The 57,671-nt window shown below is 47.7% G+C and carries 39 protein-coding genes and 1 tRNA gene (1 of these 40 running past the window's edge); 26 read left to right on the forward strand and 14 right to left on the reverse strand.

Annotated features, from left to right (window positions below; all coding sequences use genetic code 11):
- Window positions 1-343 precede the first annotated feature (343 nt).
- The 15 genes from mraZ to D0T87_RS25010 all read left to right on the forward strand — a co-directional run bounded on the left by mraZ (window position 344) and on the right by D0T87_RS25010 (window position 20,500).
- Window positions 344-802: a division/cell wall cluster transcriptional repressor MraZ gene (gene mraZ / locus D0T87_RS00005; RefSeq protein ID WP_163171593.1), complete on the forward strand. Its 459-nt coding sequence runs from the start codon at window positions 344-346 to the stop codon at window positions 800-802.
- Window positions 803-813: 11 nt separating this feature from the next.
- Complete coding sequence (gene rsmH, locus D0T87_RS00010) at window positions 814-1,740, forward strand: 16S rRNA (cytosine(1402)-N(4))-methyltransferase RsmH (protein WP_163171594.1); 927 nt, start codon at window positions 814-816, stop codon at window positions 1,738-1,740.
- A gap of 96 nt (window positions 1,741-1,836) precedes the next feature.
- Window positions 1,837-2,178: an FtsL-like putative cell division protein gene (locus D0T87_RS00015; protein ID WP_163171596.1), complete on the forward strand. Its 342-nt coding sequence runs from the start codon at window positions 1,837-1,839 to the stop codon at window positions 2,176-2,178.
- 20 nt (window positions 2,179-2,198) lie between these two features.
- A complete protein-coding gene (locus D0T87_RS00020; protein ID WP_163172246.1) occupies window positions 2,199-4,304 on the forward strand; it encodes a penicillin-binding protein in 2,106 nt (701 codons plus the stop codon).
- A 30-nt stretch (window positions 4,305-4,334) separates the two neighbouring features.
- Complete coding sequence (locus D0T87_RS00025) at window positions 4,335-5,789, forward strand: UDP-N-acetylmuramoyl-L-alanyl-D-glutamate--2,6-diaminopimelate ligase (RefSeq protein WP_163171598.1); 1,455 nt, start codon at window positions 4,335-4,337, stop codon at window positions 5,787-5,789.
- 23 nt (window positions 5,790-5,812) lie between these two features.
- On the forward strand, window positions 5,813-7,081 hold the full coding sequence (gene mraY, locus D0T87_RS00030) for a phospho-N-acetylmuramoyl-pentapeptide-transferase (protein WP_163171600.1): 1,269 nt from the start codon (window positions 5,813-5,815) through the stop codon (window positions 7,079-7,081).
- 67 nt (window positions 7,082-7,148) lie between these two features.
- Complete coding sequence (gene murD, locus D0T87_RS00035; RefSeq protein ID WP_163171601.1) at window positions 7,149-8,483, forward strand: UDP-N-acetylmuramoyl-L-alanine--D-glutamate ligase; 1,335 nt, start codon at window positions 7,149-7,151, stop codon at window positions 8,481-8,483.
- 137 nt (window positions 8,484-8,620) lie between these two features.
- Window positions 8,621-9,898, forward strand: a complete 1,278-nt coding sequence (locus D0T87_RS00040; RefSeq protein WP_163171603.1) for an FtsW/RodA/SpoVE family cell cycle protein — start codon at window positions 8,621-8,623, stop codon at window positions 9,896-9,898.
- A gap of 12 nt (window positions 9,899-9,910) precedes the next feature.
- Window positions 9,911-11,023: an undecaprenyldiphospho-muramoylpentapeptide beta-N-acetylglucosaminyltransferase gene (gene murG / locus D0T87_RS00045; protein ID WP_163171605.1), complete on the forward strand. Its 1,113-nt coding sequence runs from the start codon at window positions 9,911-9,913 to the stop codon at window positions 11,021-11,023.
- A 198-nt stretch (window positions 11,024-11,221) separates the two neighbouring features.
- Entirely contained in the window at window positions 11,222-12,598 is a 1,377-nt protein-coding gene (gene murC / locus D0T87_RS00050) for a UDP-N-acetylmuramate--L-alanine ligase (protein ID WP_163171607.1), read from the forward strand.
- Entirely contained in the window at window positions 12,595-13,332 is a 738-nt protein-coding gene (locus D0T87_RS00055) for a cell division protein FtsQ/DivIB (protein ID WP_163171609.1), read from the forward strand. The genes murC and D0T87_RS00055 overlap by 4 nt, the downstream gene beginning before the upstream one ends.
- 104 nt (window positions 13,333-13,436) lie before the next feature.
- On the forward strand, window positions 13,437-14,825 hold the full coding sequence (ftsA, locus tag D0T87_RS00060) for a cell division protein FtsA (protein WP_163172248.1): 1,389 nt from the start codon (window positions 13,437-13,439) through the stop codon (window positions 14,823-14,825).
- Between the two features lie 148 nt (window positions 14,826-14,973).
- On the forward strand, window positions 14,974-16,284 hold the full coding sequence (ftsZ, locus tag D0T87_RS00065; protein WP_163171611.1) for a cell division protein FtsZ: 1,311 nt from the start codon (window positions 14,974-14,976) through the stop codon (window positions 16,282-16,284).
- Between the two features lie 157 nt (window positions 16,285-16,441).
- Window positions 16,442-16,891: a GatB/YqeY domain-containing protein gene (locus D0T87_RS00070; protein WP_163171613.1), complete on the forward strand. Its 450-nt coding sequence runs from the start codon at window positions 16,442-16,444 to the stop codon at window positions 16,889-16,891.
- A gap of 207 nt (window positions 16,892-17,098) precedes the next feature.
- Entirely contained in the window at window positions 17,099-20,500 is a 3,402-nt protein-coding gene (locus D0T87_RS25010; RefSeq protein ID WP_163171615.1) for a sulfatase-like hydrolase/transferase, read from the forward strand.
- A gap of 26 nt (window positions 20,501-20,526) precedes the next feature.
- On the opposite strand, the gene D0T87_RS00080 is transcribed toward D0T87_RS25010, so the two are convergent.
- A complete protein-coding gene (locus D0T87_RS00080; protein WP_163171617.1) occupies window positions 20,527-22,725 on the reverse strand; it encodes a GH92 family glycosyl hydrolase in 2,199 nt (732 codons plus the stop codon).
- A 372-nt stretch (window positions 22,726-23,097) separates the two neighbouring features.
- Here D0T87_RS00080 and D0T87_RS00085 point away from each other — a divergent pair, with 372 nt between their 5' ends.
- Window positions 23,098-23,802: a hypothetical protein gene (locus D0T87_RS00085; protein WP_163171619.1), complete on the forward strand. Its 705-nt coding sequence runs from the start codon at window positions 23,098-23,100 to the stop codon at window positions 23,800-23,802.
- 30 nt (window positions 23,803-23,832) lie between these two features.
- Here D0T87_RS00085 and D0T87_RS00090 read toward each other — a convergent pair whose 3' ends face one another.
- The 11 genes from D0T87_RS00090 to rbsK (D0T87_RS00140) all read right to left on the reverse strand — a co-directional run bounded on the left by D0T87_RS00090 (window position 23,833) and on the right by rbsK (D0T87_RS00140) (window position 39,716).
- Window positions 23,833-25,077, reverse strand: coding sequence for an MFS transporter (locus D0T87_RS00090; RefSeq protein ID WP_163171621.1), 1,245 nt, complete (start codon window positions 25,075-25,077; stop codon window positions 23,833-23,835).
- Between the two features lie 17 nt (window positions 25,078-25,094).
- Window positions 25,095-26,390 carry an acetylxylan esterase gene (locus tag D0T87_RS00095; RefSeq protein ID WP_163171623.1) on the reverse strand — a complete coding sequence of 432 codons (1,296 nt, stop codon included), beginning with the start codon at window positions 26,388-26,390 and terminating at the stop codon, window positions 25,095-25,097.
- 28 nt (window positions 26,391-26,418) lie between these two features.
- On the reverse strand, window positions 26,419-27,327 hold the full coding sequence (locus D0T87_RS00100) for a dihydrodipicolinate synthase family protein (protein ID WP_163171625.1): 909 nt from the start codon (window positions 27,325-27,327) through the stop codon (window positions 26,419-26,421).
- 123 nt (window positions 27,328-27,450) lie between these two features.
- On the reverse strand, window positions 27,451-28,932 hold the full coding sequence (locus tag D0T87_RS00105) for a hypothetical protein (RefSeq protein ID WP_163171627.1): 1,482 nt from the start codon (window positions 28,930-28,932) through the stop codon (window positions 27,451-27,453).
- Window positions 28,929-29,852 (reverse strand): ribokinase, encoded by a 924-nt coding sequence (rbsK, locus tag D0T87_RS00110; RefSeq protein ID WP_163171629.1) that lies wholly within the window; start codon window positions 29,850-29,852, stop codon window positions 28,929-28,931. Before rbsK (D0T87_RS00110) ends, D0T87_RS00105 begins: the two co-directional genes overlap by 4 nt.
- 31 nt (window positions 29,853-29,883) lie before the next feature.
- Window positions 29,884-31,032, reverse strand: a complete 1,149-nt coding sequence (locus tag D0T87_RS00115) for an exo-alpha-sialidase (protein WP_163171630.1) — start codon at window positions 31,030-31,032, stop codon at window positions 29,884-29,886.
- A gap of 24 nt (window positions 31,033-31,056) precedes the next feature.
- Window positions 31,057-33,081, reverse strand: a complete 2,025-nt coding sequence (locus tag D0T87_RS00120) for an exo-alpha-sialidase (protein WP_163171632.1) — start codon at window positions 33,079-33,081, stop codon at window positions 31,057-31,059.
- A 15-nt stretch (window positions 33,082-33,096) separates the two neighbouring features.
- A complete protein-coding gene (locus D0T87_RS00125) occupies window positions 33,097-34,746 on the reverse strand; it encodes a RagB/SusD family nutrient uptake outer membrane protein (RefSeq protein ID WP_163171635.1) in 1,650 nt (549 codons plus the stop codon).
- 19 nt (window positions 34,747-34,765) lie between these two features.
- Window positions 34,766-37,723, reverse strand: coding sequence for a TonB-dependent receptor (locus D0T87_RS00130; protein WP_163171637.1), 2,958 nt, complete (start codon window positions 37,721-37,723; stop codon window positions 34,766-34,768).
- A 56-nt stretch (window positions 37,724-37,779) separates the two neighbouring features.
- Entirely contained in the window at window positions 37,780-38,790 is a 1,011-nt protein-coding gene (locus D0T87_RS00135) for a GRP family sugar transporter (RefSeq protein WP_163171639.1), read from the reverse strand.
- A gap of 11 nt (window positions 38,791-38,801) precedes the next feature.
- Window positions 38,802-39,716, reverse strand: coding sequence for a ribokinase (rbsK, locus tag D0T87_RS00140; protein ID WP_163171641.1), 915 nt, complete (start codon window positions 39,714-39,716; stop codon window positions 38,802-38,804).
- Between the two features lie 423 nt (window positions 39,717-40,139).
- On the opposite strand from rbsK (D0T87_RS00140), the gene D0T87_RS00145 reads away from it, so the two are divergent.
- The 5 genes from D0T87_RS00145 (at window position 40,140) to D0T87_RS00165 (ending at window position 46,272) form a co-directional block, all read left to right on the forward strand.
- Window positions 40,140-41,087, forward strand: coding sequence for a dihydrodipicolinate synthase family protein (locus D0T87_RS00145; protein ID WP_163171643.1), 948 nt, complete (start codon window positions 40,140-40,142; stop codon window positions 41,085-41,087).
- A 30-nt stretch (window positions 41,088-41,117) separates the two neighbouring features.
- Entirely contained in the window at window positions 41,118-42,719 is a 1,602-nt protein-coding gene (locus tag D0T87_RS00150) for a sodium:solute symporter (RefSeq protein ID WP_163171645.1), read from the forward strand.
- Window positions 42,720-42,756: 37 nt separating this feature from the next.
- Window positions 42,757-43,956 (forward strand): iron-containing alcohol dehydrogenase, encoded by a 1,200-nt coding sequence (locus D0T87_RS00155; protein ID WP_163171647.1) that lies wholly within the window; start codon window positions 42,757-42,759, stop codon window positions 43,954-43,956.
- 90 nt (window positions 43,957-44,046) lie between these two features.
- Window positions 44,047-45,081 (forward strand): 4-hydroxythreonine-4-phosphate dehydrogenase PdxA, encoded by a 1,035-nt coding sequence (gene pdxA, locus D0T87_RS00160; protein ID WP_203558567.1) that lies wholly within the window; start codon window positions 44,047-44,049, stop codon window positions 45,079-45,081.
- A gap of 18 nt (window positions 45,082-45,099) precedes the next feature.
- Window positions 45,100-46,272, forward strand: a complete 1,173-nt coding sequence (locus tag D0T87_RS00165) for a four-carbon acid sugar kinase family protein (protein ID WP_163171649.1) — start codon at window positions 45,100-45,102, stop codon at window positions 46,270-46,272.
- Between the two features lie 188 nt (window positions 46,273-46,460).
- Here the strand turns inward: D0T87_RS00165 and D0T87_RS00170 are convergent, their stop codons facing one another.
- Both D0T87_RS00170 and recO read right to left on the reverse strand, forming a co-directional pair.
- Entirely contained in the window at window positions 46,461-47,045 is a 585-nt protein-coding gene (locus tag D0T87_RS00170; protein ID WP_163171651.1) for a hypothetical protein, read from the reverse strand.
- Between the two features lie 267 nt (window positions 47,046-47,312).
- Window positions 47,313-48,038, reverse strand: a complete 726-nt coding sequence (gene recO / locus D0T87_RS00175; protein WP_163172252.1) for a DNA repair protein RecO — start codon at window positions 48,036-48,038, stop codon at window positions 47,313-47,315.
- A 200-nt stretch (window positions 48,039-48,238) separates the two neighbouring features.
- Between recO and D0T87_RS00180 the strand changes: the two genes are divergently transcribed.
- The 5 genes from D0T87_RS00180 to D0T87_RS00200 form a co-directional block, all read left to right on the forward strand.
- A tRNA-Glu gene (locus D0T87_RS00180) sits at window positions 48,239-48,310 on the forward strand.
- Window positions 48,311-48,349: 39 nt separating this feature from the next.
- Window positions 48,350-48,604 (forward strand): 30S ribosomal protein S20, encoded by a 255-nt coding sequence (gene rpsT / locus D0T87_RS00185; RefSeq protein WP_163171653.1) that lies wholly within the window; start codon window positions 48,350-48,352, stop codon window positions 48,602-48,604.
- Between the two features lie 187 nt (window positions 48,605-48,791).
- Complete coding sequence (gyrB, locus tag D0T87_RS00190) at window positions 48,792-50,747, forward strand: DNA topoisomerase (ATP-hydrolyzing) subunit B (protein ID WP_163171655.1); 1,956 nt, start codon at window positions 48,792-48,794, stop codon at window positions 50,745-50,747.
- A 215-nt stretch (window positions 50,748-50,962) separates the two neighbouring features.
- Window positions 50,963-55,351, forward strand: coding sequence for a hybrid sensor histidine kinase/response regulator transcription factor (locus tag D0T87_RS00195; protein ID WP_163171657.1), 4,389 nt, complete (start codon window positions 50,963-50,965; stop codon window positions 55,349-55,351).
- A gap of 545 nt (window positions 55,352-55,896) precedes the next feature.
- Window positions 55,897-57,671 carry the 5' portion of a SusC/RagA family TonB-linked outer membrane protein gene (locus tag D0T87_RS00200; RefSeq protein ID WP_370526801.1) on the forward strand. Its footprint extends 1,555 nt past the window's final position, so only the first 1,775 of its 3,330 coding nucleotides appear in the window; its start codon is at window positions 55,897-55,899; its stop codon lies beyond the right edge, outside the window.

The following is a 57,671-nucleotide window of genomic DNA, read 5'->3' on the forward strand; positions in this document are numbered from 1 at the left end:
TAGGACTATAAAAAGAGTACTGCTTCTATCCGAAGAGCAAAAAGCGCTTGCCAAAATGTTCGGATTTTGATTTGGGTGTCCCAGCGCCAAACTCAGGAAAAATGGTAGCTGCTTTTTGTACACAACCACCATTCCAACACAAACAAATCCCACCCCTACTCTCAAACAAAAACCAGCGTTCCCCTCACCTTAAACCAAGCAATCATTCACCACCGCTAACACCGTTCATTTTCAATTAGATAAGTTATTAACAGGGTGTTGATAAGTTTTTTCGTGGGGAAAAGTGGAGAATTGTGGGAAAATGTGTATTTTTACAGCCTATATATAATATAATAAGGTAATTATGATTAGATTCCTTGGTAATATTGAAGCTAAAGCAGATGCAAAAGGACGCCTTTTCATCCCCGCTCAATTCAGAAAGCAGCTACAGGTTGCCTCTGAAGAAAAGCTCATTATGCGCAAGGACGTCTTTCAGGATTGCCTCACCCTCTACCCGGAAAGCGTGTGGAACAAAGATTTGAATGAACTCCGCGCCCGGCTGAACAAATGGAACTCGGCGCACCAACTCATATTCCGCCAGTTCGTAAGCGATGTCGAAATGATCATCCCCGACGGAAATGGCAGGATACTGATTCCGAAACGCTATTTGCAGCTATGCAGTATCCACAACGAAGTGCGGTTTATTGGCGTAGACGACACAATAGAAATCTGGGCCAAAGAGAAAACAGAACAACCTTTCATGTCTCCCGAAGCATTTGGAAGTGCACTGGAGGAAATCATGAAAACCAGTAACGAACTATAAATCCTCCACCGATGGCAAACGAAGAAATGACATATCACGTTCCAGTAATGCTTAAAGAAAGTGTTGACGGAATGGATATCCAACCCGACGGCATCTATGTAGATGTTACCTTCGGAGGGGGTGGCCATTCCAGGGAGATTCTGTCGCGCCTGGGCAAAAAAGGTGCTTTGCTTAGTTTCGATCAGGATGAAGATGCCGAAAGGAATATTGTAAATGATAAGCGTTTTACTTTCGTACGAAGCAACTTCCGCTACCTGACGAACTTTCTGCGCTACCACAACATCGAGGAAGTGGATGCTATACTTGCCGATCTGGGCGTATCGTCGCATCACTTTGATGATAGCGAGCGCGGATTCTCCTTCCGTTTTGACGGGGCGCTGGACATGCGCATGAACAAACGGGCGGGCATCACGGCGGCCGATGTGGTGAATACATACGAGGAAGAACGCCTGGCGGATATCTTCTACCTGTATGGGGAACTGAAAAACAGCCGCAAACTGGCTTCGGTTATTGTACGCGAAAGAGCTAAAACCAAGATAAGAACTATTGAAGAGTTTTTGAGTATCATCAAGCCACTGTTCGGTAGAGAAAGAGAAAAGAAGGAACTGGCTAAAGTTTTCCAGGCGCTTCGCATAGAGGTGAACCAGGAAATGGAAGCACTGAAAGAGATGCTTATCTCTGCCACCGAAGCGCTTAAACCCGGTGGAAGATTGGTAGTGATTACGTATCACTCGCTGGAAGACCGCATGGTGAAGAACCTGATGAAAACAGGAAACGTAGAAGGGAAACAGATACAGGATTTCTTCGGGAATCTGCAAACACCATTCCGCCTGATCAACAACAAGGTGATTACACCCAGCGAGGAGGAGATTGAAAGGAACCCACGCTCACGGAGCGCAAAGTTGAGAATAGCTGAGAAGAAAAAGCCTATATCATAAGTTTAAAGAAGACCATACTTGGGCGGTTCGCGAACCGCCCCTACAGGGAAATCATTGACTTATGGTGTTAGTACTTAACCAATAGAGAACGAAATTATGGAAGAGAAGAAAGCAGAAGAAAAAAAGAAAAAAGGAGCTTCTCTAAAAAGCATTCTAGGGGGAGACATTTTGGCAACCGACTTTTTCCGTCGCCAAACCAAGTTATTTGTCCTTATTATGGTCTTTGTGATATTCTACATTCACAACAGATACGCCGCCCAGCAACAAATGATCGAGATCGACCGGCTCAAACAAGAACTGATTGATATTAAATACGATGCACTGACCCGCAACTCGGAACTGATGGAAAAGAGTCGCCAGTCGCGCATTGAGGAATACATTTCCAAGAAAGAGACTGAGTTACAAACCGCTACTCACCCCCCATACCTCGTTAGATAATGGCAAACAAGAAAAACATAATGACCCGTTACTTCTTCGTCATCCTGCTTATGGGGCTGACGGGAGTTGCTATTGTCGTTAAAGCCAGCATCATTATGTTTGGTGAACGCCAATACTGGAAGGACGTAGCCGATCGTTTCGTTAAAGAAAATGTGGCCATCAAGCCCAACCGGGGCAATATTTTATCGTCGGATGGTAGTATGATGGCGAGTTCGCTGCCCGAATACCGCATTTATATGGACTTCAAAGCAGGAGGTTACGACAAGGATACTATGCTAACCAACCATATAAGTGAGATTGCTGCCGGGCTGCATAAAATATTCCCCGATAAAAGCGCCGCACATTTTAAAGAGCACTTGCTGAAAGGAAGGAAACAAGGGAGCCGCAATTATTTGATTTACCCTAACCGTATATCCTACATTCAATACAAAGAAGCCAAACGCCTGCCGGTATTCAACCTCAACAAGTATAAAGGTGGATTCCACGAACAGGTGTACAACCAGCGCAAGAAGCCATTCGGTTCACTAGCTGCCCGTACGCTGGGCGATGTTTATGCCGACACCGCACAAGGTGCAAAGAACGGTATTGAACTGGCTTTCGACTCTATTCTGAAAGGACGCGACGGTATTACCCACCGCCAAAAGGTGAAGAACAAATACCTTAACATCGTTGATTTAGCCCCGATAGATGGTTCCGACCTGATTTCGACCATCGACGTGGGTATGCAGGATATCTGCGAGAAAGCGCTTGTCGACAAACTCACAGAGATCAATGCCAACGAAGGGGTTGTTGTGTTGATGGAAGTGGCTACCGGCGAGGTCAAAGCCATTGTCAACATGACCAAAGGCGGCGACGGTAAGTTCCGTGAAACCCGCAATGGTGCTATCAGCAACATGATTGAACCGGGATCGACGTTCAAAACTGCTTCTATTATGGTGGCCCTGGAAGACGGAGTGATCAAAACCACCGATGGAGTCAACACCGGAAACGGGATTATGATGATGCACGGACGCCCGATGCGCGACCATAACTGGCGCCGGGGAGGTTACCAATACCTTACTGTTCCCGAGATTCTGATGGTATCTTCTAATATCGGCGTGTCTTATCTGATAGACAAGCATTACGGAAATAACCCGGACAAATTCGTGGAAGGACTACACCGCATGAGCCTCAACGAATCACTCAATCTACAGATACCGGGCGAGGGTAAGCCCAACATCCGCCGTCCGAAAGACGGACGCTGGTCGAAGACGGCATTGCCCTGGATGAGTATTGGTTACGAAACCCAAGTTCCACCGATCAATACGCTGACTTTCTATAATGCGATAGCCAATAACGGGAAAATGGTGAAGCCTAAATTCGTTAAGGCCATCATGCGCAACGGAGAGATTATAGAAGAGCTTCCTACTGAGGTGATTAACCCGTCGATTTGCTCTGAAAGCACACTGCATCAGATACAAGGAATATTGACAGATGTAGTAAACCATAAGAAAGGATTGGGTAAACCGGCCGGTTCCAAGCAGTTCCTCGTTGCCGGGAAAACGGGTACCGCGCAGGTGTCGCAAGGTGCTGCCGGATACAAAGGCGGAACGGTGAATTACCTGGTTAGTTTCTGCGGTTATTTCCCTGCCGATGCGCCACAGTTTAGTTGTATTGTTGCTATTCAGAAGTCGGGTTTGCCGGCATCCGGAGGATTGATGGCGGGTAGTGTGTTCGGTAAAATCGCCGAGAGGGTTTACGCCAAGAATCTGGTATTGGACATCAGGAATGCGATTGACTCGACAAGCATTGTTATACCCGACGTAAAAGCCGGGGAGCTTGCAGAGGCCAAACGCGTATTGGATGGTCTGAAGATAAACAGCCAAACAGATTTCAGAAGCAAGAAGAACCAGGAGGTTTGGGGAAACACCAATACCCTGGCCAACGAGGTGAACCTTCATGCCAAGGAGATCAACAATAAGGAAGTGCCCAGCGTTATTGGTATGGGCGCAAAAGATGCAGTCTACCTGCTCGAAAGCAGAGGATTGAAAGTGAATCTGTCGGGAGTGGGAACCGTTCGCAGGCAATCCATACCACACGGCACGGCCATCCGCACGGGGCAGTCCATCGCCATTGAGTTGAATTAAACAGAATAATAATATAACTGAGATATAGAGATGAAACTGGGGGAATTACTCAAAAAGGTTCAGGTGATCCAACTGATCGGCTCGCAGGAGATAGATATCACTGGTGTAAACATCGACTCCCGTAAGGTTGCCGCCGGCCACCTGTTTATGGCCATGAGGGGGACGGTGACGGATGGACACGCGTATATCTCTGCGGCTATACAGAATGGGGCCATTGCTGTACTGTGCGAAGAAATTCCCGATGAAAAGGACCGGAACGTAACCTATATCCAGGTGGCCGACAGTGAGGATGCTACCGGAAAAGTGGCAACCATCTTCTACGGTGATCCTACTTCGAAGATCGAATTGGTGGGTGTAACCGGAACGAACGGAAAGACAACCATCGCCACTTTGCTGTACGATCTCTTCCGCAAGTTTGGTTATAAAACCGGGCTACTATCTACCGTATGCAATTACATTGACGGCGAAGCCATCCCAACCGAGCATACCACGCCCGACCCTATCACGCTGAACGCCCTGTTGGGTCGCATGGCGGATGAGGGTTGCAAGTATGTATTCATGGAAGCAAGCTCGCACGCTATTGCCCAGAAGCGTATCAGCGGATTAAGGTTTGCCGGTGGTATCTTCACCAACCTCACCCGCGACCACATAGACTATCATAAAACGATGGAGAACTACCTCAAAGCCAAGAAGAAGTTCTTCGATGATATGCCTAAAAACGCATTCTGCCTAACAAACCTTGACGAAAAGAACGGACTGGTGATGACGCAAAATACCCGGGCGAAAGTAGCAACCTATTCCCTGCGCAGCTTGAGCGACTTCAAAGGACGCATACTGGAATCGCACTTTGACGGTATGTTGCTCGATTTCAACAACAGAGAACTTTTCGTCCAATTCATCGGTCGTTTTAACGCGTCTAACCTTTTGGCTGTGTTCGGCACGGCCGTTCTGTTAGGGAAGAAAGAGGAAGAGGTGTTGATCGCGTTAAGCACGTTGCACCCCGTTGCCGGACGTTTCGACTCGATGCGCTCGCCCAGTGGCTATACAGCGATTGTTGATTACGCGCACACACCCGATGCGTTGGTCAATGTACTGAATGCCATCCACGAGGTGCTCGAAGGTAAAGGCAAGGTGATTACCGTTGTCGGTGCAGGGGGCAACCGCGACAAAGGAAAACGCCCCATTATGGCCAAAGAATCTGCCCGTCTTAGCGACCGAGTGGTGATTACTTCTGACAATCCGCGCTTCGAGGAGCCGCAAGACATCATCAACGATATGCTTGCCGGACTGGATGCCGGGGACCGGAAAAAGACCATCAGCATTGCCGACCGCCGGGAAGCCATCCGCACGGCTTGCATGCTGGCCGAACCAGGAGATGTAGTGCTCGTAGCCGGAAAGGGGCACGAGAACTACCAGGAGATTAAAGGTGTGAAACACCATTTCGATGATAAAGAAATAATAAAAGAGATTTTTGATCAGATGTAACTCTATAAGAACAAGAAAGAAGAATGTTATATTATTTATTTCAATGGCTCCAAGAGTATGACTTCCCCGGTTCGGGCATATTCAACTACGTTTCCTTCAGGGCGCTGATGGCGGTGCTTCTTGCACTGCTGATCTCCAGTATCTTTGGTGATAAGTTTATCAACTTGCTGAAGAGAAAACAAATCACCGAAGTGCAGCGCGACGCCAGCATCGACCCGTTCAATGTGGGCAAGGTGGGCGTTCCGAGCATGGGAGGCGTAATTATTATTGTGGCCATTCTTGTTCCCTGCCTGTTGCTGGGGCGACTGGATAATGTATACATGATTCTGATGCTGATCACTACCGTATGGTTGGGAACACTGGGCTTTGCCGACGACTATATCAAGATATTCAAAAAAGACAAAGAAGGGCTTCACGGTAAGTTCAAGGTCATTGGTCAGGTAGGGCTGGGACTGATCGTAGGGCTTACGCTTTATTTAAGCCCCGATGTGGTGATCCGCGAGAATGTAGAGATCCAGAAGGAAGGTGAAGCTATTGAAGTGGTTCACCAGCCGCACAATATTAAGTCGACTAAAACGACCATACCGTTCTTTAAGAACAATAACCTTGATTATGCCGACCTTGTCGGCTTTATGGGCGAATATGCGCAAGCTGCCGGATGGATTCTGTTCGTCATCGTCACGATCTTTGTAGTGACCGCCGTATCCAACGGGGCAAACTTAAACGATGGAATGGACGGAATGGCAGCAGGGAACTCGGCAATTATCGGACTGACGCTGGGGATACTGGCCTATGTATCCAGTCACGCCGCCTTTGCCAGTTACCTGAACATTATGTTTATCCCCGGAAGTGAGGAGTTGGTTATATTTATCTGCGCTTTCATCGGTGCTTTGATCGGTTTCCTCTGGTATAACGCTTTCCCTGCGCAGGTGTTCATGGGCGACACGGGCAGCCTGACCATCGGGGGGATTATTGCCGTATTTGCCATTATTATACATAAAGAGCTATTGATTCCTATTCTTTGCGGGGTGTTCCTGGTAGAGAACTTATCGGTTATCTTACAGGTAAATTACTTCAAAAGAGGGAAAAAGAAAGGGGTACGCCAACGTATATTCAAGCGCACTCCGATACACGATCATTTCCGTACAACAATGTCGCAACTCGACCCTAACTGTACGTATATGTTCACCAAGCCAACGAATGTATTCCACGAATCGAAAATCACCGTTCGCTTCTGGATCGTAACCATTGTTTTGGCAGCCATAACGATAATAACACTAAAGATAAGATAGCCCCGAGGCGGGGCGGCCAGGTTTCTATGCAGAATAGATAGAAAGCTGATAAAAGAAAAGAATATATATGAGCAAAAGAATAGTAATATTGGGAGCAGGCGAAAGCGGTTCGGGAGCCGCAGTCCTTGCCAAGGTGAAAGGTTTCGACACCTTCGTATCCGATATGTCTGCCATCAAAGATAAATACAAAGACCTGATGGCCAGATACGACATACCGTGGGAAGAAGGCCAACACACCGAAGAACTCATTCTAACGGCCGACGAAGTCATCAAAAGCCCCGGCATTCCGAACGAAGCTCCCCTTATCCTGAAACTCAAGGCACAAGGCACCCCTATTATTTCCGAGATAGAGTTCGCCGGACGCTATACCGATGCCACAATGATATGTATAACCGGTAGTAACGGCAAGACCACGACTACGAGCCTGACGTATCATATATTCAAAAGCGCCGGACTCAACGTCGGACTGGCGGGTAACATCGGCAAAAGCCTCGCCCTGCAAGTAGCCGAAGACCACCACGATTATTACATCATCGAACTTAGCAGCTTCCAGCTCGACAATATGTACGAGTTCCGTGCCAACATAGCCGTACTGATGAACATTACGCCCGATCATCTGGACCGCTACGACCATAATATGCAGAATTACATTGATGCTAAATTCCGCATCACCCAGAACCAGACCCCGGAAGATGCGTTCATCTTCTGGAACGACGACCCGATCATCAAACAGCAACTGGACAAGCATGGCATACACGCCCACCTCTACCCTTTCGCCGCCGTGAAAGAAGATGGAGCCATTGCCTACGTGGAAGATCACGAAGTGGTAATCAACGAGCCGATAGCCTTCAATATGGAACAGGAAAAGCTGGCACTGACCGGCACGCATAACCTCTACAACTCCCTCGCGGCAGGAATATCGGCCAACCTGGCGGGTATCACCAAAGAGAGTATCCGCAAGGCGCTCTCCGACTTTCATGGGGTGGAGCATCGTCTGGAAATGGTGGCCCGTGTGCGCGGTGTCGACTATATCAACGACTCGAAAGCAACCAACGTAAATTCCTGTTGGTACGCCTTGCAGAGCATGACCACCAAAACGGTCCTGATCCTGGGTGGTACGGACAAAGGAAACGATTATACGGAAATCGCCGACCTCGTCCATGAGAAGTGCAGGGGATTGGTGTTCCTGGGGGCAGACAACTCCAAACTGCACACGTTCTTCGACAGCTTCGGCCTACCCATAATAGATGTACACAGCATGAAAGATGCCGTAGACGCTGCATACCATATGGCCCAAAAAGGCGATACCGTACTGTTAAGCCCTTGCTGCGCAAGCTTCGACTTGTTTAAGAATTACGAAGACCGCGGCACGCAATTCAAGGAATACGTAAGAAATTTATGAGAAAGTTTCTCAACCACAATGAGAAAGTTTCATATCTCTCTTGAGAAAGTTTCTCAATACACACGAGAAAGTTTCATAATATGAATGAGAAAGTTTCTCAAATCCAGAAAAAATAACTTATTAGGAGAATAGTAGAGATGGATTTATTAAAGAGTTTATTAAAAGGTGACAGAGTAATATGGATCATTTTCCTTTGCCTCTGTGTGATCTCCATCATTGAAGTGTTCAGCGCCGCCAGCACGCTGACCTACAAAACCGGGGACCACTGGGCGCCTATCACCCAACACGTCACCATCCTCATGGTAGGAGTTGTCGTTGTGGTGGTTGTCCACATGATCCCTTATAAATGGTTCCAGGTGTTTCCTGTGTTCCTGCTTCCGGCGTCCATCCTGCTACTTATATTCGTGGCGGCGATGGGATTCATCACCGGTGACCGTGTGAACGGTGCCGCCCGTTGGATGACCTTCTTCGGCATCCAGTTCCAACCCTCGGAATTGGCCAAAATGGCCGTAATCATCGCTACTTCTTTCATTCTTTCCAAAAAGCAGAGTGACGATGGAGCCAACCCGAAGGCATTCAAATACATTATGATTATCACCGGACTGGTCTGCCTGCTGATTGCACCCGAGAACCTTTCGACAGCCATGCTCCTGTTTGGCGTAGTGGTCTTGCTGATGTTCATCGGGCAGGTGGCCATGAAAAAGCTAGCCTTGCTGCTCGGGGGAATCGCCCTGATAGGCGCCTTCGTTGTGGGTCTGGCCATGGTTGTGCCTAGCGATAGCGACATCCCATTCCTGCACCGCCTCGCCACCTGGAAAAACCGTATCGTCAACTTTACGGAAGATGAAGAAGTGCCCGCCGCCAAATTCGATATCGATAAAGACGCCCAGATAGCCCACGCACGTATCGCCATTGCCACAAGTAACTTCGTAGGTAAAGCACCGGGGAACTCCGTGCAACGCGACTTCCTGAGCCAGGCATTCTCCGACTTCATCTTTGCCATTATTATCGAAGAACTCGGGCTTGTGGGAGGAGGCTTCGTCGTCGCCCTCTACATCTGGCTCCTTATCCGCGCCGGACGAATAGCGCAGAAATGCAACCGCACATTCCCCGCCATGCTCGTAATGGGCATAGCACTGATGCTCGTATCGCAAGCCATACTAAATATGATGGTAGCCGTGGGGCTATTCCCCGTCACCGGTCAACCGCTGCCACTGGTCAGTAAAGGAGGAACGAGTACCCTGATAAACTGCGCCTACATCGGCATGATCCTGAGCGTAAGCCGCTACACCATCCTTCTTGAAAAAGAAAAAGAAGATGCCGCCAAAGCAGCCGAAGAAGAAGCACTCGCCCTGCAAGCCGCAGAGCCTACAGCTCAAGTCCTGAACAGCGACAGCGAATTCGAAAACATGTAAAACGGAATGAGTATGAAACGACCCATAAGAGTAATCATCAGCGGTGGAGGAACCGGCGGACATATCTTTCCGGCCATATCCATTGCCAACGCCATAAAGGAACAGCAACCCGATGCGGAAATCCTCTTCGTAGGTGCAGAGGGCCGGATGGAGATGCAGCGCGTGCCCGATGCCGGATACAAGATTATCGGTTTGCCGATAGCAGGCTTCGACCGTAAGCATCTACTGAAGAACTTCTCTGTCCTGATTAAGATACTCAGAAGCCAGATCAAGGCCCGGCGGATCATCAAAGAGTTTCGTCCCGATGTAGCCGTGGGCGTAGGTGGTTATGCCAGCGGTCCGTTACTGAAAACAGCCGGAATGATGGGTATCCCCACGCTGATCCAGGAACAGAACTCCTATGCCGGGGTAACGAACAAACTGCTTGCCAAAAAAGCCAGGAGAATTTGCGTGGCCTACGATAATATGGGGGCATTCTTCCCCGCCGACAGAATCCTGATGACGGGCAACCCCGTACGCCAGGACTTAGTCAATACATTAATTACACGCCAAGAAGCGCTGAAACCCTTCAACCTCGATCCCACAAAGAAAACAATCCTGATCTTGGGGGGAAGTCTGGGCGCGCGCACGATAAATCAGTGTATCATTGCCAATCTGGAAGCGATCAAACAATCCGGTGTACAATTCATTTGGCAAACGGGCAAGTTCTATTTCGAGCAGGCCGTGGAAGCAGTGAAAGCAGCCGGAGATATTCCAAACCTGTACACCACCGATTTCATCAAAAATATGACCCATGCGTATGCCGCTGCCGATCTGGTGATATCACGTGCCGGTGCCGGCTCCATCTCGGAGTTCTGCTTGCTGCATAAACCGGTGATTCTGGTGCCATCGCCCAATGTAGCCGAAGATCACCAGACTAAGAATGCACTCGCCTTGGTAGATAAACAAGCCGCGCTTTATATTAAGGACAGTGAAGCAGGGGAAAAGCTAATTCCTACTGCACTGGAAACGATACATAATGAGATGCAATTGAAAGAACTGAGTGAGAATATAGCCAAGCTGGCGTTGCCGGACTCGGCGAATATGATTGCTAAGGAAGTGATTTCGTTAATTGAAAAGGAATAATAATGTGTGTATTAATTGCTCCCACCACCTCCCCCCTTCGGGGTACTCCTCCTCGGGCAGGAGGAGAGTTCCTGCGGGCGGCAAGGTGCCGCTGCCAAGTTCCATGCTGCATAGATTCTCCTCCTGCCCGAGGAGGAGTACCCCGAAGGGGGGAGGTGGTGGGAGCAAATTAAATATCTTACCTCAAACCAATAAAATATGAACATAGAAACCATACAATCAGTTTACTTCGTCGGTGCCGGTGGCATCGGCATGAGTGCCCTTATCCGCTACTTCCTTTCCAAAGGAAAGACCGTAGCCGGCTACGACCGTACTCCCAGCGAACTGACAGAAACCCTAAATAAAGAAGGAGCCCAGATCCATTACGAAGACAACATTTCCTTAATCCCCGATAGCTGCAAGGACAAACAAACCGCCCTCATTGTTTATACCCCAGCCGTTCCGCAGGACCATAGCGAACTGACCTTCTTCCGCGAGTCCGGCTTCGAGATACAAAAGCGCGCACAAGTTCTGGGCACCATCACCCACTCCAGCAAAGGATTGTGTGTAGCAGGTACGCATGGTAAGACCACCACATCAACCATGACAGCCCACCTGCTCTACCAATCGCACGTAGGCTGTACCGCCTTCTTGGGTGGCATCTCCAAGAACTACAAAACCAACCTATTGCTTTCGGACAACAGCCCTTACGCCGTTATCGAAGCCGATGAGTTCGACCGCTCGTTCCACTGGCTATCGCCCTACATGTCGGTCATTACCTCAACCGACCCCGACCACCTCGACATCTACGGAACCGAAGCCGCCTACATGGAAAGCTTCGAGAAATACACCTCGCTCATACAACCCGGTGGCTACCTGATTATGCGCAAAGGCATCGCCCTTCAACCCAAGCTACAGCCCGGTGTTACCCTATTCACCTACTCAAGAGACGAAGGCGACTTCCGTGCCGAAAACATCCGCATAGGCAATGGCGAAATCACGATCGACTTCATTGCCCCCGATACCCACATCAAAGATATCAAACTCGGTGTACCGGTCAGCATCAATATCGAGAACGGTGTAGCCGCTATGGCTCTCGCCCACCTGAGTGGTGCCACAGACGCGGAAATCAAACAAGGCATGGAAAGCTTCCGCGGAGTAGACCGCCGTTTCGACTTCAAGATCAAAACCGACCGGCTGGTATTCCTGAGCGACTATGCCCACCATCCATCCGAGATCAAACAGAGCATCCTATCGCTGCGCGAACTATACACCGGCAGAAAGATCACCGTCGTTTTCCAGCCACACCTTTATAGCCGCACCAACGACTTTTACAAGGAATTCGCCGATAGCCTGTCGCTGGCCGACGAAGTCGTCCTACTCGACATTTACCCCGCCCGGGAGCAACCCATCCCCGGTGTAACCAGCGAACTGATCTACAAGAACCTAAGTCCAAACATAGAGAAAAGCCTATGTACCAAAGAAGAATTGGTAGACAGGCTGAGAGATAAGTCATTAGATATATTAATCACCCTGGGGGCAGGAGACATTGAGGATTATGTACCCCGGATTTATCAAATGCTGAACGACATATGATAAAAAGAATACTTCTATCGCTAGTGATGTTGTTGGTCCTGGGCTATTTGGTAATAGCCATCACCGCATTTAACGTCAAGCCAGCCGATCTGGTTTGTCAGGATATCGACTTGGTTATCAAAGACTCGGTTAACGCAGGTTTCATCACCAAGAAAGAAGTAACTTCTATCCTGACCAATAAACAGGCTTACCCGGTAGGGAAAAAGATCGACGAAATAGACCTGAAAGTACTGGAAGGCATACTCGGTACCCATCCGCTGATAGACCAGGTGGAATGCTACAAAACGCCCGGCGGCAAACTTTATGTCGAAGTTACCCAGCGCGTACCCATCCTCCGGGTGATGGGTAGGAACGGCGAAAACTACTTTGTAGATAACAAAGGAACCATTATGCCACCCGAAGCCAGATGCATCGCACACCTGCCAATTGTAACAGGAAACGTAGAAAAGTCGTTTGCTTTGACGGATTTATATCAGTTTGCCTTATTTTTGCAGAAGAATAAGTTTTGGGACGCTCAGATTGAACAGATTAACGTCCTGAAAGGAAGGGAAGTCGAGTTGGTTCCACGCGTTGGCGACCATATCGTATTCCTCGGGAAAATAGATGATTATGAAAATAAGCTAGACCGACTAAAAGAGTTCTACCGCAAAGGATTGAACAAAGTGGGATGGAATAAATATAAGCGGATTAGTGTGGAGTTTGACAACCAGATTATTTGCACGAAGAAAAAGTGAAAACAATCGGTGTTAATCCGTGTTTAAATAAGACAATAAAATAACTTGGCCGCGGCACCTTGCCGCAACTTAAAGACTAAAATATTTAAAACCTGAAATATATGGTGTCAACTACAGATTTTATCGCTGCTATTGAACTCGGCTCGTCTAAGATAGTCGGGATAGTAGGAAAGAAGAATGGCGATGGAAGTATCCAGATCCTGGCCCGCGCAAGAGAAGAATCATCTTCTTTCATCCGCAAAGGCGTGATCTTCAACCTGGATAAAACGGCACAAAGCCTGACATCCATCATCAACAAGCTGGAAAGTTCACTAAACAGTTCCATCGGTAAGGTATACGTAGGTATCAGCGGGCAGTCGCTACATACCGTAAAGAACAGCGTAACGCGCGACCTGAAAGATGAAACCGTAATCTCACAGGAGTTAATCGATGCCATCTGCGATGAGAACCTGGGCACCCGATTAGACGATATGGATATTCTGGATGTTGCACCACAAGAATATAAAGTTGGAAATACGTTACTGCCGGAAGCAGTAGGCGTACCCGCCCATCATATTGAAGGCAATTTTATGAATATCGTAGCACGAACCGCGCTCCGGAAGAACCTGGAACGTTGTTTTGACTTGGCTAAGATCGAAATTGCCGAGATATTTATCTCTCCCATCGTTACCGCACAGGCGATACTTACCGAAAGCGAAATGCGTTCGGGATGTGCGTTGGTAGACTTTGGGGCGGCTACTACTACCATATCAGTATATAAAGGAAACATCCTACGTTTCTTGTCTGTCCTTCCATTGGGTGGAAACAGCATCACCCTCGACATTGCATCCCTGCACATGGAGGAACGGGAAGCCGAGAAGCTGAAACTGAAATATGGTAATGCCATCTTCGATCAGGAATCCGAAGCGCAAGGTCCGGAAACCGTACAATCGGAAGATAGCCACACCAAGGTAGAGTTCTATATATTAAACGATATTATTGAAGCGCGCGCCGAGGAGATCGTTGCAAATGTTTGTAACCAGATCGAACTGTCCGGCTATGCAGATAAACTCTTATCGGGAATCGTAACTACCGGAGGCGGGGCCAACCTGAAGAATATAGATGAGCTACTGCGCAAGAAGAGCAAAATAGATAAAGTCAGAGTAGCGCTTGCACCACACTTCAACGTAAGCTCTTCAGCATACGCCGACCTGAAAGATGGTACTCAGAATACCCTCTTCGGACTTATCGCCTCGGGAACAGAAAACTGTTACCTACCGAAAGTAGAAGAACCGGCAGATCCGTCTAAAGGTCTGTTCGCCGATGATGCAGATCTCATTGCTCAGGAAGCAGCCGCCCGCGAAGAGAAGGAACGAAGAGATAAAGAAGAGAAGGAGCAAAAAGAAGCTGAAAGGATACGCAAGAAGGAAGAAAAGAAGAACCGACCCAACTGGTTCAAATCAACCTTCGACAAACTCTCTAACGAAATCTTCTCCGACGAAGACATGAAGTAGCGGCAAGGTGCCGCTGGGGGTCAGGGACCCCAGCCAGGTGCGGCAAGCCGCGCTGCGCAGCCTATCCCCCTCCGGAGGGGGCAGGGGGAGGATAAACCGGATGGAGACTTAAAAACTCAGAACTCAGAACTCAAAACTTAAAACTCAAATGGACGAAATAGTACAATTCGATTTTCCGACAGATTCTCCGAAGATCATCAAAGTGATTGGTGTTGGAGGTGGCGGGGGTAACGCTGTCAACCACATGTACCGCGAAGGCATACATGATGTAACTTTTGTGCTGTGTAATACAGATAATCAGGCTTTGGCAGAATCACCCGTTCCGATTAAACTTCAATTGGGTAAATCTATTACTCAAGGTTTGGGTGCCGGCAACCGTCCGGAACGTGCCCGCGAAGCTGCCGAAGAAAGCATTGACGATATAACCGCTCTGCTGAGCGATGGCACCAAAATGGTGTTCATCACCGCCGGTATGGGTGGAGGAACAGGAACGGGTGCCGCTCCTGTAATTGCCCGTATCGCAAAGGAAATGGATATACTCACCGTGGGTATCGTAACCATTCCTTTTATCTTCGAAGGCGAGAAAAAGATTATCCAGGCGTTGGATGGTGTAGAACGCATCGCTCAACATGTAGACGCCCTACTCGTTATCAACAACGAACGCCTACGGGAAATCTATGCCGACCTTACCTTTATGAATGCGTTCGGTAAAGCAGATGATACACTCTCAATTGCTGCTAAGAGTATCGCGGAAATTATCACCATGCGCGGTACCGTAAACCTTGACTTTGCCGATGTGAAAACCATCCTCAAAGATGGTGGCGTAGCCATTATGAGTACCGGATTCGGCGAAGGCGAGAACCGTGTGACCAAAGCGATTGAAGACTCGCTCCACTCACCGCTTCTCAACAACAACGATATTTTCAACGCTAAGAAGGTCATGCTTAACGTTTCTTTCTGCGAGAATTCGGAGTTAATGATGGAGGAAATGAACGAGATACACGAGTTCATGAGCAAATTCCGCGAAGGTGTTGAGGTAATCTGGGGTGTGGCGCAAGACAATACACTTGAAAAGAAAATCAAGATCACCGTACTGGCCACCGGATTCGGTGTAGAAGATGTACCCGGCATGGATTCTGTCCTCGAAAGACGTTCGCTGGAAGAAGAAGAGCGTCAACAAGCCATTGAGGAAGAAAAAGAGAAGAACAAAGAGCGTATCCGCAAGGCTTACGGTGAGAGCGCCAGCGGCATCGGAGCCAAGAATATCCGCAAGCGCCGCCATATCTATCTCTTTACTCCCGAAGACCTGGATAATAACGATATCATAGCGCTGGTAGAGGATTCACCCACTTATCGCCGTGACAAAACTACGCTCGAAGATATTCGTTCAAAGGCCACGGAGCCTACAGAAACCCCAGACGAAGTCCCAGGTGCCGACGGCGGAGTAATCACCTTCTAGCGCCAAGGTGCAGGGGAGGCAGGGACCCCAGCCGATGGCAGCAAGCCGCGCTGCGCAGCCTATCCCCCCGCAGGAACTCTCCTCCTTTTCAAGGAGGAGTCCCCGAAGGGGGAGGTGGTTGATATAAAAAGACTATAAACCCAAAACTATAAACTAAATGAATCTATTTGATAGAGTCAGCGAAGACATTAAAAACGCAATGAAGGCAAAAGATAAAGTTGCCCTCGAAACTTTGAGAAACGTAAAGAAGTACTTCATAGAAGCTAAAACCGCTCCCGGAGCAAACGATGAGCTGAGCGACGATGCCGCATTGAAAATCATCCAAAAGCTGGTAAAGCAAGGTAAAGATGCTGCTGAAATCTACGTTGGACAAAACCGTCAGGATTTAGCCGATGCCGAACTGGCCCAGGTAAAAGTAATGGAAGCTTATCTTCCCAAGCAAATGAGTCCCGAAGAACTGGAAGCTGCACTTAAAGAGATTATCGCCGAAACCGGTGCAGAAGGTGGAAAAGACATGGGTAAGGTTATGGGTGTAGCTTCCAAAAAGCTTGCCGGACTAGCCGAAGGCCGTGCTATCTCTGCAAAGGTAAAAGAACTACTGGGGTAATATTACCCCAGTAGAATGAGCTTAGCCACTTACCGGAGGGTACTCTCCCCTCCATTCAACAGATTTATTCGTTTCCGCTACAAAAACAACATCCTCGAAACTATTTTATAGCTTAACGAGACAAAAGGAAATCCTTTTTGCCTCCAAACATCCTATCTTGCACTACCAGAGAATTACAACTCTGTTTACCTCAAAACCGTAAATAACATGAAAAACAACCTACTACTAACCTTACCGGGATTGCTATTGCCATTGACCAGCGCCGACAGCCATCCGGTAACAGAAAAGAAGGGAGATCAACCCAATATCCTCTGCATTGTTTGCGAAGACATCAGCCCGTATCTGGGTTGTTATGGCGATCCGGTGGCGGTGACACCCAATCTAGATCAATTTTCCGGTGAGAGCATCCGCTACACCGGGATGTACACGACTATCGGTGTTTCATCTCCGAGCCGTGCGGCGCTGATTACTGGAATGTACCCCACATCCATTGGGGCCAACCATATGCGTACTGCGCAAAACAAGTCGAAACCCAAAGGAATCTCTCCCTACGAAGTGGTACTCCCCGCAGGGGTTAAGTGTTACACCGAGTTTATGCGGGAGGCGGGCTATTTCTGTACCAACAATTCCAAAACAGACTATCAGTTTGAGGCGCCCCTCACCGCCTGGGATGAACAGGGCGAAGCAGCACACTGGAAGCATGCACCGGAAGGAATGCCTTTCTTCTCTATATTCAACCTCAATGTTACGCACGAGTTTCAGGTGATGCAGCGTGCCCACCTTCCGCTAACGGTTCAGCCGGAAGACGTCATTCTCCCACCGTACTATCCGGACGACCCTGTTATCAGGCGGGATATGGCAGTGATGTACAGCAACATCACCGAAATGGATAAGCAGTTCCGGCAGTTGGTAGACGAACTGAAAGCCGCCGGCAAACTGGATAACACCATCATTATCTGGTACTCCGACAATGGTGGTCCGTTGCCGAGGCAGAAGCGGGAGCTATACGAATCGGGAGCACTTGTTCCGTTTATGATCCGCTTCCCCGATGGGTATAAAGCCGGATCGGTTGATTCCGGTCTGCATATGTTTGTCGACATTCCGGCTACTATCCTGTCGCTGGCCAATATTCCCACGCCCGGATATATGCATGGTCGCGCTTTTCTTGGTAAATATAAGGGTGAAGACCGCAAGTATATCTATGGTGCCCGCGACCGGTTGGACACTTTCTACGAGAAGCAAGGAAGCGTTAGGGATAAGCGTTACCGGTACATTCGCAATTACATGCCCGAACAGCCGGACTATCTGCCTATCATCTCCCGTTCGTCTATGCCGCTGATGCAACGGTTAGTGGAACTGCACGAAGCGGGAAGATTAAACCAAGACCAGGAGAAGTGGTTCCAAGCCCCCCGCCCTGCCATAGAGTTCTATGATGTAGAAGCAGACCCTCACGAGCTGAACAACCTGGCGGACGATCCTAAATACAAGAAAAGGATAACCGAACTCAGCGCTGAGTTCGACAACTGGATAGCGCAGTATAATGACATGTGGAAGTACACCGAACCGGAAACCATCGAAATGTTCTGGCCCGGCGGCATACAGCCCGTTGTGGAGCGTCCCGAAGTCAAGATCAAGAACGGTGTTGCTACGCTGACCTGTGCCACGGAAGGCGCTTCGATTGCTTATCAGATCAATGGAAAAGGCTTCAACGAGAAGCACTGGATGCTCTATAATACCCCATTCGCAGTAAAGGAAGGAGATAAAATATCTGCCATTGGTGTACGTGCCGGGTATAAGAACAGTTCCGTGCAAGCCGAGGCCGACGAGTTGTTGCTGGATTGGGTAGAAACACTCCTCTCCTATCAGATCAGTCACCCGAACCCTTCGTTGGATGGTGGGTTGCTCTGCCCGGCCTGCGCACGTGTGCATGGACGGTGCGGAGATGCCGTACTGCCGCTTATGTACATCGCCGAGAAAACAAGCAACGCCAAGTACATTAATGCTGCCAAGCGACTGATGAAGTGGATGGACAACGTGCATATACACAACGGTTCATGGATGAACGACGTCAACGTATCCGACTGGGACGGCACGACGGTCTTTGCTGCCATTGCCCTGTACGAAGCGCTACACTATCATGGGCATTTGTTGGACGACTCTACCCGCACGGCCTGGCGCAACCAACTATTGCCCGCCGGAGAGTTTATTTATAAGAACGACTTTATCTACAGCCGCCGCCGCGAGGGTATGCGTAATATGAACGTCAATTACTCGGCATCGGCTACCTATGCGCTTTATGCTATCGGCAAGGAATTCGGAAGGCAGGACTTCATTGACAGGGCACAACAAATTGCGGGTGATTTGAAGGCTTTCTTCACCGAAAACGAATACTTCCTCTTTGGCGAAGGGCCTGAGATTCGCAACAAGACTAGGAATGGTTGCCTCCCGGTCGATTTATTGTATAATGTAGAAGAATCTCTTCCTAATATGGTCTACTACGCCCACATGGCTGGAGATACAGAACTAATGTCTCTCTTAGAGAAGTCTATGAACACCCATCTTGAGTTTATGCTTCCCGATGGCGCCTGGGATAACAGCTGGGGAACGCGTAGTTTCAAATGGACGTACTGGGGCGGACGAACAAGCGATGGTTTCATGGGTGGGTATGCCGTTCTTGCCGACAAGCACCCTGAATATCAGGAGGCTATCCGCCGGAACATATCTTTGCTAAAACAGGCCACGCACAAAGGTCTGCTGCATGGGGGGATGCACTACCATGCGTATGGAGTAGAGGCTTGTATTCATCATACCTTCGGGCATTCCAAGGCGCTGGCGTCTTTTCTTAATCAGCCGGTCAGTACACCTGCGCCTGTAGCTCTGCCACGTGATAAAGCCTACGGGGTGAAGCAGTTTAAGGATATCAATACCTGGTTGGTGTCGGAAGGCGACTGGCGGGCCACCGTAACCGGTTTCGACTCGGAGTATAAGGTGAAAGGTACGCACCCTATGGGTGGAGCGTTGTCTATGTTATGGCATAAAAAGACGGGGCCGCTGTTTGCCGCCACGATGAATAAATACACGCTGATTGAGGCTCCTAATATGCAAGCCGACACACAGGAGCATCGTATGGCGGGTACACCACGTGTAGAACTCTACGAGGAGGGGGTGATGTATAGCAACCTGGACGATCTGGACACAAAGATTGTTTACTCTAACGAGGAGGATGCACATCGGTTCCGTGTGTATACGCATCTGGTAGATAGTGAACAACGGGCTTCTGCCGCGGGTGCCGGGGAGGTAGAAATTGAGTATTTGTTCCGGGGGGAAGAGGTTATCATCCGGTGCCGGATTCCTGAGGAGTTATGTAAAGCCGGGGCACGGCTGATGCTTCCGGTTATCAGTACGCCGGGGCAGAATGAAGAGGTGGTTTCCCAGGTCCTGAAGGTTAAAAACAAAGGTGGAGAGGTAAACCTGCACAGCGCAAACCGGATGGAGATTGCGCCGTCGAATAACGGGCGTATCTTTAATCCTGTACCCGGATTCGGTTTTATACCTGTAGCGGTGTATCCGGATGGGGAAGGGAAAGTAGAGGTAAGGATAAGGTTGTAGGGGCGGTTCGCGAACCGCCCAATACATTATATCTTTGGCTTACCCCCCATTCTGAACTCCATCACTCCCCCATTCATGATCTCTTCATGGGTGATGTAGAACCGCTTAAGCGGTTTCCCATTCAGCTTAACAGATTGCACATAGATATCCTGTGGCGATTTACGCTCGGCTTTAATCCGGAATTCCTTATTGCCCGGCAGCTTCACCACACATTCCTCAAACGCGGGTGTACCTATAACGTATTGCCCATCGGATGGGTTTACCGGATAGAACCCCAGTGTACTAAACACATACCAGGCCGACATTTCACCGCAATCGTCATTGCCGGCATAGCCCGATGAGGTGGTGTTGTAGAGCGTGGTTACGATCTGGTTCACATACTTCTGCGTCTTCCACGGCTGACCGGAATAGGTATACAGATACGCCACATGATGACTCGGCTCATTGCCGTGCGCATACTGACCGATAAAGCCCGAAGCATTGTCGTTCAGCTCACCGCTTTGGTGGGTGGAGGTGAAGAAGGCGTCCAGTTTCTTTTCGAACGCTTTCTTTCCTCCGGTGAGTTCAATTAAAGCCTCAACGTTGTGGGGCACGTACCAGTAATATTGCCAGGCATTGCCTTCGGTAAACGGGTACCCGCCGTTGGCTCCGTATTTGTAGGGGTCGAAGGGTTGCATCCACTGGCCTTTATCGTCTTTAGGCTGGAAGAAATGGGTATCGGGGTTATAAAGATTCCGGTAGAATGCGGAGCGTTTGATAAAGCGTTGATAATCTTCTTCCTTGCCGAGCTTCAATGCCAACTGTGCCACGCACCAATCATCGAAGGCTTGTTCGAGGGTGATGGAGACGGATTGGGTCTGGATGTTTTCGGGCATATAACCATACTTCTCCCATACCTCGAAAGGTGAATTGGGATGGGAGGTCAGGGAACTGTTGCGCACGGCCTCGTATGCTTTCTCTACGTCAATGCCGGGGATTCCTTTAAGGATGGCGTCCGTAATAACGGGGATGGAGTGGTTGCCGATCATGCAATAGTTATCCTGTCCCCACAGTTGCCAGATGGGCAGATAGCCGTAGTATTCGTATTGGCGGATCATGCTCTTTACGAAATCAGTCACCCGATCCGGGTTCAGGATGGTGTAGAGCGGATGGGCGGCGCGGTACGTATCCCAAAGGGAGAATGTGGTGTAGTGGGTTTCGTTATGGGTTACCCTGCGGGTGGTATAATCGGCTGCCATGTATTCGCCGTTCGTATCGGACATGGTGTTGGGTTGGAGCAGCATGTGGTAAAGGGCGGTGTAGAACGTCTCCTTCTGGGTATCATCGGCGGTGATGGTTATTTTGCTCAATTCCCGTTCCCAGCTGTTGTCGGCGGCTTCTACGTATTGGTCGAAATCCCAGTGGGCGGCTTCGCGGTGCATATTCTGTTGGGCGTTCTCCATAGATACGGAAGAAAGGGCGACTTTGCACAGTAGCGGATGGGTGTTCAGGTGGCCAAAGTGAAACACCCCGTGCAGGTTGGTGCCGTTAATGACCGGGGTGTTCTCGTGCGTGCGGTCGCCATCGCGCAGGGTGGAAGAAAGGATCGGATGGGAGAACTCCATGTAGAAGTAAACCTTCCGTAGCTTGGCCCATCCGGTGATGATGCGGTAGCCCTCTACGGCGCGGTCGTTAACGATGCGGATCTGTGAGTTGATGATCTTACGGCCCCAGCTTCCTTTATTGGCCGAGTGATCGAGGTCGAGAACGACTTGTGCATCTTTGCCCGTGGGATAGGTGTAGCGGTGGATGCCTGTGCGCACCGTCGCGCTCAGTTCTGCGTTGATTTGCTCGTCCAATAGCATCACCTGGTAGTATCCGGGGCTTGCTTTCTCCTGGCTGTGCGAGAAGGAAGAGGAGGTGCGGCCGTTGGTGGTGGGCAGCATCAATATATCGATCAGGTCGGAAGCGCCTGTACCGCTCAGGCGGGTGTGGCTGAATCCGTAAATGGTGTTGTCGTTGTAGTCGTAGCCTGCTGCTTGTGCCCAGTCGGGAGCCTCGCGCGTATCGGGACTGAGCTGGACCATGCCAAACGGAACGGTAGCCCCGGGGTAGTTATTGCCCGAGAGTCCGCCTTCAATGGCGCCGGTGCCGATAAAAGGGTTGACATAACGGGTGGTATTTCCGGCTTTGCCATTGCAAAGGGTTAACACGATAAAAGCAAGGATAAGAAATGGTTTCTTCATTGTATTAAGGATTAGTCCGGGTCGTGACCCAGAAGTTTAACAGCACCAAAAGTAGGCATTACAGAAGAGGGGACAACGAACAAACGCGGCAAAAAATGATACGTTTACAGCAAATAAGAAACTTTCTCACAGACCATGAGAAACCTTCTCACCATGAACGAGAAACTTTCTCAAGACGATTGAGGTACTTTCTCAGAACGAACGAGAAACTTTCTCAAAGAGGATGAGAAACTTTCACTTCCTTCCGACGCCTCACCGTCCGACAAGAAGTACAATATTCCACCTAGTTTTTGCAACTATTCACATTATTTATATATCTTTGCGCCCGCAACATTACAATTCAGTATAGTTAGAGCCTATTTTATTAATCTTATGAAGAAATTAGCATTCATTCCTATCTTATTATTGCTCCTCATTCAGCCTTCGCAGCTAAGAGCGCAAGAACTTTTCATCAATGCAGATTTAGTAAGTAGTTTCCTTTGGCGCGGTATCAAGTACAACGATGCCTGTCTGCAACCCAGCATGGGTATCAGAGGTGGTGGACTACAGTTCATGGTGTGGGGTTCTACCGATTTCAACACCTACGGTAGCCACGTCGACCTGTTTCTGAGTTATAAACTAAAGAACTTCCGGTTTGAAGTAGCCGATTATTTCGTTCTCAACAACCCGGACGATTCTTTTAATTACTTCGACTACAAGGCCAACACGACCAACCACATGTTCGAGGCAAACGTAACCTATACGGTAGATCCTAAAAGATTCCCCCTTGCCATCAAGTGGAGCACCTTCTTCGCCGGAACCGACTTTTACGACAGCGAAGACCCCGGCAAACGTTCTTACTCATCGTACCTGGAATTCGGTTATCCTTTCTCGTACCAGAACTTCGACTTCCGTGCCGAAGTGGGTATGACCTTTTGGGACGGACTTTATGCCGATAAAACCAACGTCGTAAACCTCGGCCTTTCGATGGGCAAAAAAGTAAGGATTACCGATAAAATCACCATCCCGGTTTCGGGAAAACTGATTTTCAATCCGTATTTGCAGAAGAGCCACTTCGTATTTGCAATCAACCTGTAGCCAGCGAGAGGGAGGATGGAACCCACTGTATCACTCCTCCTTCATATCCACCGTTCCGGGTTGCAATACCGTTAATTGCAGGCAAATAGCCAGAGAGACGGCTGCGATCATCGTTATAAAAACCAGGTCAGTATGTCCGCTATCAATGGCCTTGCCCAGTTCATTGGTTATGATGGCCCCGGCAGATATCCCTGCGAAATTCATCAGCCCATAGCCCGTGGCGCGGTAGCGGGAAGAAACGAACTGGCAGAGAATAGGCATATTATTCACATCGAAGATGCCAAAGCCAAGCCCGAAACCAAGCGCTCCGGATACAATGGCAACCAAACCCTCGCCATAGCCAATCAACAACAAAGACGGAATAGTAATAACCAGCCCAATGACCCCGGTGTAGATACGTCCCTTCAAATGCTTCTGCACCCACTTGTCCGAAACATATCCGCCAACGAGCACCCCCACCAATGAAGCAAAGGCAATGACCATAGTAGACAGAGGTCCCGCCTGTGCCATATCCATATGCAGCGATTCGCTAAAGAGCGTCGGTAGCCAGTTCTTCGTTGCCCATCCCGGCAGACTTGGGGCCGAGAAGTAGAACAAGATAACCCAAAAGGCGATATTGCTGAACAGCATCGACAAACCCTTTACCGCCGTCTTCAATTCCTTCCGGATGCTCCTCTCTCCGGATTGCTCCACCCTATAGGTTTTCTTCTCGCGCAGGAAAAGAATAAGAACCAGGCTGTAGGCCATACCCACAAGTCCGAAAGTGTGAAAGGTGAATTGCCAGGAGAAAGCATCGGCCAATGTAGCTCCATAGCCACCCAATGCCTGCCCCAGATATATGCCCGAGGTATGAAGCCCAATCGCCAGAGAACGGGTTTTACCCTGGTGAAAGTCGGCAATTAACGACAAGCCCGCCGGGATATAAAAGGCTTCGCTTATACCCATCAACGCACGAAGAACATAGAGCTGCTCCATATCCCGGGCGTAGCCCATAGCCAACGTAACGCCCGACCATACAAAGAGACTGATTACAATCAGCCATTTCCGGTTTAACCTGTCGGCAATGGCACCAGACAGCGGACTCATAAAAGCATATATCCACAAGAAGATAGCCATTAACCGCCCGAAATTCGCTGCCGACATCAACTCCGCAATATCCTCCATCATAAAGGGACGCATGGTAGAAAGCATCTGCCGGTCCAGATAGTTCAGCAACGCCACAAACCACAGCAAGCCCACAACGATCCACGGATAATTCTTTTTATCAACTAACATAATCGAAATCTTATGGGTTAATGACTGATATGGAATGACGAGTAAATCCAGTTCCGGGCCTTCTCCCAATGTTCGGGATAGCCGAAGTGTGCCGCATCTTCCATCAGTTCAAGTGTTTTAGGAGCAGTTATCGTATTATAAGCCGCAAACATAGAAGTGGGTGGGCATACCATGTCATTGTACCCAAAGTAATAATAACCGGGCACTTTGAGCATTCGCGCAAAGTTCACCACATCGTAGTACGAAGCAGTATTCAGCTTCTGTTTCAGGACCTCGGGGGTGTCCGTGTGGTCTTTAAACAAATGCGGCCACCCACCGGCACGGCCCTTTGTATAGCCATTCAAATCGCAAAGTGCAGGATAGAACGATACCAAACCTTTGATGCGAGGGTCCAAAGCGGCAGTTATTATAGATAGCGCCCCACCCTGGCTCACCCCTTGCACAATAAGATTCTCTCCATCAAACCGCGACATGGAAAACAGGTAATCGACTGCCCGGATACAGCCCAGATACACCCTCTTGTAGTACACATCATCCCGCGAATCCCAGTTGGCATATTGATAATTATACAACCCGCCATTCAACAAGTCATCGTAGATAGAAGGCTCCATCGTAACGGGAATGCCGTGAATGCCAATTTCCAGGGTTATCATTCCCTTCTCCGCCTCGGCAATGAGTCCGTTATAAGGCCGGACACCGGCACCCGGCACCCGCAACAAAGCAGGGTATTTCCCCTGCACCCTGGGAATGCACAGTATGCCATACAGCCGGTTGCCGATACGATAATTCTGTAGGTTGAGTTCGTAAACATCTACCTTCTCCGTACACCGGTCGGGCAGTAAGCGCAACCGGGCATCCATCGGAATCTTTGCGTTCTCCTCTTTGGCCCTTTCCCAGAACTCCCCGAAATCGGCGGGTAAAGTAGCCACAGGCGTTATCTGTGCGGGCGAGAAAGCCGCCGTGGCTCTTCCTTCATAATTGCGCCCTTCGAACCTGGCCCACACCCGGCAGCGCAGAAAACCCGGCACGTTCATCGTGCCCGCATTAACGGTCAGCGTTCCGTCCTTTAGTTGCAGGCTTTCCTTCTTAACAGGCGGCATCATGTCTTGCGACACCTCATAGCGTACCTCTATGTCAGATACGGCGACATTGCTTTTCATTACTTTTACATCAAACTTTACCTGCTCTCCCGGTTTATATTTCCAATCGGCATGATTGGGCGTAACAACAACTTTAAGCATCTGCTCGCGGGATTGAGCAAAGAGCGTAAATACCACAACGAATAGTGTGGCAGTCAGTATCATTCTTTTCATGATATTTTGTTTTAAAAGATTCTTTCAATCATACATTCAGATCAAGAGCTTGAAGGGCCTGTTCAATCCGCGTCCGGTGTTCGCGGTCAAAACGGTTGAAGGGAGACGCCATAAAATCATTGCACACCCCCAGAACAGACAACGCACACTTCACCCCTTTCAGGTAACTCGACCCGAAACTGCCTTGCGTATAAATTGTAGTACTGATCTGCATTATTTTACGTTGTAAATGCTGTACCGTATCCACATCGCGGGATATCGCTGCGTTATACAAATCCACATAGAGCCGGGGAAATATATTCGCTCCCCCGTTCACCCCACCACTAGCGCCTAGCAGTACAGCCTCGGCCGTCATCTCCTCCGGACCAACGAAAATAGAGAAGTCTGCGTGATCCCGCATCTCATACATCACCGTCTGAAGGTAAGTCCCATTGGCCGAACTATCTTTAAACCCAATCACCTTCTCGTTTTGCGCAATCCGTTTAATGGTAGACGGAGCAAACGTTACCTTTGTATGCACAGGCATATTGTACAGGAACAAAGGCAAAGGCAACTGAGGGACGAGGTTCTCATAAAACTCCGCCAACTCCGGTTGCCCTGTGGCAAAATAGTACGGCGGAGCAGATACCAACGCATCGGCGCCACATTCGTGAGCTATCTGAGATAAACGAATACTCTCCATCAACGAAGTGTCCGAGATGCCCACCAATAAGGGCAATCTTCCTCTCAGTATGCGGGTAGTTTCCCTGATCATCTCTACCCGTACCCGGAAACTCAGGCTTTGGGCCTCTCCGGTTGTTCCCAGAATAAAGATACCGGTCACTCCCCCGGCAATAACATGTTCAACGAGTCGTTCCAATCCGCATATATCCAATCGGTCATTATCCAGCAAAGGAGTCACCAAAGGAGGGATTATACCATAGAATGTTGTTTTCATACCTGTATTTTTTAATTTTTAGACATAAGCATCCCTTGCAGCATAGATTTTCTATACCACAACTACAATACCGTTATTATTTTGAAGAATTATGCCCCGGCCGGAAGCATATACATTAAAGGTTTATTTCTCAAAGTGCGAAATAATCCACTTCGGGAAGTCAAAGACAGATAAGATTCTTCTTTCTTCAAAGTCAAAAACCATCGTCTCCAACTCCTTCGCGAACCTCTGCCCCATTTTCTTTCTTTTCACCGGATTCATCACAGACACATCCAGATGGAAGAACCTGAACAACAGCGCTTCTATCTTCGAGGTTTTATTCATCAGTTTATTGCGCCGTTTGATGGAGCGTACACCCGAATCAACATACTCAAAATCTCCTTTCTCATAATAGATAATTAAATTCAGAAGCTGTATGGGGCGGTAAATCCAGATATCATAATAACTATCACTCACTATGATGGGAGCCAGTTGTTTCCGTGCCAACCCCAACTTCTTATTCATTAAATAAATCACAGCCATATAAACAGAGAAGTGCAGATACTGCTGCGGACGGAGGTATTCAATCTTCTGAATCAAATTAGACCTAAACCGTTCAATCACCTCCAGACTTTCTTTATACTCTCCCCTATCCAGATGCGGTATGGCGGAATAGATGAAATCGATACACGCAATTTCCACCTGGAAGTAAACCGACGGATAATCAAGCTGTCGCAGGTTATTGAGATAATATTCCATCTGATCGTATTCCCCTATTCTTTTCAGACTCTCCAATATCCCCTCAAGTACCATTACATAATACACCGGTGGGTTGTTCCACAACTTCTTATTCCTCAGAAACAGTTTATTCAACTCATAGAAAGAGTTCAGAGCCGATTTATAATCGCCTATGCTGATAAAGTAATTGGCCTGAAACAGTTGATGCATCTTGTCTATCTGGAAGATGTTGTTCCGCAACTTAGACGTTAGCGTAATCTCACTGATAATAAGATCATTGAAAGCCTGCAACTTCAACGAAGACCCTACGTACTGATGCTTCTGTATTCGATACCGAAGCAGTTCATACAGATAAGCCTGCTCATTAATCTGCCGGACAATCTTCAACGTATCACTGATCTGGTTTTCCTTTTGTATCAGGTCTTTCTCTGAGAACCCGTTAAACTCTTCCAACAGGACATGATCAAGCTCCATCCGCCTGGCAATGAGCGAAATATAATAGTTTCCCAATCCTTCGGCCTCACCTTGCAGTTGTTGTATCATCTGGAAAGAATCGGCATTGAGGTTCCTTTCTAATAATATCTTCGCCTTCAACACCTTACTATAAAGCGCATATTCCTGATCCTGATGCTGCTTGATGTCAACGAGTACCCTTAATATATAATCGTACAAGTACCCCACCACAGGAATAAAAGCAGCGCGGGGGTGCTTAGCCATAAAGCATTCGGACAGTATCTTACTATCCGAAATCTTTTGTTTATCAATCATCTTGAAAAGCTCCATATATCCTTTTACGCTCTTCGTTTCGGTAGAACGCAGGTATATAGCCTTCTTTTCCGATTTAGATAAAGACTTTACCAATAATATTAAAGAGTTGGTTTTACTCACGGCTTGTTATAGACATCTAATATTTCAACATCACTTCTGTAAGGGATAGAAGATTGGGCACCCATTACCGTAGTAGCCAGAGCCGACGCTTTGCAGGCAAATTCCACAGACTCTACAATGCTCTTTCCTTCAAGGATAGCCACACAAAGAGCACCATTAAACACGTCGCCTGCCCCAGTGGTATCTATGGTATCAACCTTTATCGCCGGAATCCGGTGGTAGTGATCACCCTCTTTAATGAGTGCCCCTTCCGCTCCCAGTGTAATGATAACAATTTCAACACCTTTTTGATTGATCTCCAAGGCTGCCCGTTCCGCACTTTCCCAGTCTACCACTTTAATACCCGAAATGGTTTCTGCTTCAATCCGGTTAGGAGTTATCACATACAATCTCTCCATGAGCGAAGGGGGAAGCGCCTGGGCCGGCGCCGGGTTAAGTACTAACCGGAGATTCTTTTCCCTGGCTATGCGGGCTACATAATCTACCGTAGCCAGAGGAATCTCAAGTTGCATCAACACGATATCGCCAGGATTCATTTCCTTTTCTACGTTCATCACATCCTCGGGCGAAAGAGACATATTGGCACCGGAAGCCACTACAATACAGTTCTCACCGAAAGCATCTACCGTAATGAGTGCCAGCCCTGAAGGGTTATTCAGGTCCGAAAACATATACAGTGCATTAATGCCTTCGCTTTCGAGCAACTCCACACATTGTTTTCCGAATATATCATTGCCGGTCTTCGCCACAAATATCACTCTTCCACCCAAACGTGCGGCGGCAACTGCCTGGTTGGCTCCCTTACCACCCGGGTTCATCATTACGGTTCCTCCCAGCAATGTTTCCCCCGGTACGGGTAGGCGGGTTGTCTTAATCACCATGTCCGTATTACTGCTTCCGATAACTATAATTTTGCTCATGTTGCTTTGTATTCTGTTACACAATATAATACTAATTTTCTAATTGCGACAGCTCAAACCGGATAACCTCAACGGCCTCTTTCTGGCGGGAAACGATTATGTATAGATATCCGTCATGCACGATAGAATAGGGATAAGCGAACTCTCCGCTTTTCCAACGGCCTTCCGTATATTTCATCACATACTTATCTTTGGCTATAATGTAATGTTTTCCAAATTTGAAGCCGTCTTCGGTAGTAGAGAACACCAGCGGCGTTCTTTTTCCCATATCTAATGTATCGGGTGTACCTACATAATAAGACCCGCCATCGGGCAGTTTCGCCAAATGTAACTTTGTATTATCGTTAGAGAATTTAATCCGGTTAGGTACGCCCCACTTCTCTCCGTTCAACGAAGACTCTTGCCACAAATAGTTTCTTCCTTTTGTATCTCTGAACAACGTATAGATGCTGTCGCCCTGCTCGATGATGGCTCCTTCTACCAGGCTTGCCGTTTCACCGGGACGGAAGTTTGAGTTCTCTGACTTTATCCAACCGGATAATCCGGTAGGATCATCGGTATAATAGAAGTTCCGGTTACCGGTTAACAATAACCTGCCCGAAGAGAGTTTACTCGGACGGTGCGACGGAAAGATCGGCAACCCCAGATCGACAGGGCCTTCCCAATGCTCACCATCAACAGAGCGCATCGCAAAAAGACGCGGGTTCGGCCTTGATGTTCCCTCGCCCAGATCGTTCCGGGTGTAATAGGCCACCAGCAGATTTTCATTGGCAACAAGCAGTCCGCCGGGAGTAAGTACATATTCCGGAGCAATGTCCTTCAACACCCTGCATTCCGTCCAGTTCATACCATCCGTAGAGGTAGAGAAAAGTACGCGTTGACTTCCTTCATCCTCTCCATGTATCCCATTAGAGAATATAGCAATGAACTTACCTTGAAAATAAGCTAAAGACGGGTGGTGGGAATAATGCCAATCGTCATCGCCAGGTAGATATACATACGAACGTTCAATATTCAGTTGGGGAATGCTGACGTAAGCATGATAATTGTTTGAGAACAGATAGGTTGGGTTCTGTTCTCCCGTATTTGTATTTACTCCGGAATCACTGCTGCATGCACAAATTGCTATTCCGAAGAGGGCGCTTGCCATCAAAAGGTTAAGGCTAGATTTACGTTTCATGGGTTTGGTCTTTTTAGTTATGTATTATTTTCCTGTTACAGCACGAACCAATGCATCGGTGAGTTCCTGCTTTCTTTGATGATCCAATACTAAGTATTGTTGTAGTCCGTTGATCCCGGGAACAAAGACAACACCGCCTTTTTCATTGGCTATCACCTTCCCCGGAGTAGTAGCACTCAATCCATACTGGTATCCTTCTACCGAAACGAGCACGGAAATTAAGTCCCAGCATTCTCTGTCGTAAGGCATAGGAAGGAAGCTGCGGTATCCCAGTTCCAAGGGATGAGGCTGCTTGAAGTCATTCTCAATGCTTGTTGCCGGATATTTAATGGCGGCGCCTACTTCCCATCCACCCACAATCATAGCCGTAGGCCAGTGTGCAAAGACATAGGTGGCAGACGGGATGTCCTTTACCACATTATATTCGGCTTTGGTGCTGTCTCTGAAATTGCCCGCCATCACAGAAAGGAGCTTCACTTTCTTCTTCACCAGTTCATAACCGGATAAAGGTGAATATTCATCTGCTCCGGATTGCAACAACCGCGACAGATTGGACGAGAAACCTACTGAGATGATCGTTACCGAGTGATCGGGCTGCCCGGCCAATAACTTCCGTTGCATCTTCCACGCCTCGGGCAGCTTGGAATCTACATGGAGTTTCCGCTTAAAGATGTATTTTCCTTTATTCCGAGCTTCCACAACCGGTTTCAGATACTTACCGTCGTCGGGAGTTGGTCCGTCTGTACCAATAAACCCAACCGGAGTTTGTTTTACTCCGTAATAGTGGTTCATAATATCAATGAATGGGATAGCATGGGCATTGGCTTTATTAATCGTAATTCCCAACAGGTTTACCTTACCTTGTTTCTGGTAATTATAGAGCATGGCCAGTGCCAGTACATCGTCAATGTCATTGCCTACATCCGTATCAAAGATTACGGAGATAGCGGATGCCTGTGCTTTCTTGATCTTATCCTGCTCTATCTTCTTTTTCATGTCGGGATAGCGGATGAGTATCTGCGCCGGATCAAGGATGACATGACGAATCTTCCGTCTCTTCCAGGTGTAAGTAATGTGTATCAACCCGTCTGCCGCCTGTACCACCGCCGGATAGGAGTATTCTCCTTTTTCATTCTCCAGTTCAAGAATCGTTTCCCATTGCACGCCATCAACAGAGATAGCTACGTTCAGCGGACTCCTCGGACCAGACCATTTGTTGGCAGGCTTTTCCGAGTGGTTGTAGACCAAGAGGTGGAAACCTTCGCGAAGGGTCACAGCATCGGTTCCGGAATTAGGGTTCGGCAAGCCGAAGGACTGAACATCGCTCCACGTCCTGCCATTATCGTACGACCAACTATCGACCATTCCGCCATCTTTGCTCCGGGCAACGGCTTGCAATACCTGGTCGCCATGATCGAGAATGCTGGGTTGGATAGCATTCAACCCGTTCGGATCGGACAAAGAAGGAGTGATTGCCCAGGTTTTACCCAGGTCCGGTGTTACTTCAAAATGCAGCTTCCATCCTTCATCCGGATTCACTTCGGTACTGGATGGACAGATCAACCGCCCATCCGAAGCCAGGAACGGTCTGTTCTTTATTGGTCCCAGGATATCTTCGGGCAAGCGGATACCCTCCGACCAGGTATGCCCACCGTCATTAGATTCTTTCAACATGCCCCACCATTCGCTTGGACTGGGCCCCACTTTATAGAACAGCATTAATGCCCCACCCGGCACCTGAAAGAGCACCGGATTCCAACAAGGATAGCGTTTACCTTCGTGCTGGATGCCATTGGCCACCGATACCGGGACGGACCATTTGCCGTCCTGGTAATGGCTCAGCCATATTTCGACATCCCTGTTGGCCTCTTTCGTTCCACCAAACCAGGTGGCGATCATCCCATGAGGTGTTGATTCAATAGAAGAGGCATGGCACTCGATGAATGGCGCTTCTTCGTAGATAAATCCTTTATGCACCATAATGTTATCCTGAACGGGTTGATGAGGCAACATAAGGGATGTCAAAATAGTGAGTAGTATCGTATACATAGTCTATCGTATTGGTTAATAACCTGGATTCTGTTCTAACTTCACACTGAAGTTTGCATCAATGGCAGATTGTGGTATAGGGTATAAGTTATGTTTATCACTGATGGTCTTCCGGGTTTCTTCATTCATATTGTACTTCTTCACCCGTTCGACTAGTTTTCCTACCCTGCAAAGTGTTCTCCGGCGAGGTTCTTCGAGGATAAGTTCTCGTGCCCTTTCATCAAGGATGTAATCAATATCAATCTCGCCTTCAGATACAGGATGCGCTTTGGCACGACTTCTGACCGCGTTGATATCTTTTGCCGCATTCGTTTTATCTCCTTTATGCAGATAAGCCTCGGCTCTGAGCAGATAGGTTTCTGCCAATCGGTAGACGATAAAGTCTTTGCCCGTACGCCCACTTGTGGTATTTCCCTGCCAGGCTCTTCCTTCTACCTTACGTGGATACGGGTAGATGCGTTGCAGGGTATCCAACGGCGTGGTCTTAGGTTCTACCTTCTTGCCGAAATAAGCGGATGACTTATTATTGTAGTAGAACTCCCGTTTGATGTTGTATTTGGAGTTACGCATATCGTTATCCCAATTGCCTTTCCAAAGGTTATAGAGAAAGTATGTGGTGGGGCGCATAATAGCTACTCCTCTACCCAAAGTATCAACATGCAACGACATGCCTAATTTGCCATTCGGGTCAGTGAGTTGCACCAGAAATGGAAGAGCACCGCGCACCATGTGGTTTCCGTTCATTGTTCCAGCACCTCCGGGGGTGTATTCTTCGTATTGCCATACGTAGATCGTTTCCAGATTGCCAGAGCTACGGTTCATGTTTCCCTGCTTGAACAGGTCGGAGAAAACATCGCCGGGCTGACTCTTCTCGCTTCCGAAGCGTTCGGTCATGAGTTTATAAAGTCCGCAGTCTATCACATCCGTTGCACTCTTAATGGCTTTATCATACTGCCCGAGGCTGATGTAAACTTCGGAAAGCAAATGATCTGCCGCTCCTTTCACTATGCGCCCTTCTTTATCTTTAGATACGGTGGTGGGCAACCAGGTGGAAGCAAACTCCAGATCTCCCGCTATAAACTCATACACGTCCTGCCGTGACGCCCTTACGAAATCGGTTTTAGGAGTGGTAATGAATTTATCTACAATAGGCACCCCGCCGTATAGGTTTGCCAGAATATTATAGGCATATCCACGGAAGAATTTAGCTTCGGCTATGATAGCGTTTCTTTCTTCTTCGCTCTTCCATATGTGCTTCAGGTCCTCGCGTTCGGCATTCTGAATGATGTTATTGGCATACGGAATGAGCGAGGTGTACAACCAGTTCCATGTACGGCTCGACGTGTCGTTATCCGGAGTGAGGAAGGTTTCATAATTCCGGTATATAGGCTCGCCCAACTGTCCTACGGTAATGATATCGGTACCGGTGAACATATTGAAGAAGCGTCTTAAGTCGTCGCCGGAGAGTTCTTCTTTTGCAAATTGATGCAAGCTGATGATGTAATGTTCAAAACCTTTCACTGAGGTCAACACGTTATCGTCTCCCAGTTCGGCTTTAGGTACTTCGTTCAGGAAATCGTCATTACAGGAAGTCCATAAGGCAGCCGACAGGCAGAACAGGCTACCACACAGGCATATTCCGATTGTTTTTATATATCTTTTCATGATTGAGTGTTTTTAAGGGTTAAAATCCTAGGTTTAGTCCGAACACAATGGTTCTTGGCATAGGGTACATGTCTTCCCAAGCCGTACCACCGCTTTCCGGGTCAGCGCCGATCCAATCGGTAAAGGTATAGAGGTTCTTTCCGCTAACCGACAGGCGTAGGGTGGATATACCGACCTTATTCAATAACTTCTGGGGTACATCGTAGGTTAAGGCCACATCTTGTATGCGCACAAAGTTGCGGCTGTAATACCAGTTGTGGTTATACTTGTTTTCGTGCATGAGCGAGGGTCGGGTATTGGATTTGTTCTCGGGTGTCCACCAACCCACATCAATAAAGTTCAGCGAACGTTCTACGGGGCCTCTTCCCACCAACCCGAAGCTGGACTTCCATCCCTGCATAGCGTTGATGAATATGGAAAGATTGAAGTTTTTATACCTGAAATTGTTATTGATACCCCATCGGTACTTGGGTTGTCCGCCCTGCCCGATAATTTTACGGTCTTTATCGGCTGTAATGTTTCCATCGCCATCAATGTCCTTCACCTTCGTGTAACCGGGTTTGAAGCCTACGGGCAGGTCGTCGCCTTCCTGATAAATCCCGTCGAATACATAGTCGTAGTAAACGGTGATGGGTTGGCCTATGAACCAGTTGTTACCGACATCGTCGTCTTCCTTTCCATCGCCATCTGTATCGGATCTGTAAAGATGTACAATCTTGTTGCGGTTGGAAGAGAAAGTGAAGTTGGAACCCCATTCAAAATCTTTCAGTTTAACGTTTACGGTGTTCAATGTGATTTCTATACCGCGGTTGTTTACCTCGCCCAGATTGGTCCATACGCTGGGGAACCCGGTCATGCGGGGCAAGCTGCGTTGCACCAACAGGTCTTTGGTATCCATGTTGTACCACTCGATGGTACCACCGATTCTGCCTTTGAGGATTTCAAAGTCCAGTCCGATATTGGTGGTATAGGTTGTTTCCCATTTCAATCCGGAGTTTGCCATGTTGCCGGGATAGTAGCCTAAAGAGGTAGTACCGCCATCGCCAAATACATATTTGGTGGTACCCAACTTGCTCAACGACTGATAGGGGCTGATGGCCTGGTTACCCACTGCACCGTAGGACACCCTGAGCTTGAGCATATCAATAGGCTTTATCTTTTTCATGAATCCTTCTTCCGAGATTAACCATGAGAGTGCTCCGGAGGGGAAGGTGGCGTATTTGTTATCGGCGGCAAATACCGAGCTACCGTCTCTGCGTACAGTGAAGGTGGCCAGATAGCGTTCTTTGAAACGATAATTGAAGCGGGCCATGTAGGAAACTCCCTGTACCTCATTGGCATCGGAGGCTACGGTTTGCGTTTCGCCCAGTCCCAGGTTGTTCCATCCCAGGGCATCGGAGGTCATCATAGAGGAGTTGGCTGTGGTATTTTCGAACTCCATCGCGTTCCTACTGTACAATAGGGTTACATCAATGTGATGGTCTTTGCCTATGTAGCGATTGTAGTTGATTATGTTTTCCACCATCCAGTCGTAGTAGTTCCGGTTCACTTTCTTGGCAGCCTTCATGTTGTTTTCCTTTGCTTCGTCCTGGCGGGTAGCATTATAGGCGTGCGACCAACGGAGGTTAGGAGAAGCGTTGACTTTATAGGACAGCCCTTCGATAAACGGAACCTTGATGTTGGCGAAGAAACCGGCAAAGAGATTGTTTTGTATTTCTTCGTTGCTTTTATAATAAGCGTCGTACAACATGTTGCCGGCTGCGTTCTCACCATCGGCCACGAATTCGCGGGGTGTTCCGTCTTCGTTGTAGATGGTTCCGTAGGGGCTTGTACGCATGAGTCTTTCGAGATTGGTTTTCACTCCGGAGAAGTTTCTGCGTGCGTAAATGGCATTTGTTCCGACGGTGAGCCAATCGGTTATTTTCGTTTCGAGGTTGATGCGGAACGATACGCGGTCCTGATTGTCGTTAAGCATAATTCCTTTTTCTTTAGACAAGGCGGCAGACATGTAGTAGTTCACCCGATCTGTACGGCCCGATATGCTTACGTCATACGATTGCATGCCTGCACTTTGGGTTCCGATGTCCCAGGGATCGATGGTTTTGCCGGCCGTGTAGTTCTCGCCTTCATTGGGCGCCATATACGATGCTACCTGTGAGGGGTCGGCTTCTAATCCGGCTTCACGCCTGAAGTCGAGTATCTTCTGCACGTAGCGTTCGGGAGATAAGATCTTGACGGTGTGCCCGGGTTCCGAAAAGCCGTAGAAGGTATTGAAACGGATAACGGGTTTCTCGGAAGCGCCCTTCTTGGATGTAATCAGCAGCACACCGTTGGCGGCCCTTGACCCGTAAATGGCCGAGGCGCTGGCGTCTTTGAGGACTTCCATAGAGGAGATGTCATTGGGGTTGATGTCGGAGATGACACCGTTGTAGATGGTTCCATCGAGTACAATCAGCGGATTGTTGCCTGCACTTAAGGAGCGCGGACCGCGGATTAGTATGGAGCCGTTTTGTCCGGGGCGCCCGTTGTCGGTAAACTGTACTCCGGCTACACGTCCTCTAAGCGATTGGGTGATGCTGGTATTGGGCAGGTTCTCGGTTTCGGACATTTTGATCTTCGATACTGAACCTGTCACATTGCGTTTGGACTGGGAGCCGTAGCCAATGACAACGGTTTCGGTAAGCATGTTTACTTGTTCTTCCAGCACAATACGGATGTGGCCGGAGGTTTTAACTGCCACTTCCTGGGGGGTATATCCAATGTACGAGAAAACGAGAGTTTCGCCTGCACCGACTTTCATTGAGAACTGACCGTTAAGGTCGGTTATGGTACCTTGATTAGCATTTTTTGCTTTCACCGATACTCCGATCAGGGGTTCGTTTGCCGTATCGACAACGACACCCGTGATGTTTAGCTGCGCATAGACAACCATCGGAGCACATAACAATAACAGAAATAAGATTCTTTTGACCATCATGGCATGTGTTTTTTAGTTTAAATGATATAAGATTAGATAAGATTGTTCGGGATTACTTAACTGGCACCGGACCAGATGATGAACATCAGTCCGAGGATAAACAACAGGAACATCAATCCGAGGTAGATGTTGGCGCTCTTCGGAACGCCTTTGAACTCTTTCCAGATCAGGATGCCCCAGAGGGCGGCAATCATCGGCGCACCTTGTCCCAAGGCATAGGAAACGGCGGCTCCGGCTTTTCCGGCGGCAACGTAGCTGAGCAAGGTACCCAACGCCCAGATCACTCCCCCGAAAACGCCGACCATATGGGTGGCAAACGAACCGGAGAAATATTCCTTGTAGGACACGGGCGAGCCAACGAAGGGCTTTTTCATTACAATTGTATTGAAAAGGAAGTTGCTGGCGAATACACCTATGGCAAACATGAAGAATGCGGTGTAAGGGGTAATCATACCGGCTGTGGGATTCTCGAAGTTTTCCAGGTCCATAGCCGCCGCGACAAAACGGTAGAAGAAGGACATCAGTATTCCGGCGAAGGCTGCGAGCCAGATGCCTGTTTTGCCTTTCTTGCCTTCGTGGGGTGAGGCGGGCTTTTTACTTGCGGCAATTCCGTTGAGGACAATGGCTATTACTACAAAAGCAACACCGAGAAAGAGGGTCAGCGGATCGCCCTTCTGCGCACCGAAGTAGTTTATAAACACGCCCAGCACTAAAGCAAGTCCTACGCCCAGTGGGAAGGCTACCGACATTCCGGCAATGGATATGGATGCCGACAAGAGGATGTTGGAGGCATTGAAGATGATGCCACCCAACAGTGCGCTGGCCAGATGGGATGATTCTGCCTGGCAGATATCGTCCATAAAGCCCCGGCCGGAGGTGCCCATGCTTCCGAGGGTAAACGCCATCAGGATCGAAAAGATCAGGATGCCGATGGTGTAGTCCCAGTAGAAGAGTTCGTATCTCCACGTTTTACCTGCAAGCTTCTGGGTGTTTCCCCAGGAACCCCAACAAATCATCGTGATGACGCAGAGTAAAACGGCAAGTGTGTAACTACTGACTATAAACATACTTGTAAGTTTTATGGGTTATTGGTTATGTTTTCTCTGTAAGGAATGGAGTTCTGCGCGCCCATTCGGGTGACGGTAACAGAAGCGCACTTGTTGGCAAAGGCGATACTTTCGGCGAGGTCTTTATTCTCCGAAAGGGCAACGGAGAGCGCACCGCAGAAGGTATCTCCGGCGGCTGTGGTGTCTACCACCTCGACCTTTTCGCCGGGAATCTGTATGTACCGGTCGCCTTCTTTCAGCAGCGCGCCGAGCGAACCGAGGGTAATGACTACAATGTCGACCCCTTTGTTGCTTATGATCCGGGCTGCTTCGCGGGCGGTATCCCAATTGCTGACCTTGACACCGGAAAGTATCGTGGCCTCGGTGGCATTGGGTATGATCATATACAGATTCTTAAGCAATGCATCCGAAAGCGGCTGGGCAGGGGCAGGGTTTAGTATCACCTTGATTCCATGTCCGGCGGCAAGGGCGGCTGCATATTCCACGGTTTGAATGGGGATTTCCAATTGCATCATCAGTATATCGGCGCTCAACACCATGTCGTTAGCTTTCTCGATATCTTCGGGAAGCAGGTTCTTGTTGGCTCCGGAAGCTACAACGATGCAGTTCTCGCCGGCAGCATCGACCGTGATCAGCGCCACGCCGGACGGATTGGTGGGATCGGAGAAGATATAGTCGGTGTTAATGTTTTCTTTCTTGTACAATTGCAGGGATTGAAAGCCAAACACATCGTTACCTGTTTTCGTAATGAAAGTAACATTTCCACCCAACCGACTGGCAGCCACCGCCTGATTGGCTCCTTTCCCTCCGGGGTTCATCATAAAGGTTCCACCGAGAATTGTTTCGCCGGGAGCAGGCAGTTTTTCGGATTTGATAACCATATCGGTATTACAGCTCCCCAATACTACAATTTTGTTTGAAATCATATGAATAGTTTATAAGGTTAATGAATAAGGTGTATTCTGGTAACGTCTGCCCGATTACATGATCGGACAGTACAAATAAAGAGGAAGTACGGAAGTTTAAAAAACGAATTATAACAGGATAAGAGGAATACAAAAGAGTAAATACGAAACTAAAACCACTGCAACAAACTGATTACAAGCATCTTAAAATCTTTAATTTTTTCAATTCAGAAGTTTCACAACCAGAATTTTATGCTCGAAATACCAGGAAGAAATTATGCCGGTAGCATTTCGTTTGGATGCTAGTAGCATTCGTTTCAAATGCCAGTAGCATTTCGCCCGGATGCCAGTAGCATTTGGAGCGGATGCCAGTAGCATTTTTTTGTATGAGTACTAAACCGCACCTCGAACGTCTTACACATAATTATATTATAGTATAGTAAGATGAAAGACAGCAAATACCGGGGCGTTGTAGTCCCCATGATTACCCCCGTCACCGAACAGGGCGAGTTAGACATTCAGGCAGTAGAGAAGATTATCGAGCTTTTTGCCAAACATGGCGTTTCTCCCCTACTGATGGGAACCACCGGCGAAGGCAATTCCGTTTCGCCCCAGCAAGGCTATCTCTTCGTTAAAACAGCAGCGGCAACGGCGGCGGCAAGGTGCCGCGCCCAGGTTTCCATGCGGGAGGGGGCAGCGTGCCCCGGCGAGGTTCCAATGCTGATCTATGCCGGACTGAATGGCTGTTGCGTAAGCGAACATATCCGCTCGGCAAATCAATATCACCAACTCGGGGCAGATGTAATCGTAGCCACCCTACCCAGCTACTACGCCTTGACCGATGAGCAAATATACAACTACTACAAAACCCTGGCCGATAACATCACCGCTCCGTTGATGCTTTACAACATCAAAGCAACCACCCACATGAGCATCCCGGTAGAAGTCGTAAAACGTCTCAGCAACCACCCCAACATCGTAGGGCTGAAAGATTCCGAGCGCGACCTGGAACGTATGGAAGCCTGCCTGGCTATCTCTAAAGACAACCCGGACTTTGCCTACTTCTGCGGATGGGCAGCGCAATCGGCCAGTAGCGTACTGAATGGCGCAGATGGTATCGTGCCCAGCACCGGCAACTTCACCCCCGAACTGTTTGCCGAACTATACGACGCTGCCGTTTCCGGCGATGCCGGCAAAGCGAACGACCTCCAAAAGAAAACCGACGAGATTGCCCGCATCTATCAGGAAGGACGCACGCTCGGCCAGTCACTTGCTGCCCTTAAAGTAATGATGAATACCCAAAAGCTTTGTCAGCCCTGGATGCTCGCTCCTCTGACCCGCCTGTCGGCCGAAGAAGAAAAAGAAATTATAGGTAAAACAGCCGGCATATAATAAAAACCCATTAACCCTTATACAACTACCATGAAAGAACCACTTATACACTGGGTCGACCTCAGTATCGTTATCATATCCGTCATCGCTGCCATAGGCGTTGGGTTATACTTCTCGCGCCGGCAAAAGAGTACAGACAACTACTTTGCCGGAGGACGCAACATTCCCGCATGGGCCATCGGCATGTCCATATTCGCCACACTGATTAGTAGCGTAACCTTCCTGGCCTATCCCGGTGCAGCCTACGCTTCAAACTGGATACTGCTTGTACAAGGACTCATGGTGCCCGTTGTGCTGATTGCCCTTGTCGGAGTCATCGTGCCCCTGTTCCGCCGGGTCATCAAGCTCAGCACCTACGAATACTTTGAACGCCGCTTCGGACTGTTTGCCCGCATATACAGCTCGCTGGCATTCATCCTTACGCACTTCTCTAAAATGGGAACCGTATTCTTCCTCGTAGCTATGGCACTGGCACCCTTCCTGGGCATTGACATATACACCGTTATCATTGTGCTCGGAATCGCCATCATATTGCTCACCCTGCTTGGCGGTATCGAAGCCGTGATCTGGATGGACGTCATCCAGGGCTTTATGCTGATAGCCGGTGGAGTGGTCTGCGCGCTAATCCTCCTCTTCAAACCCGAGGGAGGCCCGTCGAGCGTTATCGCCACAGCCAACGAGTTCAACAAAATCAGCTTCGGCCCCTACGATTGGGACCTTACCCAACTCACATTCATCGTCATGGCGCTGAACGGAATCTTCTATGCCATCCAGAAATACGGCACAGACCAGACCATCGTGCAACGCTACCTCACGGCGAAGGATGATAAATCGGCCAAGAAAGCCGCCTACATCGGTGTATTCCTGAGTGTACCCATCTGGACGCTGTTCATGTTTATCGGTACCGGACTGTTCGCCTTCTATCACATCACCGGTGCAGCCCTGCCCGACGGTATCAAAGCCGACGAGGTATTCCCTTACTTCATGGCCACCGAATTGCCGGTCGGTGTGGTAGGATTGGTAGTGGCCGCTCTTGCCGCCGGTGCCATATCCAGCCTCGACTCCGACATGAACTGCCTGGCAGCCATCGGCGTGGAAGATTATTACGTCCGCTTCAAACCGCAAAGCACCGACAAACAACGGCTTCGCCTGGGACGCATCCTGGTTGCCGTATCGGGTATAGCATCCGTCGGTATAGCCATGATCTACGCCTATTGGGGTGGCGAAGGCGTGCTCGGCGTGGTGTTCGAACTCTATGCCATCTTCTCGGCAGGCATCGTGGGGTTGTTCTTATTGGGACTGCTCAGTCGCCGCGCCAACAAACAAGGATTGCTTGTGGGTATCATCGTTGCCGTACTGTTCACCGCCTATGCCATGCTCACCTCGACCAAGTTCGACTTTGGCGACGGACTGGGCAAACGAGTACTACTCGACCTGGGCGATCTGAACTTCAAGCACCATAAATATATGTTGGGAGTTTACAGCCACATTATTGTATTTGTAGTCGGCTACTTTGCCAGCTACTTCTTTAAAACACCGCTTGCCGATAAAGACCTGACGATCTACGGGTATTTTGAGAAACGGAAAGCCTCACCCCAACCCTCTCCAAAGGAGAGGGAGCAAGACAGATAGTCCGTATAATACATCAAATGAATAAATAAAAAACAATATGAATATACAAAGTAATAATACCAACCCTTCTCCCTCTCCTTTGGAGAGGGCTGGGGTGAGGCTAACCCTTTTACAACCACAGAAAGTCGTATTCGGCACAGGATGCATCAGCCAGTTCTGCGACGATTACCTGCAACTAGGACTCAAGCGGTTATTCATACTCACCGCCCCTCCTATCTTCCCACTAATCAGACCAACCGTAGAGAAGCTCGCCGAGAACGGCGTAAGCATCCTCATCTACGACAAGATATTACAAGAGCCAACCATCAAAGACTTCTACTTCGTCCTTGAGCAAGCCCGCACATTCAACGCCGATAGTGTGGTTGGTATCGGCGGAGGCAGCGTACTGGACACCTCCAAGCTCATCGCCGCCCTTATCGAAAGCGATCAGAAGGTAGAAGACATCTTCGGCACCGGACTGCTTAAAAGCCGCAAACGCTGGCTGGCCTGTTTGCCCACCACTGCCGGAACCGGAAGCGAAGTATCGCCCAACGCCATCCTGCTGGACGAGACGGATAAACTCAAGAAAGGAATCGTTAGCCCTCACCTCGTTGTCGATGCCGCCTATCTTGATCCGCAACTTACCGTAACCGTTCCGCCTAAAGTGACTGCCGAAACCGGAATGGATGCCCTAACGCATTGCATCGAGGCATATACCAACAAGTTTGCCCACCCCATCATCGATATGTATGCCCGGAAAGGCATTGAGCTGATTGCCGCTAACCTGCTCCGCGCCGTAAAAGACGGGAAAGACATCGAAGCCCGCGAAGCCCTGATGCTGGGAAGTTATTACGGAGGCATCTGCCTCGGCCCGGTGAACACGGCTGCCGTACATGCGCTATCCTATCCGCTTGGCGGAGAGTTCCACATCTCGCACGGATTGGCAAATGCCATTCTGTTGCCTTCTGTTATGCGTTTCAACCGCAACTCGGATGTGCGTAAGTTTGCAGACATTGCCGTGGCATGCGGTGTACCCGCAGGAGCAACCGAGGAAGAAACAGCAGAGAAAGGGGTGGACTTCATCACTCAACTGTCTAAAGATTGTGGCATACCAACCCGGCTTACCGAGATCGGTATCCCAGAAAATGCAGTCGGCCGCATGGCCGAAGCCGCGATGCAAGTGCAACGCCTATTGAAGAATAATCCGCGGGAAGTGACAACGGAGGATGCACGTGATATTTATAACAGTCTATATTAATCCTGTAGGGGCGGTTCGCGAACCGCCCAATACGCAGAATACACAGATAACCATTTTCGGGCGGTTCGCGAACCGCCCCTACAAGTCATTATGAAACCAACACTAGCCATTACTATGGGCGACCCCGCAGGCATAGGACCTGAGATCGTGGTTAAAGCCCTGAACCTACAAAGCACCTACAAAAAGTGCAACCCGTTGGTGGTAGCCGATGCCGCCATTATACGCAAAGCTGTTAAAGCAACCGGACTCGCTTTAGAGATCCATCCGGTAGACAATGTTTCCGACGCTCGCTTTCAATACGGAACGATTGATGTTTACGACCTCAAATATACCGATTTGGATAAAGTAGAATACGGCAAAGTATCTGCCCAGGCAGGCGATGCTGCCTTCCTGTCTATCCGCACGGCCATCGAACTGGCCATGAATAAAGAAGTTGACGGAACGGTTACGGCACCCATCAACAAAGAAGCCCTTAACCTGGCGGGACACCATTTCGATGGACATACCGAGATCTACGCCCACTTCACCGGAACCAAGAAGTACGCCATGCTCCTGGCGGATGAATTCCTGCGTGTTATCCACGTATCCACCCACGTATCTCTGCGCGAAGCGTGCGACCGGGTAAAGAAAGACCGCATCATCGACGTCACCCAACTCATTGCCGATGCCTGCCGGCAGTTCGGCATTGAAAACCCACGCATCGGTATCGCGGGACTCAACCCGCACTCCAGCGACAACGGGCTCTTTGGCTGGGAGGAAGAAAAAGAAATCATCCCTGCCGTAAACGAGCTGAAGGACATGGGCTATAATGTCGACGGTCCTGTGCCGCCCGACACGCTTTTCGCCAAAGCCAAGTGTGGGCAGTATGACGGTTGTGTGGCTATGTACCACGATCAGGGGCACATCCCTTTTAAAGTCGTAGGCTTCAATTGGGACCCTGTGACTGGACAAATGAGCAGCGTACAAGGGGTAAACATCACCCTCGGGTTGCCGATCATCCGCGTATCGGTTGATCATGGTACTGCCTTCGATGTAGCGGGGAAGGGAATAGCCAGTCCCGATGCCATGCTACTGTCCATTGATTACGCCACGCGCATGGCCCCGAGGCGGGACGGCCAGGTTTAAGTTTAAAATACAGAAAGCATGCAGCATTCTAACTGTCAACTATCAACTGTCAACTGTCAACTGATCGCCGTTGCCGACGATATCACCGGAGCGGCTGAGATTGCCGGTATCGGACTACAGTTTGGGCTTCGCGTAAGCCTTATCATGTATATGGGAGACGAGTCGGTCGAGCTTTCCGAGCCGTGCGATCTATTGATCTTTGCCACAGACACCCGTTCGATGAGTGAGTTGGAAAGCGTACGCGAAACGGATCGGCTGTGCAAGCTGATTACAGAAATGGGGTGCACCCAGATATTCAAGAAGACCGATTCCGCCTTACGGGGACACATTCTGGTCGAGCTTACGGGATTGATGCGTGCAACCGGGAAGAAGCGTGCCCTACTGCTCCCACAGAATCCAAGCAAAGGACGAATCATATCAGACGGAAGATATTACATCAACAGCGTGCCATTGCACGAGACTCCCTTTGCGCATGATCCGGAATTCCCGGCGAAGTCGGCCAACGTCTCAGAACTTTGTTACGGTGCCAGAATGCTTCTTCCCGAGAAGCGTATAAAAAGAAATGGTATATATATAGCAGAGGCGGCTACACAGGAAGAGGTTATGCAACAAGTTGCTAAGTTAGATGAAAATGTACTACCGGCAGGGGGAGCAGACTTCTTTACCAGTTATCTTCTATCCAGAGGTTATGTTCCAAAAGATAAACCCATGTTCAACGGATTGGGAAATAACAGTGCCCTGATCGTCCTGGGAAGTACCGCCAGGCATCCTATTATGGACTTTCCTTATATTCGGCGACGGGCCACGCCAGTCCATAACACGCCGCGTCTCCTCTTCTTCAGGGAAGCACCAAAGCAATGGGTCGGGAAAATCGACAAAGCATATGCCAGCCATCACTCGCTGATCATCTACACCAATCACCCTCCCATGAAGGGAAGGGAGTTTGCTGTGAACCTCAGGGAACATGTAGGAAAAGTCGTTCAGAGTCTATTGTCCGAACATCAGCCACAGGAGCTTATTATTGAAGGGGGGGCAACGGCTTTCTCGATACTCAAGCGGCTGGGATGGAAGGTATTTTGTATACAATGCGAAGTTGCACCGGGAGTGATCCGGATGACTCCGACCGGAAAGCCGGAAACAACGGTCACCCTTAAACCGGGAAGTTATCCTTGGGGGGAGTTGTTTAAATAGTGGTAATTACAGACACAACGTCCTTGCGAGTCGCCACTATATTAAAATATAGAACTATTTGTAATGACAATATCCACCCCCTGCCCCCGCCAGCGGGGGATACCTGCGGCATCGTATCCCCCGCTGGCGGGGGCAGGGGGTGGATATTGTCATTGCGAGGGGACAAGCTCCTCACAAGGACGTTGCTGCTAGTTAAAGCTTTTCAGATTTCCCTCAAGATCGTAGCGGAAAGTGAATGTTGTTCCGCCGTTCTCTGGTTTCATCATGATAACGATATCTGTTTCAGTGGCAGCATCATTATCCGGAGTTTTCAGGAGCGCCATATTCAATGCAGCATTCTCTATTTGTTTTTCTTCCGCCAGTTTCTTTCTGGATTGCTCGATTAGTTCACCCACCTTCTTCAGGTCGAACTTACCACCCAATTGGAACATAAACTCTTCCGGTTTTGAATCACCTTCAATTTCCAGCGTCACCTCGGCAGTGTTATTCCAGTTAGTATACGAGTTGTACACCCACTCCTGCATTTTCAGCGATGCCGGATCATTGGTTACCGTTACGTTGAATCCCAGTCCCGATCCATGAGAATTGCCCGGAGTGAAGTTGATTGCTATATCCGTGTAATACGCATCCGCACCAAACTTTGCTTTAAAATCTTCCTGTAGTTTTGCGAATCCCTCTCCATCCTGAGAGTACTTAGAAGGGTTTGGTCCACACGATGTTACTAAACACAATGCCATAAGAAGGCACACAACGCTAAAATACGTCCTTTTCATAATCTAATAGTCCTGTTTTAATAATTAATAAATAGTTTGTCTGCCTGCAAATTTAAGAAAAATAAGCAAATAGCAGTCCGCAATTCATAGAAAGATGGAACAATAGAAATAGGATACTTTCTCATCGGCTTTCAGCTATATAGCACAGCCGTCCCGAGAAACTTTCTCAAGGCAAATGAGAAACTTTCTCAGCATGAATGAAGTACTTTCTCAGAACCAGCCAGAAACTATCTCACAGTAAAAGCAAAACAAGCATTGGCACACCGCCTAATCAAAGAGTTCTTGCAGAACATCCAGTGACTTTAAGTCATGAAAACCAGGAATATGCAGACGATAATATTCATGAATGATGGCAAGGCACCGGGCACGGTCTGCACGGTTCATACCAAAGAGATGCATCGTATCATAGTTCATACGCATCAGCCGGGTGATGCGATAAGACTCTTCGGGGTTTACAAAGAAAGAATGCTTATAGGGCTTCAGCGGAGTAAAACCGGCATTAAGCAGATCGAAATAATCGCCCCGGCTGTAATCCTCGAGGTTGGGATACAATCCCAGGAAACGGGAGAGGCGCATAAGAAAAACCAGGTGAAAGTTGGCAAAATCGACCGTGCACTCGTCCAACCACTCAATAGAATGCCGCAGGTAAGCAAACAAAGGCGCATTCTCCCCCTCCTCCTTCACCGCCCGGTACAGAAACTCGGCCAGAAAAAGCGCAATGGCCGACTTATACGGATGGTAAGGCACCGAATGAAACGGATAGGCTTTCACCTCTTTTATACGATACAAACTGGAAGTGGTACGAAAATCGGCCTCCAACTCTACAATAGATAAAGGTTGGAAGAGCACCGACTTCACCGCCGATCTGCGCGACCGGGAAGCCGGAACCAGAAAAGAAGTCCGCCCGTGCAACTCCGTATATATATCGACGATATTGGACGTATCGCTATACTTCAGCGCGTGCAGAACAATACCAATGGTCTTTTGCAACATAAAGATGGCTGTTGTTTGACGGGCAAAGATACAGTACATTTACCTGATAATCAATACATCTCAATGCCAAATAGAAGAAAAAACACAAAAAACCTGAAAATATTTCCTAAGAATGTTTTGGTAATTCAAAAATAGTCCCTACATTTGCATCCGCAATCGAGAGATAATCACGGTTTGATAGCGGAAACGCTTGACTTACTGGCCCATTCGTCTATCGGTTAGGACGCCAGATTTTCATTCTGGAAAGAGGGGTTCGATTCCCCTATGGGCTACAAATATAAAAATAAACGAATTAAAACAGATTAGTCGAGATGGCAAATCACAAATCATCACTAAAGAGAATCAGACAAGAAGAAAAGAGAAGACTTCACAACAGATATTATGCAAAAACAATGCGTAATGCTGTAAGAAAACTTCGTGCAACTTCAGAAAAGTCAGAAGCAGCAGCTTTGTACCCAACAGTTGTTAAGAAAATCGACAAGTTGGCTAAGGTGAATATTATTCACAAAAACAAAGCAAACAACTTAAAATCTAAGTTGGCTATCTATATCAACAAACTAGCGTAAGAAGTAAATCTTTTGTAGATTATATATTTACGAAGACCGAACTTTTCAGTTCGGTCTTTTTGTGTTTTATTCAATTACTGCACAAAAGCCAAAAAGGACTAAAACCCCGAAATTAAAGAATAGAAAAGTTCCTTTTATGGAAAGATTTTCGTATATTTGCTTAGTTATTTTAATAGGAAAATAAATTATGAGCGAAGAACAAGTTACCAGCAACAACGGTACATATTCAGCCGACAGTATCCAGGTACTCGAAGGCTTGGAAGCGGTAAGAAAACGCCCCGCGATGTACATTGGCGACACTGGTTTAAAGGGACTGCATCATCTGGTTTATGAAGTGGTGGACAACTCCATCGACGAAGCACTGGCCGGATATTGCGATCATATCGAAGTTACTATAAACGAAGATAACTCCATCACCGTTCAAGACAACGGACGTGGTATCCCGGTAGACTTCCACGAGAAAGAACAAAAATCTGCACTCGAAGTAGCCATGACCATACTTCACGCCGGAGGTAAATTCGACAAAGACTCTTATAAAGTTTCCGGAGGTTTGCACGGCGTGGGTGTATCCTGTGTAAATGCACTGTCAACACACATGACCACCCGTGTAGCACGCAACGGAAAAGAATATCAGCAGGAATACGAAATCGGTAAACCACTATACCCCGTTAAGGAAATCGGTACCACCGAACATAGAGGCACACGCCAGCACTTCCTGCCCGACCCGACCATCTTTAGCGTAACCGAATACAAGTACGAGATCCTGGCGACCCGCCTGCGCGAACTCGCATACCTCAATGCAGGGATTACCATTACACTAACAGACCTTCGTCCACACGAAGACGGTTCGACGAGAAGCGAAATATTCTACTCAGAAGAAGGTCTAAAGGAATTTGTACAATATATCGACTCTACCCGCGAACACCTGATCAATGATGTAATCTACATCAACACAGAAAAACAAGGTACTCCGGTAGAAGTCGCCATCATGTACAACACCTCGTACGCAGAAAACATTCACTCGTACGTAAACAACATCAATACCATCGAAGGAGGTACGCACCTTGCCGGTTTCCGCCGTGCACTAACCCGTACATTGAAGAAATACGCCGAAGACTCTAAAATGCTTGAAAAGGTAAAAGTAGAAATCGCCGGCGATGACTTCCGCGAAGGGCTGACAGCCGTAATCTCCATCAAGGTAGCCGAACCACAGTTCGAAGGACAAACCAAAACCAAGTTGGGCAACAACGAAGTAATGGGAGCCGTAGACCAAGCTGTAGGTGAAGCACTAACCAACTATCTGGAGGAACACCCAAAAGAAGCAAAGATGATTGTTGACAAGGTAATTCTTGCAGCAACCGCACGCCATGCAGCACGCAAAGCACGCGAAATGGTACAACGCAAATCGCCCATGTCGGGTGGCGGACTACCAGGCAAGCTAGCCGACTGCTCGGACCGCGACCCGGACAGATGCGAATTATTCCTTGTCGAAGGAGACTCCGCAGGGGGTACAGCAAAACAAGGGCGTAACCGCGCATTCCAAGCCATTCTTCCGCTTCGTGGTAAAATCCTGAACGTGGAAAAAGCCATGTACCACAAAGCACTCGAAAGTGACGAAATTCGCAATATATACACAGCCCTTGGAGTTACCATCGGAACCGAAGAAGACAGCAAGGCAGCAAATATCGCAAAACTGCGCTACAAGAAGATCATTATCATGACCGATGCCGACGTCGATGGATCGCACATCGACACACTGATCATGACATTCTTCTTCCGCTACATGCCCGAACTAATCCGAAACGGATACCTGTACATCGCTACTCCTCCACTCTACCTTTGCAAAAAAGGTAAAACAGAAGAGTACTGCTGGACAGATGCACAACGCCAGAAATTCATCGAAACCTATGGCGGCGGCTCCGAAAGCGGCATCCACACCCAACGCTACAAAGGTTTGGGAGAGATGAACGCCACCCAGCTATGGGAAACAACAATGGACCCCGATAACCGTATGTTGAAACAAATCCAGATTGAAAACGCAGCAGAAGCAGATTATATCTTCTCCATGCTAATGGGCGAAGATGTAGGACCACGCCGCGAGTTCATCGAAGAAAACGCAACGTACGCCAACATCGATACTTAATCCAGACATTATTGTTTTTTTAAAATAACCAACCTCACATCTTACGTCAAAATGCTGCTACCGGTTCTACCGCGTAGCGGCATTTTGTTCTTTAATAGGTAGGATACTTAGTAGACGATTTATCCAAACTAGAGCACTATTTATTCATTTAACTAACCGCCAAGTACTTATACCGCGTTTTTTACTATATTTGTTTTCTGCAAAACCAGATCTTTATGAAACGCACATTCCTTATATCGGCCTTCGCACTCATTGCATCCATTACACCCATTGCCCCATCGCATGGGATGACCCAGCCAATATGCGACATCAACGAATACACCATCAAAGATGGTCTGGCACAAAGTATAGTCACCGGACTACTTCAGGATAAAAAAGGGTTCATGTGGCTCAGCACCTGGGACGGGCTCAACAAGTTCGACGGATACACCTTCAAGAAATATAAATCCATGCCGGGCGATGGCTCTACGCTAATCAACAACCGCCTGCAAAGTATTGCCGAAAGTCAATACAACGACATCTGGTGCCTCACCTACCTATCGAGAGTATACCTGTTTGATAGTGGTACCGAGAAGTTCATTGACGTTCTCGGCCCCCTCGAAACCGAAAGACAACAAGCCTACGTCGCCAGAAAAATAAGATCACTAGCCAAAGGAGTTGCATGGATTCTATGCGACAACGGATATTGCTTTCGGATAGATGAAAAGGAGATCAAACAAGGCGCAGGAATCACCATATACAGCACGTTCAATAACACCATCAAAGGTGAAAACGTTTATAACGTATATCAGGATGCAGATGGCGACGAATGGGTGCTAACCAACAAAGGAGCAACAATTGTAGGTCAGAAAACGATAAATAGCGACTTCCCATTCCAAACCGTTACCGAAGTTAATGGCGACATCTGGTTGACCCGCCCAAACGGGAAGCTGGCCAAATACGACAGAAAGACCTCAACACCTCAATTCATTGAGATGCCCCCTTACCTGAACCGCATAAATGATATTATTGTTTTAGACGACCATACCCTGGCCATCGGCAGCAACGAAGGGGTGATCTTGTTTGACACACAGAAGAGCACATTCAAACAAATCAGTGTCTTAACCAACACCCAAAAGAACAATTATGTGACACAACTCTCCAAAGATCGGTTTGGCGAAGTATGGGCGTTCACACAAGAAAAAGGAGTGACCCGCATAAATTTAGAAAACAACGAGATTCAACACTTCTACACACCGCTAGAAGAAGCCATACATTTCGAGCGCGAAAACGTTCCACGTGTTTTTGAAGATGCCATTGGTGTACTTTGGGTTTTACCGCGCGATGGAAACCTGAGTTATTATAACCGGGATACAAAAGAACTGGAATACTATTACACCAACCCCAATGATCCGCAATCGGTTTTCCAGCCCCACATGCGTCATTTATGCATAGATAGGCAAGGTAACGTCTGGTTCTCATCCCTTAGAGGGGTAAGCCGGATGTCATCTTCTGCCAAAAACTATGAACAGATAGACATGGACCGCGATATGGACATTCGCGCTTTCCTGCGCGATAGCCAAAACAACTTCTGGATAGCATCCAAAAGTGGAAAAATACGGATATTTGATAAACATAAGAATTTCAAAGGCTATCTTTCAAGAGATGGAAAGATTACACAAGGTGCAAATAGCTTCCAACACAGCGCCTATTGTTTTATGGAAGACAGAGACGGAAATATCTGGATTGGTTCGCGATACAACGGTATCTATCTACTAAAGAAAAATAAAGGAACAGAGTTTGCATATACCATCTCGAACTATGCACACGACCCGGAAGATCGTAATAGCCTGAGTAGCAACAGTGTTTACTCCATCTATCAAGACAACAATAAGCAAATCTGGATAGGGAGTTATCTGGGAGGAATCAACCTGGTCAACTATGACGAACAAAACAACATACATTTTATACATTACGGAAATCAACTCAAAAACTACCCATCGACATACATGTTGAAGGTTCGGTATATTACTCAGATCGGCGATAGCATAATGATGGCAGGAACAACAGATGGCTTGCTAACGTTTTCATCGGATTTCAACCATCCGGAAGAAATCAAGTTTTATCGTAATTTCCGGAAACCGGAAGTAAAAAACAACATCAGCAGTAATGATGTGATGCAAATATTCGTAAACCAAAAGGAGATATACCTGATTACGTTTTCGGGAGGAATCAACAAAATAACATCCAACAACCTGCTATCCGAAAACATTGATTTTAAAGCATATACAGAACAAAATGGACTAATCTCAGATCTGACACTATCTATGGTAAAAGACCAGATCGGCAACCTGTGGGTAGTATCGGAAAATGGACTAAGTCTGTTCGACCCCGTTCATGAAACTTTTGAAAACTACGACCGGCAATTCCTACCCGAGAATGTATACTTCTCCGAAGCAATCCCGGGAGTACTGGCCACAGGACAAATCGTGTTCGGCACCAATCATGGTATATTGGAAATCATGCCAGATAAGATTCACAAAAGTGATTATGTGCCTTTGATTGTTTTTACCAATATGAGAATACATGGCTCAGACTTGTATCCCGACATTGACAATCAGGAGAAAATAGTACTTAGTCCAAAACAAAGAAATATCACTTTGCGATTTGCCGCGTTAGATTTCAGGAATAGTAATGAAATCAGTTACACCTACCGCTTGAAAGGGTTGGAAGATGAATGGAACAATGTAGATAAAAACCGGTCGGCCAGTTATCTCAATATCCCTAAAGGCACATACAACTTCGAAGTCAGGTCAACAAACAGCGACGGGGTATGGGTAGAAAATACACGTACGCTAACCATAGAGGTGTTGCCCACTTTCTGGGAAACAGCATGGGCATGGGCACTATACTTCACCCTCTTTATCATGCTAACCGGGACAATTGTGTATGTACTATTCTACATCTACCGTCTGCGTCATCGTATAAATATGGAGCAGCAATTGTCGAACATAAAACTACGCTTCTTCACTGACATCTCACACGAGCTACGTACTCCACTTACACTCATCTCCACTCCTGTAACCGAGGTGTTGGAACACGAACCTCTTACACCGACAGCACAAAAACACCTGTTGCTTGTACAGAAAAACACGAACCGTATGCTCGAACTAATCAATCAGATACTGGATTTCCGGAAAATACAGAATAAAAAGATGAAAGTGCTGGTGGAAGAAACCGAGGTAAGCGAGCAGTTACACAAGATCGCAAGCTGTTTCCAACATATAGCCAAAGAAAAACACATAGAGTTTGACATACCCAACAGTACGAAATCACAATATCTATGGGTTGACAGAGATAAATTTGAGAAGATATTCTATAACCTTCTTTCCAATGCATTCAAGTATACCCCATCGGGCAAGAAGATCACCATAGAAATTACAAACGAGCCCGGACATATTACCATCTCTGTTATTGACGAAGGCATAGGCATCCAGCCTCAGAAACTCGGAGTATTATTCCAACGCTTCGAAACATTAGCCAATCGCAATATGCTTCAGGCCTCATCCGGCATTGGGCTTTCGTTGGTTAGAGAGCTGGTAGAACTGCATCATGGTAACATTGAAGTAACAAGCGTACCGGATAAAGGAAGCGCATTCAAAGTTAAATTCCCAACAGGGAACGAACACTTCAAGAGCGATGAACAAGCCGAGTTCATTCTCTCGGATGACATACAACAAACTGAGATACAAAACGATAAAACCCAAACAACAACCCTCCATCATCTTCACGATGAGATTGATGAAGAAAGGGAGTCAATAAATTCGTCACAAGACAAACTATCCGTCCTGATCGTAGAGGATAATGATGAATTGCGTAAATTCCTGCACACCATCCTGTCTCACCAATATAACATACTGGAGGCTACAAATGGGCAAGAAGGATTAAACAGTGTAATACAACACGTTCCCGATCTGGTGATCAGCGATATCATGATGCCTGTTATGGATGGGCTGGATATGGTAGGACATATAAAAAAGAACATGGACATTTGCCATATTCCTATCGTGCTATTATCCGCCAAATCTGCCCTGGACGACCGTATTAAGGGGTTGGAATATGGAATAGATGACTATATAACCAAACCCTTTAGCGCTACTTACCTTAAAACAAGAATCAACTCGCTGCTCAAGCAACGAAAGCTTTTACAAGAAAGATATTTGGCAGCTTTCACTGATAAGCAGGGTTTACCATTAAATATCTCTCCATCTGAACCACAAATCACCCCATTCGATGAGATCTTTTTAAAGCAAGCTGTGCAGTTTGTAGAGGATAATATAGACAAGACAGAGATGACAATTGACGATTTTGCCAATGCTCTGAAAGTAAGCCGGACGGCTTTTTACCGCAAATTAAAAACAATTGTAGGGCTAAGTCCCGTAGATTTTATACGAGAAATCAGGGTGAAGCGCTCGGCACAACTCATTGATTCCGGAGAATACACTTTCTCGCAAATTGCCTATATGTGTGGGTTTAATGACCCAAAATACTTCACCAAGTGCTTCAAAAAGAAGATGGGAGTAACCCCCTCAGAGTACAAGGAAAGCAAGATATTGCGCAATTAATCCACAAGGGACACCAAAAATTCCACAATATGAAGTAACGTTTTGCACAACGTTACTTCATACAATAAGTAAGCTCTTAAAAGTGCATAAAAGCGCTCCAAAACAACATCACACCAATAGAACAAAAAATACCCTCTTTAGGATAAATCATACTCCATACTTTTATCCTTTTTTACGATTTTTGCATAATCGTTAACCTGAAGTCTTCGAAGCTTCTGATACCTGTTTTTTCGCCGTTGATAGAAAAGTAATATTTAGTTCTAATTGAACTAGGCGATCAAAAAGTCACCAAAAGCGCATAAGAAGAAAAAGATGCTAGAAAAAGAAAGAATTGCAAAGAGAACAAAATAAGCCCATACAGTGGCCTATGGCTACTATAAGGGCATTTAATGAAGAGAGTTCAATTAGAACTTATATCCAATACAATAGCAATATGATACCAGGAATTTCTACATCAACCCGTCAACGTATTAATGAATATAAAGAGTTAAAATAATCTTATTGTTTAACCAAGTAATACTATCATGAAACAAAAAAATGGAAAGATGAAGGGTAGATTACTCCTACTTTTAGCACTACTTCTTATGGTGCCTATTGGAGTATCTGCTCAGACAATTACAGTGAAAGGTACTGTAACCGACTCACAAGGGGAACCTATCATTGGTGCCACTGTTACAGAGAAAGGTAATACAACAAATGGTACCATTACCGATTTGGATGGTCGTTTCTCTTTAAGTGTAACCAAAGGAAAGAAATTGGCCATCTCCTATATTGGTATGGAAAACCAAGAAGTAGATGCTGTTGCCGGCCAAGAACTGACAATTGTCTTGAAGGATGATGCTCAGGCACTTGACGAAGTCGTTGTTCTTGGTTATAGTAGTAGAGCAAGAAGAGATCTGACGGGTTCTGTTGGTTCCATTTCGGGTGCCAAATTGGCTGCTGTTCCTGTAACGTCGGCCGCTGTTGCTTTGCAAGGTAAAATCGCTGGTGTACAGGTAACTTCTGTCGATGGTGCGCCAGGTGCAGATATCAACATTCGCGTACGCGGAGGTACATCAGTAACACAAAGCAATGAACCGCTTTATATTGTCGATGGTTTTCAAGTGGATAATATTAATGACATTCCTCCTACAGATATCGCTTCAATTGACGTATTGAAAGATGCTTCTATCACTGCAATCTATGGTGCTAAAGGGGGGAATGGGGTAGTTGTTGTAACGACCAAGGCTGCTCAAGCAGGTAAAATTCAGGTAAGTTTCAATGCAAATCTTTCTACAAGCAGACTATATAAAAAGTTGGATTTAATGAATTCTGCACAATTTGCACGCTATCAATATGAATGGTCTGCCTGTGACGGTAACCGTTCTAGCAATGCAAAATTCTTCCGTGCAAACTTTGGTAATCCAAATGACCTTGACATGTACAACAAATTGCCTACCCATGATTGGCAAGACGAAGTAATGGGTGAGCATCCGCTTAACTACTCTACTAATGTTACTGTTGGTGGTGGTACTGAAAAAATGCGTTTCAACGTTTCTCTTACTCAGAGTGAAGATCAAGGTATTATCATGGGATCAGGAGTACGTCGTACCAACCTGAATATTAAAACCGCCATTGACATTAGCGATAATCTGACATTGCAAATTAATCCTAAATTCTCGTATCGTCGTGATGAAGGTGCAGGTGGTGATAACATTGGAACTGGTGGTATTATTGATGTACTTCGCTATCGCCCTACCAATGGTTTGCGCGAATACGGATACATTGATCCCTCGTATGCCGACCCGGATGAAGAAGAGCTTTTCACATACACCAACCCAAAGAGTGACATCAAAATCAATCAACAGAACAGATATTCATACAACTACACCAATGCGTTTTCTTTAGATTGGAAACCTATAAAAGGTCTTACATTGCGTACAGAAGCTACCATCGGATTGATATGGAAAGACAAATATCGTTTCTGGGGTGCACTAACAGGTGAAGGTCTAAAAAATAACTCCTTGCCATTGGCAAAGATTGAAAAGGAGCAAAGATTCCAATACCTGTGGACAAATACAGCGAATTATGGTTTCAAATGGAAAGATGACCATGATTTCTCTATTCTTTTAGGACAGGAAATCCAACATAGTCAAACCAAAAAGAATGTTCAGGAAAGCCGCTACTTCCCACGTGCATTCGAAGCAGATCAAGCCTGGTCGAACATGGGATTCGGTACTCCAAAGGAGTCTTCCACTTCAGAAACTACACCCAACCGTATGGCTTCTTTCTTCGGACAATTAAGTTATAACTATAACCATAAGTATCTACTTTCTTTAAC

Source organism: Bacteroides sp. 51 (assembly GCF_010500965.1).
Taxonomy (GTDB): Bacteria; Bacteroidota; Bacteroidia; order Bacteroidales; family Bacteroidaceae; genus Bacteroides.

What these genes read in the sequence shown, in the direction of transcription:
- mraZ (WP_163171593.1), top strand. Translation starts at nt 344, where the DNA reads ATGATTAGATTCCTTGGTAATATTGAAGCTAAAGCAGATGCAAAAGGA.
- rsmH (WP_163171594.1), top strand. Translation starts at nt 814, where the DNA reads ATGGCAAACGAAGAAATGACATATCACGTTCCAGTAATGCTTAAAGAA.
- D0T87_RS00015 (WP_163171596.1), top strand. Translation starts at nt 1,837, where the DNA reads ATGGAAGAGAAGAAAGCAGAAGAAAAAAAGAAAAAAGGAGCTTCTCTA.
- D0T87_RS00020 (WP_163172246.1), top strand. Translation starts at nt 2,199, where the DNA reads ATGACCCGTTACTTCTTCGTCATCCTGCTTATGGGGCTGACGGGAGTT.
- D0T87_RS00025 (WP_163171598.1), top strand. Translation starts at nt 4,335, where the DNA reads ATGAAACTGGGGGAATTACTCAAAAAGGTTCAGGTGATCCAACTGATC.
- mraY (WP_163171600.1), top strand. Translation starts at nt 5,813, where the DNA reads ATGTTATATTATTTATTTCAATGGCTCCAAGAGTATGACTTCCCCGGT.
- murD (WP_163171601.1), top strand. Translation starts at nt 7,149, where the DNA reads ATGAGCAAAAGAATAGTAATATTGGGAGCAGGCGAAAGCGGTTCGGGA.
- D0T87_RS00040 (WP_163171603.1), top strand. Translation starts at nt 8,621, where the DNA reads ATGGATTTATTAAAGAGTTTATTAAAAGGTGACAGAGTAATATGGATC.
- murG (WP_163171605.1), top strand. Translation starts at nt 9,911, where the DNA reads ATGAAACGACCCATAAGAGTAATCATCAGCGGTGGAGGAACCGGCGGA.
- murC (WP_163171607.1), top strand. Translation starts at nt 11,222, where the DNA reads ATGAACATAGAAACCATACAATCAGTTTACTTCGTCGGTGCCGGTGGC.
- D0T87_RS00055 (WP_163171609.1), top strand. Translation starts at nt 12,595, where the DNA reads ATGATAAAAAGAATACTTCTATCGCTAGTGATGTTGTTGGTCCTGGGC.
- ftsZ (WP_163171611.1), top strand. Translation starts at nt 14,974, where the DNA reads ATGGACGAAATAGTACAATTCGATTTTCCGACAGATTCTCCGAAGATC.
- D0T87_RS00070 (WP_163171613.1), top strand. Translation starts at nt 16,442, where the DNA reads ATGAATCTATTTGATAGAGTCAGCGAAGACATTAAAAACGCAATGAAG.
- D0T87_RS25010 (WP_163171615.1), top strand. Translation starts at nt 17,099, where the DNA reads ATGAAAAACAACCTACTACTAACCTTACCGGGATTGCTATTGCCATTG.
- D0T87_RS00080 (WP_163171617.1), bottom strand. Translation starts at nt 22,725, where the DNA reads ATGAAGAAACCATTTCTTATCCTTGCTTTTATCGTGTTAACCCTTTGC.
- D0T87_RS00085 (WP_163171619.1), top strand. Translation starts at nt 23,098, where the DNA reads ATGAAGAAATTAGCATTCATTCCTATCTTATTATTGCTCCTCATTCAG.
- D0T87_RS00090 (WP_163171621.1), bottom strand. Translation starts at nt 25,077, where the DNA reads ATGTTAGTTGATAAAAAGAATTATCCGTGGATCGTTGTGGGCTTGCTG.
- D0T87_RS00095 (WP_163171623.1), bottom strand. Translation starts at nt 26,390, where the DNA reads ATGAAAAGAATGATACTGACTGCCACACTATTCGTTGTGGTATTTACG.
- D0T87_RS00100 (WP_163171625.1), bottom strand. Translation starts at nt 27,327, where the DNA reads ATGAAAACAACATTCTATGGTATAATCCCTCCTTTGGTGACTCCTTTG.
- rbsK (WP_163171629.1), bottom strand. Translation starts at nt 29,852, where the DNA reads ATGAGCAAAATTATAGTTATCGGAAGCAGTAATACGGACATGGTGATT.
- D0T87_RS00115 (WP_163171630.1), bottom strand. Translation starts at nt 31,032, where the DNA reads ATGAAACGTAAATCTAGCCTTAACCTTTTGATGGCAAGCGCCCTCTTC.
- D0T87_RS00120 (WP_163171632.1), bottom strand. Translation starts at nt 33,081, where the DNA reads ATGTATACGATACTACTCACTATTTTGACATCCCTTATGTTGCCTCAT.
- D0T87_RS00125 (WP_163171635.1), bottom strand. Translation starts at nt 34,746, where the DNA reads ATGAAAAGATATATAAAAACAATCGGAATATGCCTGTGTGGTAGCCTG.
- D0T87_RS00130 (WP_163171637.1), bottom strand. Translation starts at nt 37,723, where the DNA reads ATGATGGTCAAAAGAATCTTATTTCTGTTATTGTTATGTGCTCCGATG.
- D0T87_RS00135 (WP_163171639.1), bottom strand. Translation starts at nt 38,790, where the DNA reads ATGTTTATAGTCAGTAGTTACACACTTGCCGTTTTACTCTGCGTCATC.
- rbsK (WP_163171641.1), bottom strand. Translation starts at nt 39,716, where the DNA reads ATGATTTCAAACAAAATTGTAGTATTGGGGAGCTGTAATACCGATATG.
- D0T87_RS00145 (WP_163171643.1), top strand. Translation starts at nt 40,140, where the DNA reads ATGAAAGACAGCAAATACCGGGGCGTTGTAGTCCCCATGATTACCCCC.
- D0T87_RS00150 (WP_163171645.1), top strand. Translation starts at nt 41,118, where the DNA reads ATGAAAGAACCACTTATACACTGGGTCGACCTCAGTATCGTTATCATA.
- D0T87_RS00155 (WP_163171647.1), top strand. Translation starts at nt 42,757, where the DNA reads ATGAATATACAAAGTAATAATACCAACCCTTCTCCCTCTCCTTTGGAG.
- pdxA (WP_203558567.1), top strand. Translation starts at nt 44,047, where the DNA reads ATGAAACCAACACTAGCCATTACTATGGGCGACCCCGCAGGCATAGGA.
- D0T87_RS00165 (WP_163171649.1), top strand. Translation starts at nt 45,100, where the DNA reads ATGCAGCATTCTAACTGTCAACTATCAACTGTCAACTGTCAACTGATC.
- D0T87_RS00170 (WP_163171651.1), bottom strand. Translation starts at nt 47,045, where the DNA reads ATGAAAAGGACGTATTTTAGCGTTGTGTGCCTTCTTATGGCATTGTGT.
- recO (WP_163172252.1), bottom strand. Translation starts at nt 48,038, where the DNA reads ATGTTGCAAAAGACCATTGGTATTGTTCTGCACGCGCTGAAGTATAGC.
- rpsT (WP_163171653.1), top strand. Translation starts at nt 48,350, where the DNA reads ATGGCAAATCACAAATCATCACTAAAGAGAATCAGACAAGAAGAAAAG.
- gyrB (WP_163171655.1), top strand. Translation starts at nt 48,792, where the DNA reads ATGAGCGAAGAACAAGTTACCAGCAACAACGGTACATATTCAGCCGAC.
- D0T87_RS00195 (WP_163171657.1), top strand. Translation starts at nt 50,963, where the DNA reads ATGAAACGCACATTCCTTATATCGGCCTTCGCACTCATTGCATCCATT.